The sequence below is a fragment of the Turneriella parva DSM 21527 genome, assembly GCF_000266885.1.
In the GTDB taxonomy this organism is placed as follows: Bacteria; Spirochaetota; Leptospiria; order Turneriellales; family Turneriellaceae; genus Turneriella; species Turneriella parva.
The window spans coordinates 2,113,969-2,170,099 of record NC_018020.1 but is presented as its reverse complement, the minus strand read 5'-3'; the positions used below and the strand labels follow the sequence as shown (position 1 = coordinate 2,170,099).

Genomic DNA, 56,131 nt, shown 5'->3' with positions numbered 1-56,131 from the left:
ACTGCCCGGTCATAGAGCGGCGGGGGAGTTTTTTCTTTTTTGCGGCGGCTTTGCATGGCTACACCTTCATTGGGCAGAATCCGTTTTCAGCTGGCCCATGCGAAGAGGCATAATTCGACGCCTGAAGCGTAAACTTAATTGCCGCCAGCACTGAATTCTGATAAGTTGACCCAAGGTGAGAAGCAAGATAAAGGCCTGCACTTGGCTTATCTCCGCAGCTATCTTTCTGTTCGGGGCGGTCAGTCTGTACCCATGCGCGACCGGCAGCGAAACGGTTTCAACTGCAAAAAAAAGCTGCCATTCCGAAAAGGGCAACCAACCTGCTGAAGGCGACCAAGCCGGCTCAGGTAAAGAGAAAGCCAAACCCTGCTGCACACTGCATTGCTATAACCCGGCACAGTCGCAGGCGCTATTCGCCTTTTCACGCCCCGCCCGGGTGACGCTGCCCATTGAAAACGTAGACGCTATCTTAATTTCATTAACCATTGCCCCGCCGAACCTTCCGCCGCAAGTGGGGGAGGTCTAAAAAGTCGCGAACCGCGCTCAACGGGCGCGGCGCGCAGGCGGAAACTGGCCTGAATAGGTCGTTTCGCGTGTATTTGCCGCAGGCAAATGCAGCGTTTTCGCCTGAGCGGTGACTTTTTAGTCCTCCCCTTACAAAAAATACTTTTTTCTTTTGGAGGATTTATGAAACTACTGATTCAATTACTGGCGGTGGCTGCATTCGCGCTGCCCCTGAACATGGCCTTTGCTGACCATCACGATGGCCACGGTAAAAAAGGCCAACATGCGGGTCATGACCGTGGCGATTGCTGCGATCAGAAGGACTGTTGTACGGACTGTGACCACAAAGATGGCAAGCATTCGTGCTGCGACGGCAAAGACAAGGCGAAAGCCGATGAGTGCTGCAAGAAGTGCGAAGACGAAAAATGCAAGAAGGCCTGCAAATCAGGCAAGTGCAAAAAAGGTCACTGCGACACAAAAAAGCCAGCTGACAAAAAACCCGACGCCTGACGGCAGCGCTGCGGGGGCCTAACGCCCCCGCAGCGTTTTCTATCCTGCTTTACAACGCATCGATACATTACAATATATCGATGCATGCCCAAATACACTGAAGCCGAAATTCGCGCCGCGCTCAGCGAACGCATTCTGATTCTCGACGGTGCCATGGGCACGATGATACAGCGGCAGAATTTAACTGAGGCCGATTATCGTAACAATGAGAAATCCGCCCCCGGCATACCAGATCTGACGAAGCACGAAATACCGCTCAAGGGCAACTCTGACCTGCTCTGCCTCACGCGGCCCGACGTCATCACTGCTATTCACCGCGAATACATCGATGCGGGCGCCGACATCATTGAAACAAATTCTTTCAGCAGCAACAGCATCTCTCAGGGGGATTATAAACTCGAGCACCTCGTGCGCGAACTCAATCTCGCTGCGGTGAAATGCGTCGCCGACGCGCGCGAGGCATTTTATGCTTCGACAAGCTCAGCACAGGCGCCGAGAAAGATTTTTATTGCGGGTGCGCTCGGGCCGACAACGAAAACCGCATCGATTTCGCCCGATGTGAACAACCCCGCATATCGCGCGACGACATTCGATGAGCTGAAGGCCTGCTTCAAAGAACAGACGCTCGCGCTGCTCGAAGCCGGTGTCGACCTGCTGCTACCCGAAACCAATCTCGATACGCTAAACGTGAAAGCTGCGATCGTCGCGTTTGAAGAAGCATTTGCAGAAGTCGGCTACCGTGTACCGGTTTCCATTTCTGTCACGATCACCGACGCCTCGGGCCGCACACTTTCGGGGCAGACGGCTGAGGCTTTCTTCAATTCTGTGCGCCACGCGAACCCGCTTTCGATCGGTATTAACTGCGCTCTCGGTGCAAAAGACATGAAGCCGCACCTGCAATCGCTGGCGCGTGTTTCTGACGTGATGATCTCGTGTTACCCCAACGCGGGCCTACCGAATGCATTCGGCGGTTATGACGAAACACCCGCGATGTTTGCCTCAGACCTCGCGGTCTTCGCCAAAGACGGTCTGCTAAACATCGCCGGCGGTTGCTGCGGCACCTCGCCTGACCACATTCGCGAAATGGTGAAGAGGGTTGCGATAGAGAAGCCACGCTCAGCGCGCTCCCTTCGAGCACCTCAGGGAGCGAGTGCCAAGGCACCGGGCGGTGAGGCGCTCGAACCGACCGGACTGCACCTGGCCGGTCTCGAACCCTTGAACGTAGATGGCAGCACCGGCTTTCTCATGATCGGCGAGCGCACGAACGTCACCGGCTCGCCGAAGTTCAAAAAACTCATTCTCGAAGATAAATTTGACGAAGCGCTCGACGTTGCGCGCCAGCAGGTGTTCGCCGGCGCGAACATCATCGACGTGAACTTTGACGAAGCGCTGCTCGACGGCGAAGCGTCGATGACTCGCTTCTTGAACCTCATCGCCTCTGAACCCGACATCGCGCGCGTGCCGATCATGATCGACTCTTCGAAATGGTCGGTGATTCAGGCCGGCCTTAAGTGTGTGCAGGGCAAGGGCATCGTCAATTCGATCAGCCTCAAAGAAGGTGAGGATAAATTTCTCGAACAAGCCAAGATCGTGAAAGAATATGGCTTCGCAATGGTCGTCATGGCCTTCGACGAACAGGGCCAGGCCGCTACCGAAGATGACAAAGTTCGCATCTGCACGCGCGCTTACAAATTGCTCACAGAAAAAGCGGGCGTGTCGCCGAGCGATATTATTTTCGACCCGAATATTCTGACCGTCGCCACCGGCATAGAAGAGCACAATAACTATGCTGTCGATTTCATTAACGCGACCCGGCGCATTAAGAAAGAGTGCCCGGGCTGTTATGTTTCGGGCGGCGTCAGTAACGTGTCGTTCTCTTTTCGCGGCAACAATGCAGTACGCGAAGCAATCCACTCTGTTTTTCTTTACCATGCGATTCAGGCAGGTCTGGACATGGGTATCGTCAACGCGGGCATGCTCGCGGTTTACGAAGATATTCCGCCAGAGCTGAAAGATCTCGTTGAGGATGTCATTCTCAACCGCAGGTCTGACGCGACCGAAAGATTGCTCGCCGTCGCCGACAAATACAAGAGCGGCGGCAAAGAGCAGGTCAAAGAAGACCTGACATGGCGTGAGAACACCCCTGAAGAGCGCATCAAACATGCGCTCGTCAAGGGCATCGACCAGTTCGTCGATCAGGATGTCGAAGAGCTGCGCCTCAAGTACCAACCCACCCTGCGCGTGATCGAAGGCCCACTCATGGGTGGCATGCGTGTCGTCGGCGAACTCTTCGGCGCGGGCAAAATGTTTCTGCCGCAGGTCGTTAAATCAGCGCGCGTCATGAAAAAGGCGGTTGCTTATCTTTTGCCCTTCATGGAAGCAGAAAAAGCCGCTTCGGGTGCGAGCAGTGCGCAAACGAAAGTACTGATGGCGACCGTCAAAGGTGACGTGCACGATATCGGCAAGAATATCGTCGGCGTAGTGCTTGCGTGCAATAACTACGATGTGCATGATATGGGCGTCATGGTGCCTTGCGACAAGATTCTCGAAAAAGCGCGTGAAATAAACGCCGACGTGATCGGCCTCTCAGGTCTTATCACTCCTTCGCTCGACGAAATGGTCTATGTGGCGAGCGAAATGAAAAAAGGCGGCTTCACGCAACCACTTCTCATTGGCGGCGCCACGACCTCGGCTGCGCATACCGCGGTTAAAATCGTGCCCGCGTATGACCACCCGGTCGTGCATGTTCCCGATGCGTCGCTGGTCACAGGTGTACTCGGCCGGCTGCTCAGCGAAGACATGCGCGACAAGTATGTGAGTGAAATTTCTGCCGAGCAGACGCAGATTCGTGAAGACTATCTGAGCGGTAAAAAAGACCGCCAGTTTCTGTCATTGCCAGACGCACGCGCGCTCGCCCCACAACTGCAGCCCGCGCCGGTCAAGGTGCCCAACAAACTCGGCATCACTCTGCTCGACAATGTTCGCCTCGGCGATCTTGTGCCCTACATCGACTGGTCACCCTTCTTTATGGCGTGGGAGCTCAGAGGCAGATACCCGCGCATACTCAAAGACGAAGTTGTCGGGGCCGAGGCAACGAAACTCTTCAACGATGCTCAGAAAGTGCTCGCGCAAATTCTGCGCGATAAGCCATTCACGCCGCGCGGAGTCGTGGGCATATTCCCCTGCCGCAGGGACGGTGACGACGTGATAGTCTATGCAGATGAGAATCGGGAAAAAGTTCTGCACAAATTACACTTTCTGCGCCAGCAAAAAAAGAAGGATAACGAGCAGGTCTATTTCTGCCTCGCCGACTACATTCAAGAGCGGGACTACATCGGTGGCTTTGCAGTAACCGCCGGTGACGGCGCCGGCGAATATGCGGCGCAGTTCGAAAAGAAGAACGACGACTATTCTGCGATTATGGTGAAGGCGCTCGCCGACAGGTTTGCCGAAGCCTTTGCCGAATATGCGCACGAACTGGTGCGCAAGCACACCTGGGGCAACGTACCCGATGAAAAACTCGATATCGAAGGGCTCATCAAAGAGGAGTACATTGGTATTCGCCCGGCCCCCGGCTACCCGGCATCACCTGACCATACCGAGAAGCGCACGCTGTTCGACTGGCTCGCCGTTGAAAAGAACACAGGTATCAACCTGACAGAGAGCTTCGCGATGACCCCGCCTTCTTCAGTGAGCGGGCTCTATTTCGCGCACCCCGAATCAAAGTATTTCGCTGTCGGCAAGATCGACCGCGACCAACTCGAAGACTACGCAGCGCGCAAGGGCAAGCCAGTCGGTGAAATGGAACGCTGGCTGAGGCCTTACCTCGACTAGCGCCCCGGTGGCGGCCCGAACGGATTCGACCAGCGAGTGTCGGTATATATGGCATTGCCCGTCAGGGTTTTCAAAAAGGCGATGAGCGCTGCCTTCTCATCTGCAGTCATGTTGAGGCGCTGCGGAAATCCCGAGAGCTGCAGGCGAAAGTCAAGCTGCGGGTTAAATGCAGCCGGAATCGCATTGTAATGGTCGACCATTGCATCGAGCGTGGCGTGCGAGCCGTCATGCATCATCGGCCCATTCGCATTTCCGTTGGCATTGACCAGATCGCGCAGGGTCGGTGACCGCGTTGCGTTGAAATCATTGCCGCCGCCTATCGCGCCGATAGCGCCATTGTTACCCACAGACGAAATATCGAATTCGGGAGCGACGTGGCATTGATTGCAGCCTAAACCACCGCCAGTTCTGCCAGAGGGCCCTAACCCGAACGGTTGCTGCATGAAAAGAGATTTGCCGAGATTTTCCTGGGTGGAAAAATTCGGAAAGTCTGAAAAGTCATCGGTGACCTGAGCGCGCCCCTGGTCGAAGCGCGAATCAAACGATTGTATGCTGCGAATAAACTGGCCCAGAGCCAATTGCAGCCGCTGCTCGGTGATCTCGCTCGTACCAAAAGCATCGCGAAATAGATTTGCATAATATGGAGTCGCCCGCATGCGATCGAGCAGCACAGAAATATCGGGATCACCGTTCGCGCCGCTAAAACCCATCTCTGCATGGTCACGAATAGGCATGGTGGTCTGTTCTTCAAGCGACGCGGCGCGCTTATCCCAAAAGAAGCGCGTATCATTGGCAAATCGCACATTGACCAGCCTCATGGAGTGTCTGCTCGTCGGGCCGTTGGCGCCGCGGCTTGCTCTGGGCGCATCGCTGAAGGCCAGATTCTGATGATGGCAGCTACTGCACGATGTCGAATTGTTGGCTGACAATAATCTGTCATAAAAGAGAATTCGCCCGAGAAAAGCCCCGGCGTCTGTGACAGGGTTAGAATTGTCGACCTTCGTGATATATGCAGGCACTGTCTGGTTTGCGTAATTGCCCGGGTTCGTAAGATTGGGGGTCAACCTGCCAATCGGTGGCAGCTGCTGTATCGTATCGATATCCCCATTTTGGCCTGCGCAAGAGAAGCCTGCCGCCACAACCAGAATGATCAGAATTCGGCGCATCATTTCCCTCGTAACTGAGAGCCTGAAAGTCCCGAAAGCGGCCGCTATTTTTTCAACCGGGCGAGGCCGTGCAGTCTGCCATTCGCCCCGCGCTAATAGAGCCTTAATCCCCTCAAGAAACTCACGACCTGGCGCATGTAATGAGTCTTTTCGAAATGCACGAGGTGGTTGCCGGGAAACCAGTAGATCTTCGGGTGCTTCCAGTGGTGCCAAAGGCTGTGCGCATGATCGGGATGCGCCATGCGGTCAGCCGTACCGGCGATGATCAAGAGGCGTTCGTGGTCGATTGCCGGGGGGCGCGCAAGCGGCGAAACCGGTAAAAGCAGCTGGTTGATTTCATCAACATTCAGCGAAAGCACTTTCAGAAATCCTTTTATCACCGCTGCGCTTGGTTGCCACTGCAGAATGACATTAAAGAGGGTAATCACCGGTACCACCGGTATCGCAAACGCAAGGCGCTTGTCGAGCGAAGCCATGAGCGCGGTATGAAACCCGCCGAGTGAAAAGCCCATCATGCCGATCGGCATTTTCGAGCGCGATTCAAGAAAATCGACGTAGCGAGTCAGGTCGTGAACCGACCAGCGCACGTTTTCAGCGATGCGGGCAACGTCAAAAAACATGAAACCGTCGCCGCTGAAACGCGCATTCTTTGCCTTGCGCGGACCATGGTAGGGCATCGTGTACATGAGTACGTTAAAACCCAGCCTGAAGAATTTGGCAACTTCAAAGAGCCTTGCATTAAAATTATAGCCATCGAGCACGTAACCGTGCACCACAATGATCGTGGGTCTATCGCCTGTCTTATGGCGGATATAGCGCGCGCATGAAGCAGCCTGCGGCATCGGAAAAATATCTCCAGCGTGGTACTGCGGGTTTAACGGCTGAAACTCGCTCGGAAACAAAATGTCTTCAAAGATGGCATCGTGAATAGGTAACGGCATCGGGTCTGCAGGCCGCACCACGGGTTCGCCGGGTTCAGGCTTCAGAAAAAAAGACTGCGGCTCAGCGATAAATTTCGGGCTGGCGTAGAAATCCCACTGCTTACGGTATTCTGGCCGCATCACCTGCGGAATCACCGGTACATTACTGATGAGCACGCGCGTCGAAAGAAAGGTGCGCAAAAAATGATCGGCCGTAGCGCCGATGCCCGTCATAATCTTGTCTTTGAAATCGTGTGCAAAACCGCCTTCGGGGTGTGGCTTGACGCGACTGAGAACAGAATTGTGCATGGTTAACCTTGAATGAATTTTTCGATCTCGGCGTTAACGGCGTCTGGTTCGTCGTGCTGCAGCCAGTGCGTGGCCTTCTCAAAATATTTCACGCGTGCGCTGCGGCAGTATTGCAGGCTTTCGGTCGCCATCGCCGCTTCGAGAAAGCGATCGCCCTTGCCCCAGAGAATCAGTGTCGGCACCTCGACGGACTGCTGCGCCGAAAGATCGGGATGTCTGAAGGCAGCCCGGTACCAGTTTACCATTGAGTCGAATGCCTGCGGTTTCTGCCACGCCTCTCGATACGCCAACAGGTCTTCATCAGTGAAAGACCCTTCGTTAGCTGTGCTGCGCATACCTTCGGCAAAGCGCTCGTAACCATCTAACGCCGCTAACCAACCAGGTACAACGGGTAGCTGAAAGAAAAACATATACCAGCTTTTCATCAGCTGGTTAAAATTCGTGAAAAGCGTTTTGACCATGGCGCGTGGGTGCGGCACATTGAGAATCACCAGACGCGAAAAAAGCGCCGGGTGGCGAATCGCCGCCTGCCATGCCGCAGCCGCGCCCCAATCGTGCCCGACGAGAACCGTCTCTGCGAGTTTCAGCTGGCGCACGATCGCCGCAACATCTTCAGAGAGCTGCACGATCGAATATTCGGCGATGCGTTCGGGCTTGTCGCTATCATTGTAACCACGCTGGTCAGGCACGACAACCCGATAGCCCTTGGCGACGAAATAGCCGATTTGTTTACGCCACCCATACCAGAACTCGGGAAATCCATGCAAAAAAACAATGGGCTGGCCATCGGCCGGCCCCGCGCATTTGACGCTGAGCGTATAGCCGTCTGTCGTGCGGATTTTTCGCTCTTCTATTTCAACCCCGGCAATTGCAGGATACATATACCCCGAGGCCACAGCAGAGACACGGCGAAAAGAAGTTTGGGATTGCGAAAGAAATGATCTCGGGCGGCGTTTTTTCGCGCTCAGAATGAGAAAAACGGAGCGTTTTCTGGTATTTATTGGTTAGAGAACCTATGAGATTCAGCAGACAACCGCGTTTTTTAGAACAGAGCAACGTTCAAATCAACAATGTTCTGGAGATTCGCCTCGCGCCCAAACATTGGAACCGCATCAAAATAACGGCGTGGCAGCGGCGCCGTACCTATTCAACAATTTCCCGGTACTGCGTTCTGCGGCTTGCGCGTAAATGCTCGTTGCGGTGGACTGCAAGATTGGAGACGGCGACTGCCGGCGTCAGGCGGGGGCTTGAGATTGCGCAGAATACGCACCGGCACATGATGTGTCTTTATGGCGATGATGAGAAGATTATTCGTCTTGCGGCCATGGAGTTGGGATTGACCCTGACGGCATTTGTGCGGCTTGCGTTAGAGCTCTATCTGGATTCCTTGGCTATGGAAAAACATAGCAATGGCTTCGTTTCAAACCAGAAGCTCACGTGGGAAGGCATTCGCTTTACAGAAGAAATACAAATCTACGCCGAAAATGGCGGCGGCTGGCCCTTTCTGCGCAGCCTACATTGCTTCCGGTTTGAAATTGACAGCTATTGGTGATACGTACCTCATATCAGTTCGGCATCACGTTATACTCAATACTCTTTAGCAGAAACCTGCCATAGGTAAACGCGCCTTCGTTCAGATGCCAAATCGCCTCACCGCGTGAAACGACACGCCTACCCGCAAATTCACGGTATTCACTAACAGGTGTTGACCAACGCTCGCGGCGTAACTTGTTCTCGGCCGTCAGATAGTAACGATCATCAGAGATGAAATCAATCAGTTCGCCATTCTCTCTGAACTTCAGCCGGGCTTTGATGCTGTATTTTCCATTGGTGAAAGTGGCTTCAACGTGCTGCGCATCGACCGTACGCCAGCGAATACGTTTATCGATCAGTGCCGCGGGCGCGAGCAGGCACATGTCGTTGAATAAGGTGACGGTCTCCGCAATAGTCAGCTCTTCGCCTTTCAGATCGACAATAGATATGAGTGAGGCGATTTTCACCTGCATGGTTGCCTGCTGATTTTGGTACGAATGCCAGACCGAAACCGGCAATCCTTTCATGAAGGCCGTGAGGTAGAAATCGCGAGAATAGTCGTTGAAAAAGTTCTCTTGAAGTATTACAGCGGACATCCAAGGGCCTGATTTATCGCTGCGTAGTGCGCCATCCCAGACAACGCGAAAATTGCGGATTTTTTCGCGACCAACAGCACCGGCTACCCTGAGATATTTCTGCACGAGTGTCGGCAGATCTTGAATATCCCTTTCTGTTACTGTGCCCGCAGCGGCGGGCGTCGACTTCTGCATGCGCCGAATACCAGATTCATATTGCGTTCTCAACCCCCGGCTTTCGATCAAGAAATAGACGACGCCTGCGCTTATGGCGAGCAGCGCCAGCAATATGTATCCAGTTTTACCCATGGGTACCTGCATTTTGCAGAATCTTATGGCGTTGCAAGACTTCATGCAATTCTGCGACGCCGCGTACAATCTCGGCGCGCATGCCGAGCGACCTCGCCATATCAACGTTCAGCCTGTTGTCATCGACAAAGAAAATCTGGCTCGCTTCAAATGGCAACACTTCGAGCACCGCCTGAAAAATGTCGGCGTGAGGTTTTACGTACCCCATTTTGAAAGAAGCAAAATGGTAGTCAAAGAATGTGTCGATATGCCATTCATTCTGAAATCGTGGGTAATGCAATGAGTTGGAGTTCGAAAGGTACGCTAACTTGTAGTGTTTTCTGAGTAATCGCAAGAGATCTGCGGCGCCGTCGTAAAGCCCGGTTGGCCAGGCAGAGAAGGATCTCAGAAACTCATCGGCCGGCATCGGTGACGAAAACGCTTTGAGCACGCCCTCTGCAAAATCGGCCTCTGAGATTTTTCCCGATTCATAGAGCTGCACGGCTTCGCAGGTGAGCCAGGTTTCCCAAAGGTCGATGTCTGATTTACCTTTTTCGCCGAGTGCCCTGAGGCCGGTCGTGTCGACCTCGATGATAACGCCGCCGAGGTCAAAGAGCAGAAGTTCGGGTTGTTGCAGAGTTTGCATATGCGTGCCCGGTAGACGCGAATCGGCGAAAGACCGCGTAAAGGTTTTGCGCGCCGGTTGTAAAACTACCCATGACCATGTCGGGCCTGAATCCTCATTGACATTCTGAAGGCGTTGCAGCGGTTCAGCGCCATGAAAAAAATCACTCTGATGCTCTGCGCCGCGGGTGCGCTGCTCGCGTCTGCGTGTTCAAAAGAGCCGCAACCGCCTCTCGAGGCGACAACGATTGACAAAGTCTGTACTGAGGCGTTCGGCCCGTTTTACGACGAGCGCAAGTACGTAAAATACCACCGCGTTTCGTTTACAGGTTTTTTGGCGACACCCAAAAGTGCGATGATCAGCGACACCATGTTCGTCGACGTGCATGAAAAGCCGAATCGTGCCGGGGCGCTGGTGCGGGCCTCGTTTCGTGTGGGCTCTGGCAAGAACCGGGTTGAGAAGCTCAAAAACGGATATAAAGAGAGCGATTTGAAGATCGGGAGCAATTCAGGGGCAGACCTGGGCAATGGCTCGAAGGTTGTCATTGAAGGCGCAGTTTCACCGGGTGGCGTGCCGGGAAAATGGCTCGATGGCTGCTATGTCAGGGTTGAAAGCGTCGAGAAGGCGAACTAGAAGGGGCTGCGCGGCAGGTCGCCATATTCGAAATTTTGGAGCTATTGCAAAACGACGAAATTCGGGAAAAGCGGGCCTCAGCCCGTTCATAGAGCGATTTGCGCTTCGAAAATCGCGGAACTTTTCCTGAAATTCGTCGTTTTGCGACCTGCCGCGCAGCCCCAGAGGCCAAGTTTCATTTGACGCTATGTCTAAATGACCGGTTTTAACCCATGACTGTCAAACTCCGGCTGCAACGCTATGGTACCAAAAAGCGGCCTTTTTATCGCATAGTTGCGACCTCGTCGTCTGTGAAGCGCGACGGTAAGTTTCTTGAAATCGTGGGTCTTTACCACCCGCTCGTCAAAGAAGGCGGCCAGGTTCGCCTCGAGAAAGAAAAAATTCAGACATGGCTCAGCAAAGGTGCTCAGCCGTCAGATACGGTAAAAACCCTGCTCTCAAAAGCCGGCATCTGGAAGCCATTCGCAGAAGCCAAGGCAATCAAAGACGGTGCAAAGCAAAAACGCTTGAACGAAAAAGCGAAAGCAAAGCGCGCGGCGAAATAAGCAGAACCGACCATGACAGAAGCGCGTAACTCAGACCCGGCATCGCTCGTTGAATACATTGCGCGCAGCCTTGTGCGTAACCCCGACGACGTTCAGGTGCTGCCTGTCAAAAGCCCCGCATCGCTGATTCTTGAGTTGCGCGTCAACAAAGACGACATCGGCATGATCATCGGTAAAGGCGGCCGCATCGCCAAAGCCGTTCGCGTGCTGCTGAACGCGATCTCTGTAAAAAAAATCATTCTCGACGACGGGCGCGAAGAGCGTTACCAAAAAGTTCTGCTCGAGATTGTCGACGAGGCATAGCCTCATTCTCCCCGACCTGAACGGCAACCCACTGGTAGTTCTGGGCCGCGTAGGGCGGCCGCATGGCGTTCAGGGCCAATTGCACGTCGATCGTACAGGCGAGAATTTACGCGCATTCACCGGTAAGACCGTGCACCTCTGCCCCGCTGCCGGCAATGCAATGATTATTGCAGCAGAATCAGCATCCAAATCCATAAGACTGAAACGCTGCGACCCCGCAAAAGGTGAGGTTGCACGTGTCACGTTTGAAGGCCTCGCCGACCGCGATCAGGCCGCCACGCTCACCAACCTGCTCATCGCAGTGCCGCGCAGTGAACTCTCAGAGCTCGCCGCCGCCGCCCGAAAGGGTGAACCAGAACACCTTTCTGACCTTTGGTTTTTCGAGATGATCGGCCTTGCGGTTCGCGATGCCGAAAGCACAACACCATTTGCGCGTATCACCGCGGTCGAAGAGCTCGGCCAGAACACACTCGTCACGCTTGAGCCTCTGCCCGGCCAAACCCTGCTTACGCGCCGCTTAGAACTGCCGCTTGAATATCCGCATTGGCAGAATGTGGATGTCTCACGAAACGAAGTCACGCTCTCAGAATGGAAAGCCTTTGCCGAAGCATGAAGTTTCATATCGTCACGCTGTTTCCTGAGTTTTTCGAAAGTCCGCTAAAATCTTCACTGCTCGGTAAAGCTGTCGCGTCGGGCACCGTAACCGTGAACCTGATAAATCCCCGTGACTTCGCCGAAGGCAAACACCGCAAAGTCGACGACACGCCCTATGGGGGTGGCGCCGGCATGGTCATGATGGTCGAACCGATCGCGCTCGCGGTCGAATTGATTCGCGCCACTGAACCTGACACGCATGTGGCCTTGCTCGCTGCCCGGGGCAAACTTTTCGACCAACAGTTGGTGCGTGACTATGTGGCTCGGTACAAGAGCATCACGCTGATCTGCGGCCATTATGAGGGCGTCGACGAGCGCGTGGCTGAGCATGTCGCGAACGAGAGCGTGAGGCTGGGTAACTTTGTTCTATCAGGTGGTGAACCCGCGGCGCTCACGATTATCGACGCCGTCGCAAGGCGCCTGCCCGGTTTTATGGGCAACAGCGAGTCACTGCAGCATGAATCGTTCGATGAAGCGGCTTCAGAAAATAGCGCCGACACGGGTCGGCCGCACTTTGAGCACGCGCAATACACCCGCCCCGAAGACTGGCGTGGCCATAAAGTACCTGAAATCTTGCTGTCGGGCAACCATGCGAAAATTTCGGCCTGGCGAAAAGAAAACGCGGCCAAAACAAGATTTCATTAAGAGCTAACAGGTTCCTTTGAAGGAACCTGTTAGCTCTTAACTAAAAATGGTGGTGATACCAAATCTTTCGCGCGCAATTGTAACCGCAAGGTTCAGATAGAATATCTGCAGCAACGCATACACGGCAAATTTCAGCGGCGGTACAGATAAGAACTTGCCCTGCGGCTCATCGCTAGGCAGCCAGAGTTTCAGGGCATAGTGCAGCATGCCCGCGAGGCCCGAAAACGCCATGAAACCCAAAACCAGATTCTTGATCGCGCCTGGTGCAAGCCTTTCAATGATCAGCATTCGCAGAAACACGACCAGGTCGGGCGAACCGAGCAGAATGTAATAGAACGCCACCACGACGAAATAGATGCTGATCGGCCGCGAATCTTCGTGCGGGTCGAAAAACCGAAATGCAAAAATCGGCGTTATCATGATCGCGACGAGCACCATCAAATAGGGCCCGCGCACTTTGATAATGTTGCGCGTAAGTTCAAACGCGAGCAGCATACCGATCGCCAGCGCGACCACGCCGACCGCTGCGGGCAGAAATGCCCTATGACCGGTCACGCGGTTAAATATGTCGCGCAAATTCTGCATCATTTAGTTCATAATAAGAGCGGCCGACCGCGCTTATTATGAACCTCGGTTTTTAAAAGCGGCAATGCCCGGGTAGAATGCATCGGCGCCCAGCATCTCTTCGATGCGCAGCAGTTGGTTATATTTTGCAATGCGGTCGGTGCGGCTCATCGAGCCGGTCTTGATCTGCCCGGTTTCGGCGGCGACGGCGAGGTCGGCAATCGTCGTGTCTTCTGATTCACCCGAGCGGTGCGATGAAATGCAGGTATAACCGTGCTTGCCGGCGAGCTGCATCGTTTCAAATGTTTCGGTCAGCGTGCCAATTTGGTTAACCTTAATGAGGATTGAATTTGCGATGCCCTTGCTAATGCCCTCGGCGAGTATCTTCTTGTTCGTCACAAACAAATCGTCGCCGACGAGCTGAATCTTGCTGCCGAGTTTATCGGTGAGTTTTTTCCAGCCGGCCCAGTCTTGTTCTGCGAGGCCGTCTTCGAGCGACACAATCGGATATTTGCTGCAGTAGTCGGCGTAGAGGTCGATCAAACCCTCCGCATCGAGCACCTTACCGTCGTCACCGTCGAGCTTGTACGTATTAGCAGGCCGGTCACTGAGCGCAGTCGAAGTGTAGAATTCGCTGGCTGCTGCATCCATCGCGATGTAGGTATCGACACCCGGTTTGTACCCGGCCTTTTCGATCGCTGACATCAATAGATCGAGACCCTCACGGTTCGACTTTACGTTGGGAGCATAACCACCTTCGTCGCCGACAGCCGTATTGTAACTCTTGTCGTGCAGCACCTTTTTCAGCGCATGAAAAATCTCAGCGCCCTGGCGCAGGCACTCACGAAAAGAATCGAATGCGACCGGCACGATCATGTACTCCTGAAAGTCGAGATTGTTATCGGCGTGCGCACCGCCGTTGATCACATTCATCATCGGCACAGGCAGCGTGCGCGAGAACGGCGAACCGAGGTAGCGAAAGAGCGGCAGGTCTAGGTATTTTGCCGCTGCATGTGCGGTCGCCATCGAAACGGCCAGCATCGCATTGGCGCCGAGCTTCGACTTGTTTTCTGTCGCATCGAGTTGAACGAGAATTCTGTCGACTTCGCGCTGGCCAAGCGCGCTCACGCCAACCAGATGCGGATTGACAGTTTCATTGACGTTGGCGACTGCCTTGAGTACACCTTTGCCCGCATATCGGCCTTTGTCGCCGTCGCGCAGCTCGAGGGCTTCACGGCTGCCGGTTGAAGCCCCCGACGGCACAATCGCACGGCCAATATCACCGCTATCCAGGGTCACTTCAACTTCTACAGTGGGGTTGCCGCGCGAATCAATCACTTCACGGGCGCGTACGTCTTCGATAATCGCTGTCATGGGTTTGGCTTCGGTTTTCAGCTGGTATGTAAAGAAGATTGCAACAGCGTTGCAGCTCCGCCACCCGGTCAGGTAGACGCTCCGGAGCCCGGTGCCGGGCAGAGATTCCCAGGGCCCGACTGCCACTCAAATGTGTTGCATTCGGGTATGCGGGTTAATGATACCAATGCCGTCGCTGTTCTGTGCCGCATGGCGTGCACCAAAGTCAGCCCCGGCACGGCAGACTGGTAAACCCCACCCACCTGCTGCACCCACGAAAGAGTTTTGAGCCTCAGCCCACAGCAAACGGCAGCTCAAAACCGTTGGTCGCGTGAGCCACAACGGGATACTCTTCGATTTCTGTTTCTTCAAGACTTTCGGGCATCGGCGACAAGAATTCGATGCGCCCTGATTTTAACAGATATACCGCAGGCACAAGCCTCACAAAACCTCTGCGAATAATCTCAATAATTTGCGTGGCGTCGAGGTTGCCTTCGCGTGCGCGCCTGTAGAAATCAAGACAGCCTTCAACGGCATTAAAACGCGCCGCGAAGATGCCGAGCGCATCGTGCTCATGTGCCGTAAGGCCGTTTTTATGCAGCCACGAAAAATAGGGAGAAAGCCTGTGCCTGATGCTGTTGACGAGATGCCCAACGTGCGGCGAACCCGTCATATTCTTCAACGCAGTCTTAGCGCCGTTCTCGGCCGATGTTATAACGGCATTCAACGCTCCGCAGCGCGAATGCGACTTAACAATCAGGTAAGAAAATTCGCGGTACGATGCAGGCAGTTCGGGGTTCGTAAGCAAAGCGGCACTCGTTGCCTGGCGTGCGTGTTCTTCAATTTCTTCGAGTGCAATGCGCAGTCCACGCAACGTATGGTCGCCAATCTCATTGCCCGCGCTGTGAAAACTTTCGATCGCACCTAACTCAAAATCGCCAAAAGTCACCGTAGGGTGAGAACGACTGTCGGCACAGCCCAAAATAACGACCCTGCACGGCACTGGCGGAGAATGCACCGCACGGTAGCGGCGGTTACCCGCGGCGATGCGGGCAAGCGAAACAATACCCTCATGCAGGTGCGCTACCTGCTGCGGGTCGCTCGCCAGGCCTTCGACAATGTCTTCAATGCGGGGCGACATCTGCCGCAGCTGATCAATAATACTATCAGCAGCGAGCAGGCCAAACCATGACACCTTGCCGATTTTTTCATCAAAGAAGGCTTCGCCAACGATAACCTTACCTTCTTTCACCAGAGTGGCAAACGCCTTGTCGTTCTCAAGCAACAGCAGCGAGCGGGTACGTCCGTGAATCAAGTCGTGCGAGTTGTATTGCGAAAGTGACTTCCATGCTGGCAAATTAACATGAGAAATTCCCAGGTGGTTGCCGATCGACAGCCGATTGGCAGCTTCAATGAGCGCTGCGGGGCGGGTGATTGTAGGCTTGTCGGGCATCACCTTGCGGCAGCTCTGCCCTGCCTGGCATTGGTGCACAATAATCTGCACCAATGGAATCTGGTGATCGGCCAGGTGCGTCAGGCCATACATGAGCGTACCGATCTTTTCGGCGCTTAGCCGCGCACCGCGCTCAACCTGCATGAAAATTTCGTTTAGCCCGCAGTCCAGAATGCGGGGCATCGGCATACTCGAATGGCTGCAACCCAGAATCGCCGCAATGGGTGTCTGCGATTCAGAGTTCGATTCGCCTCTCAACTGCCAGTCTTGGTTCAGTTGCGCGAGATGCACGAGCAATGGGTCAGGAGCAGCATTTTGAGGAAAAAACAGCCGGCGCTCAGCATCTGTCATGGTTTGGCTTTGCTGCAATTGCATCTTGACCCTCCTGAACCATGTGGGATATAGACCATATCAGGAACTATGGCATTGATAAAGGTCAAGATAATCGGCGATTTATTCGCAGCCAGGCGAGCAGGTATCGCTTGCGGCCGATGCGCCGGTTCGATTGAAATCCGGCTACGGCCTGCCTGAAAGAAATGCAGGCGAAGCTATTGATAGAAAAAAAGGTCTACTTCTTGACTTATATCAATGATTTTTTTCTGATCGTGTGATAGGCGATTGGACAGTATCAGGGAGGTCGGCCCGCGGGATCCCTGTAGTTTCTGCCATGGGAGGCAAAATGGATCACGAAGACAAGCAAAAACGCACGCTCGGCCAGAGGGCATTTGACAACATCTGGTTTCTGCTGATCATCGGCATGGCTTTTCCGGGGATATTCTACCTCGGTTGGGGCTTGCTCGAGATTTTCGTATTCAATAACACCCAGTTGAAAGATTATCTGGCGCAGAGTAACCAGCAATATCTTTTGCCGGGCAAATAGGAGCCAACATGCCTTTAGAAACGCCCAAGAAAAACTGGTGGGAGCCATTTAACCGCGAAGAGCGCATCTGGCTATACATCTCGATTGCGTGGGGTATTGTGATGTTCGTCATGATGCCGCTCGGCCACTTCTGGAACCAGAACATTTCTTCAGAAACCTATAAGACGAATCCTGAAGAATACCGCGAAGTCGTCGATAAGTTCATCGCCAAGTACCAGCGCAAAGACGCCAAAGGTGAAATAATCACCCATAATGGCAAACCTGGCGGCATTCCGCTCGTCGATGCCCCCACAAAAGAGAACGGCGACACCTTTCTCGTGGCGCAGGCATGGCAGTTTCGCCCGGCGCTCGTGCTGAAGAAGAACAAGACCTACCGCATTCACATGTCATCGCTCGACTACCAGCACGGTTTTTCGCTGCAACCACAGAATCTTAACATTCAGATTCTGCCCGATTACAGCTTTGTGATCACGATGAGTCCGAACGAAACGGGCAAATTTTTTCTCATCTGTAACGAGTACTGCATGTTTGCAGGCGAGAAGTTCGGCCATGACACCATGGTTGGCCAGGTGATAGTGGAGGATTAACATGAGTATAGCTGATATTACCAACCAATTCAGAACCTGCCCGACGACCGGACTCAAGGTCCATATGCCGGCGCAGCGCCTCATCTGGATCAACGCCGTCTCGGCCGTGGTGTTTCTGCTCGTCGGGGGAGTTCTCGCTCTGCTGATCGCGCTCACCCGTTGGCCTGCAGTACACCTTTTGCCGCAAGATCTCTTTTACCGTTTCGTGACGGCACACGGCATTACCATGCTCGTGTTCTGGATCGTGTTCTTTGAAATGGCAGGCGTCATCTTTGCAGCGCAGACTATTCTTGGTGCGCGCTATCCCGGCGTCAAACTCGGATGGTTCAACTACATTCTGATGATTACCGGTGCGATCATGGTCGAGGTGGTTGTTTTCATGGGTAAGGCCGACGTGATGTTCACGGCGTATCCGCCCCTGAAAGCACACCCGGCGTTCTATCTCGGTATCATTCTCTTTGCCGTCGGGGCGCTGATTAACTGCTTTCAGTTTCTTTATGCACTCGTCATTGCCAAAAGAGAAGGATGGCATAAAGGCAGCCTGCCGCTCTTTACGTTCGGTATTCTCGTCGCGGTCATTATCGCGATCTTTACCCTCGTCTCAGGTGCAGCCGCTTTTATCCCGGCGTTTCTCTGGTCGATCGGCATTATCGATCGTGTCGACCCCGAGTACTTTCGCATTTCGTTTTGGGGCTTTGGCCACTCGGCGCAGCAGCTCAACCTCGCAGCGATGGTTTCAATCTGGTACCTGCTCGCAAATCTGACCACTGGCGCCAAACCCGTGAACCAGAAAATGTGCCGTTGGGCATTCGTGCTCTATCTGCTCGGCATCAACCTCGGTTCGATTCACCACAACCTTGTTGACCCGGGGCTTTCGGCAACCTACCGTATCTTCAACACGAGCTACCTGTTCTACGCTGCGACCATTGGTTCGATGATCCACGCGTTCTCGATTCCGGCGGCGGTTGAAACGGCACAGCGCGCGAAAGGGTATACCCGCGGCCTCTTCCAGTGGCTGACGAATGCTCCGTGGGGCCAGCCCGGTTTCTCAGGCATGGCGCTCTCGATGGTGATCTTCGGCTTCTTCGGCGGCGTGACTGGTATCATTCTCTCTGTTGAACAGCTGAACATGCTTTCACACAACAACATGCGTGTTCCCGGCCACTTTCACATGACAGTTGTGGGTGGTACCACTCTCGCGTTTATGGCTCTCACCTATTATGTCATTCCGCTCGTACTGCAGCGTAAGCTGATCGGCGAAAAGCTGGCGAAATACCAACCATACGTCTTCGGTTTCGGCGTGATGATGTTTGCAACCGGTATGCACTTTGCGGGTGTCATGGGTGCCCCCCGCCGCCACTGGGACGTGACGTTCCAGAACGCGGTGATCCAGGTACCCTTTGACCCGGCGATGTACACAATGCTCGCACTGGTCGGTATCGGTGCAATTCTGGCGTTCACGGGCCTCTTGATGTTCATCTACGTAGCGGTGCTGTCGGTCTTCTTCGGTAAAAAAATACCGTCGCAGATTGAACCTTATTCACCGCAGCACGCAAATGGCTGATGGTAGCTGCACACATGCCGTCACGACAAACGGGGATTTAAGGAGGAAATATGTCTGATAACAATAATACTGGTTCTGCTGGGCAGAACCAAAAAGAAAAGATGCATGCGCCGGGCAGCTTCGTGCTCGCGCTCATCTTTCTCGCCTGGTTCATGGTCGTCTACTTCACACAGTGGCTGGCCCTGAGCAAGAACTGGACTGTTTACTAAGATTGCTTCTGCAAGGCTGCCAGCGGCAGCCTTGCAGAACAACCCCAGAATATGAAATTTCGCCGCCCAATCTTCCAGTCTTTTCTTTCTTTATTCCACCGCGCCGACAGTGCGTTTAACCACGTCTTTACCGAGAAGGGCAACTTTCTCTATTACCTCGGGGCTTTGCCTGTAATCTTACTCTTTGTACTACTGATCACCGGCCTCTTCATGTTCATCTACTACAACATGTCGGTGCACCAGAGTTATGAATCGGTCAAATACATGACCGAAAGCGCGCTGTTGGGGCGGTTTATCCGCAACCTGCACCGCTACGCCGCCGACGCGATGATGTTTTTCGTGCTGTTGCACATGGCACGCATGCTCTTCGAAGAAAAATTCCAGAACCATCGTACCCTCGCCTGGGTGAGCGGCCTTATCATTCTCGGTTTTATGCTCGTGCAGGGTCTGACCGGTTATATACTACCGCTCGACGCCAATGCGCGTTTTGTAATGGAAAAGACTTCTGAGCTGCTCGCAGGCCTCAAGGTATTCGGCGATACCCTGCCGCGTTCGTTTTCATCGCCTGCACTGCTCGGCAAATGGATCATGTGGGTTGTACTCATCGTGCACCTGTTCATTCCCCTGCTCTTTATTCTGCTGCTCTTCGTGCATCTTTTGCGCGTCTCGCGTGCGAAACTGTTTCCACCGCGCAAGCTCACGCTCGCGTTTCTCGGCGTGCTCATACTCTACACGCTCGTGTTTCCGATCAATATGGTGGGCAAAGCCGAGGCAGAAAAAATGCCCGAGCTCTTGCAGCCCGACTGGTTCTATCTGTTTTTCGCAGCAATCTTCGAAACCCGTTATGCCTGGATAGCCTGGAGCACCATGGCCGCGGGTTTTCTGCTGCTCATGGCCATGCCATGGCTGGTAAAAAAGCGCGAAATTGTGACAGCCGGCGTCATTGCCGAAAAGTGTACCGGCTGCGGCCTGTGCGCAATCGACTGCCCTTACCAGGCGATGCATATGGTTGAACGCGCGAGTTTGATTGGCAACGCCAATCAAACGCACCATAAATACCTTGTATCCATCGACACCGACCTCTGTTCTGGGTGCGGCATCTGCGCGGGTTCATGCACCTACGATGCAATCACGCATGTAAAACCTGGCGCCACCCAAGCCGAACCCGACTGGTCTGAGGCAAAAGACAAATGGGTCACCCTGGTCTGCCAGGGCCGGGCACACTCGCTGGGCCTCAGTGCAGAGGGCGGAGCTTTAAGAGCTTACGAAGCTGGCACCGTTTTGGCGATCACCCCCTGCACCGGAAAACTCGGTGTCAGCGAAACAGAAAAAATCCGTGCGGGTGGTGCAAAAGGACTTATCGTCGGCGCCTGCCCCGAGGGTGATTGCTGGTACCGCGAAGGCAACCGCTGGCTGATGGACCGTATCGAGCTGAAGCGCAAGCCGAATTTCCGCCGGGTTGCGGCGGAGTTTCCGATTTTGGGTTTCCGCTTTAACGGACAGCAGAAACATTCGTTTGTTTCTGAGCTCCAACAAATCGTGAGGTCACAGAATACGTTGCCGAACCGTCTGTTTTCATTACTCAAACCATCAAATTGGGCACGCTCGTTTTCGGTCGGCACGTTCGTCTTTGCGCTGGCGGTCTGGGTGTTTTATCTCGGTTCATCGGGAAGGTTCGGCGCCATTGAAGCATCGAAATCGACCGCGTTGCTCAGACTCGACTTCTTTTACCAGAGCGAGAAAGAAACCTGCTCGCCCGAACAGATACCTGCCGATGCACGAGAGCAGGCGATCAAGCGCATGGCAGGACTCGTCAAACTCGAGAACCTGACGCCCGAGGCGCGTGAGCGAATTCTGCAACAGGCCGCCGACAGCGTCGCTTCAAAATACTGCAGCCGTGCACGCCGCGATCTCGACATCATCGTGCGCATCGACGGGCAAGAACAGTCACGGCGCACTTTCAGGCCTGCTGGGTTTCAGCGCGACGGCATTACGTACGTCATGATGAAAGTACACACCGTACCTGGACCGCATGAGGTCCAGGTTGTGGTTCACGAACGCGATACTGGTTCTACCGGCAAAGAAATCAGCTTTGCTGAAAGAATGGAGTTCTCGCCCGCAGAAGTCAAGCTGCTCGATTACGAACCGAACCAAGCGAAACTTTTCAGGCGAACTCTGCAGATGCCTCAAAAGAATGAGACAGGGAAAGATTAATATGCGTTACACGGCACTATTACCTATGCTGTTGCTTCTTTCCGCCTGCAAACCAGCCTCAGAGAAAGCCTACGAACAAAACTTTTCCCTACGTGCGGCCCGAGAGCTTGACAGCACGGGTAATACCGAGCTCGCACGCTACTATCTTGAACGCGCGCGGCAAGACCCAGCAGCACATACCGAAGCCGAAAATTTCAGCCGTCGTATCACCGAGCGCAAATTGCGCACCCAAGACTGCCTCGAGTCGAAGAAGACGGATCTCACGATCAACCAATACCCGCGCATTCGCCACAAGCACCTTTTCCAGATGGGTGTTTGCTTTGAAGAAGCCGGCGACACCGCGCGCGCTCTGAAGTTTTACGAGATGGCCGAAAACGCAGCTTCAATGCAGCCTCAGTTGTTTCTCCGAAGGGCTTTGCTGCATAGCCGCACCGGAAACAACCCAGCAGCGGCAGCCGATTTTGAGCGCGCCGTTTCGCTGAACAGGGAATATCCGCCAGCGCTCTTCAATCTGGTGCTCTACCGCATCACAGCCGAGCAGGCAGAAGCAGCGAAGGCTCATCTGCCAGAGCTAAAGAGCCTTAAACCAAACTATGCCGATATTGCAGCCGATGCGCTGCAGCATCAGGCAGAAATCGTCACCTTCATGAGGGGCCGCAATGCAAGACGCTAAGGCAACACGCCTCTGGATATTGCGCGGCATCGCTGCTTCGCTGATGGTGGCCTCGGCCTACATCGCCTGGTATTCGATGTCTGCCGATCGCCCCCGCGACTTCTGGCAGGACAAACTGAAACCCCAGCGCGCAAACCTGCTGCAGTTCGAAGGCACCTTTATCGATCAAGAAGGCAAACAGGTTCGCCTGAGTGATTTCGCAAACCGCAACACCATTTCCACCTTCGTATTCAAAGATTGCGGCATGTCATGCCCGCTGATTATGAATGACCTGCGGCTATTTCACAATGACACTCCTGAGTTTGCCAAAGATGGCCTGTTTCTTATTTTCACCTTTGAAGACCACCGCGCCAACCCCGAGCAGCTGAAAGACTTTCTTACCAGATACCACGTTACGGGCAATCAATGGCGGGTGCTGACGAGCGATGCCGAAACCATTCGGCGCCTTGCCGACACCTATGCCTTGCAGTACAACAAGACGATAGACGGCAAGCTGGTGTATGCGCATAGCAATGTCTTTATCGTGACCGACCGCAAAGGACGCGTCACGCGCGAATTTCGGGGTCTCGACAACAACAAGGCGCGCTTCTTCGACGAGGTAAAAAAGAGCCTATGATCAGACGAAACAAGGGCACGTTTATGGCCATTTTGATCGGTCTCTGGGCGCTGAGTGCCGCCAACGGCATAAAGGATTTCTTCTTTGAGATGCGCGCCAAGACCCGAGGTGAAATCATCAGCTATTCTTCTCTGCAGGAATTCTGCGGCTGGACAGGCGAAAAAAAGCCGGGAGAAACGGAGTTTGAATACGGCATGCGCCGTGCGCGCAACATGTTTTCGGCGCTGATGGCGATGAGTTTTCTCTCCGTACTATTTTTTGGCTCGGTGGTCACACTGATCTTTGGCGCTTTCTGGATTGGGGGCGGGTTCAAAGACGAAGAAGATGACACAGGGAGCAACAAAACAGCATGAAAATCTCGACACGCTTATGGATCGCCGTCACGGCTGTGCTCACCCTGGCCTCGCTCTTCATCAAGTTCTACTTTCTGCCAGCCGCCGAGCGATTCACGCGCCTCAGCGTAGAAGAACAGATTCACCGTGACATGGTCGCTTTCGAAAAGATTATCGGGGTTGTGGTAACTGCCGCCAACGGCGATCAAGATTATGTGCGCCGGGCGCTTTACGCTATCAGCGCCGACAAAACGATTCCGATTGAACTCAGGCGCAGCGATTTTTTGAACAGCCAGTTTGGCGTGCGCAAAGACCGTGTGCCACAGAATGATTTTGAGAGAAGGGTCTTACAGAGCGCGCAGGCAGCCTTTCGGCAAACCGACCAGTTCATTGAATACGCTTACCCGCTGAAAGCACAGCCAATCTGCCAGACATGCCACGTGGGCGCCGACAACAAGGCGATTGCGCTCGGTCAACCTGTCGGCCTGGCAATCAGGCGTCTGCCCCTGAGCGCGCTGAGTGAGTCACGCATCAGCTACTTTACCCTCGATCTTTTTTGGGAAAATTTTGGCCTGCTTGTGGTCTGCATGCTGGGCCTGCTCGTACCCGTTTGGTGGTGGGTGCTGCGGCCATTGAGCCGTTTTTCCGCTGAAAGCGAAGGGATTATCCACCGGCGCGATATGGCAGATGACAGCGACAAGACCGTGCTCTTGCCCGAAAGCGAAAAAATGCCTGAAGAATGGCGCTCCATAAGAAGGATCATCGACGATGCGCGTGACAGGTAGCGCTGCGCTTCGCCCTGTAACCGCCTGGCTCTATATCTGCGCTGCAGTCGTTTTTGCGATTGTGGTCATCGGTGGCATCACCCGGCTGACGCGATCTGGTCTCTCAATCGTCGAATGGAAGCCGGTAAGCGGAGTTGTGCCGCCCATCGGTGAAACCGAGTGGCAGGCTGAATTTGAAAAATACAAGGCAACACCCGAGTACCGGCTCGTGAACCACACCATGACGCTGCCCGAGTTCAAGAATATTTTCTGGTGGGAGTTCATCCATCGCATCTTCGCCCGGCTGGTCGGTGTTATTTTTCTTCTGCCGTTTCTCTGGTTTCTCGTGCGCAAACGCATCGATCGTCCACTGGCGCTCAGGCTAGGTGTCATCTTCGCTCTCGGTGGTTTTCAGGGGGTTCTCGGTTGGTACATGGTAAAAAGTGGGCTCGTGAACGACCCGCACGTCAGCCACCTGCGCCTCACAAGCCACCTCATGACCGCAGTGCTGATCTATGCGCTGATGCTGATGACTGCCTGGAGCCTCGAAACGCGCCCCCGCGTTCAGGGCTCACGGGCATTCGCCTGGGCCAATGTGATTCTGGTCTTCGTCATGATGGCAAGCGGGGCACTCGTGGCCGGGCTGAAGGCGGGAAAGATGTATAACACGTTTCCACTCATGAACGGGCAGTATTTTCCGCAGGGTGCGCTGGGATTTTCCCCGGTGCTGTCGAATTTTTCTGACAACCCAATCATGGTGCAGTTCTTACACCGTAACTTCGCTTACGGACTGGGAGTTTTCTTTTTCTGGCAGCTTTGGCGCGAACGCAAGAATGTGTCGCTAAATCACCCGCTGGCGTGGATCGTCATGGCATATTTGCTGCAGTTTCTGCTCGGGGTTTTCACCCTGCTGAAGGCAGTCCCCGTTTCGCTGGGCGCCCTGCACCAGGCGAATGCACTCATTCTTTTTACGGCAACACTCTTTCTGCTCGCGCGGAGACCGCATGCAGCCTGAGCTACCGCTAGTCTACTCGTGTTCAGGCTGCTCGTCGGCCGCACAGATGGCGAACTCCATTGCGCTCCGCCTCGACCGCGAAGGCCGCGCCGAGATGTCGTGCATCGCCGGTGTCGGGGGGGGTGTGCAGCCACTCGTACGCACCGCGAAAAGTGGCAGGCCGATTATCGCGCTCGATGGTTGCGCCCTCAAGTGCGTTGCACACTGCCTCGCCCGCCATGGCGTTGTCGCCGAGCGCCACTTTGTACTCTCAGGCTTTGGGGTCGAAAAAAAGAAGCAGCATTTGTTCTCGGCAGAAGAGATAGAAGGGGTTTACACGAGACTCTTGTCAGAAATTGACGAAAAACCTGCTGCAGTTTAGCCGAATCGTTTCGGCATGAATCCCCCCATTATTGTTCGCGCAGGCGGTATGTCTTGCCGTTCGTTTCGAGTAACCCTTTGGCGACGAGTTGGTTGCACACCCTGCTCACCGATTCGGGCGTCAGGTCGAGCAGCGCCGCAATTTGGTTCTTCGGCACGTCGAGTTCAATCGGCCCCTTATCGGCACCCAGCGACTTGAGGTATGCATAGATACGGCCCTCGGCGTTCTTAAGGGTCAAATTTTCGATCTTCTCTTTCAAGCGCGGAATCAGCATCACGCTCTTGCTCACGAAAAAAGTATTGATGACTTCGTCGGTCACGATGAGTTTCTTCAGACGATCATATTCAAAGGCGATCAGGCACCCGTCAGACAGCGCTGAGCAATACGCCGGATATCCGGCACCCCCAAGAAGCATCGGGCCCCCTGCGATCAACTCGCCGACGCGAAAAATATGCATAATCGACTCTTTGCCTTCGTCACCGAGCATGAATATTTTGAATTGTCCTTCGGCGACGAGGTAAGGGCCAGTATAGCGGTCGCCCTCGCGAAAGACCGCCTCATTGCGGCTGAAACGGCGGTAGTGGGCCAGTTCGCGCAGCTTTTCTGCGCTGGGCCCAGACAGGCCTGTGAAATCGATCGAATTCATAGTGAACACCACCATGATTGCGTTAACCAGCCCGCCGAACACAAATATTTGAGCATAGTCTTGATTCAAGTCAAAGACATTAAGGATAAATTGGTCTATAATTAATGCGAAGTTCAGGAGGATTTATGAAAACCACAAAACACACATTACACCGGGGAGCCGCATTAATAGCTCTGGCTCTACTGGCTCCCATGTTTCTTGCCTGCGGCACAAAGACCGAAAAGGCTGTATTGACGCATGCACCCGAAGTGCCACCGCGCATCGACCGCAGCGGTAATGCCAAGGTCATTGTCGAACTCGAGACCAAAGAGCTGAAGGGCAGGCTCGCCGATGGTGTCGAATACACCTTCTGGACATTCGGCGGCACGGTTCCCGGCCCGATGATTCGGGTGCGCGAAGGCGACGATGTTGAATTCACGCTGTCTAACCACCCCACGAGCAAAATGCCACACAATATCGACCTGCACGCTGTCACAGGCCCGGGTGGCGGCGCCGCGGCGTCGCTGACATCACCTGGCCATAGCTCAAAGTTCTCGTTCAAGGCTATCAATCCGGGGCTCTATGTCTACCACTGCGCGACAGCCCCGGTCGGTATGCACATCGCCAATGGAATGTACGGCCTCATTCTCGTCGAACCCAAAGGTGGATTGCCCAAAGTCGACAAAGAATTCTATGTGATGCAGTCAGAATTCTACACCAAGGGTAAGAACGGCCAGACAGGCCTGCAGCCTTTCGACATGAATAAGGCTCTCGATGAGAGACCTGAATATGTTGTATTTAACGGATCGGTCGGCTCTATGACCGGCGACAAGGCACTGAAAACCAAAGTCGGTGAAACTGTGCGCCTCTACGTCGGCAATGGCGGACCGAATCTGGTATCGTCGTTTCACGTGATCGGTGAAATATTCGATCAGGTCTATACCGAAGGTGGCACAGAAAAGAACCAGAAGAACGTTCAGACCACACTCGTACCTGCTGGCGGCTCTGCGATCGTCGACTTCAAGATGGATGTACCCGGCAACTATGTCATCGTCGATCACTCGATCTTTCGCACATTCAACAAGGGAGCGCTGGGCATTTTGAAGGCAGAAGGCCCTGAAAACGCGGCGATCTACTCGGGCAAGCAGGCCGACACTGTTTACCTCGGCGAAGGCGGCGCGACGCAGACAATGCCAGCTGAAAAGGCAACCCAGGCGGTTGCGAAATCGAAAGAGGAGCGAATCGCCGAAGGCAAGCGCATCTATGGCACAACCTGTCAGGCTTGCCACATGAACGAAGGCCAGGGCGTGCCCAAGGCTTTTCCCCCGTTGGCTAAGTCTGATTACCTGAACGCAGACAAAGTCCGTGCGATCAGAGTCTTACTCGAAGGCAAGAGCGGCCCGATCGTTGTCAACAAAGAGAAGTATGACAGCGTGATGCCTGCATTGGGCCTCAGTGACGAAGACGTCGCCAATGTTCTGACCTTTGTGCTGAATGCATGGGGCAACTCGGGCGGAGTAGTCACGCCGCAAGAAGTCGCTGCTCAGCGGAGCGTGCACTGAGACGCAGACTCACAATTCTAGGCCTGGCTGTTTGCTGCGCCGCTCTTTTTGCCCGGGATACGCCAATGGTGCGTATCCCGACAGGCACCTTTCGGCCCTTTGACCTTCGCAAAGAAGAAAAGGCCGTCAGGGTCAAATCGTTTCAGCTCGATCGTTTTCCTGTGAGTGTCGCCGATTTTGCCGCTTTTGTCGCTGCCAACCCGGCGTGGTCAAAGGCGAATACGGCACCGATCAAAGCTGATCAGGGTTATCTCAAGACCGTCAATCTCGCTGTACCCTCGGCGCATACCGTCATGACCCAGGTGTCGTGGTATGCCGCCAGGGCCTATTGCGCCGCGCAGGGCAAACGCCTGCCGACGCTCTACGAATGGGAATTCGCCGCGACCTACAACAAATGGGACCAGCAGAGCGAAGTGAACGCAAAAATTCTCGCATGGTTTGGCAAACCCAACGACCAGTTGAACGGGGGGCTCATAGGTTCGGGGCTCGTCAGCCCCCAGGGTGTAAACGATCTGCACGGTCTCATCTGGGAATGGGTCGACGATTTCAACTCTTCCACCGTGACGGGTGATTCGCGCTCCGATACCGATACCGAATCCAATCTATTTTGCGGAGCCACAGCCCTGTCGGGCAATGACTTGCGCAATTATGCAACCTACATGCGCTATGGAATGCGCAGCTCTCTAAAAGGAAATTACACCGGCAATAACCTCGGCTTCCGGTGTGCCAAGGATAAATAATGAAAACGATTATTTCGCTCATCGCAGCAGTCGCTTGCGCAACTGCTGCGATTGGCTGCAAAAAAGAAGAAGATCCGCATGCCCACCACAAGATGGAGGCAGGCAAACTCTCCGGAGCTTCGCTGTACCAGTTTCATGATATGTTCACTGACCAGAACGGCAAGCAGATGATGCTGCACCAGTTGCAGGGAAAATACGTCGTCGTGGCAATGTTCTACGCAACCTGCACCGCAATCTGCCCCCGCATTGCGGCAGAAATGCTGAGACTCGAAAAGAGCCTTTCTGCCAGGCAGCGGGCCAATACCCGATTTCTGATGATTTCATTCGATCATGAAAGGGATAATCCGGCTAACCTTCGAAAATTCATCGAAAAGATGCGGCTCACCGATTCCTTTGTTTTGCTGACCGGCAAGCCAGAACCCATTCGTGAAGTCGCGGCCGCGCTCGGGGTAAACTACAAGAAACAGCCTGCGGCGGAGCCAGGCACCAGCAACTATGAATACGCACATTCTTCGGTATTTTCGCTGTTGTCACCGCAGGGCGAGATCGTTCTGCAGCACGCGGGGCTCAGCGTTAGCGTAGAAAATTTTCGGGAAAAAATCCGCGATTATTGATCGCGATCAAGGGCGACCCCGGTAAATCTGCGTACACTGCCAGTATGTTCGATCTACCGGTATTCGCTACCGCGTTTCGCGTGTTCTTTCTCGCGACCGGGCTACATGCGCTTTTCGTTATTTCTGTCTGGCTGACAAAACTCTCAGGCTCTGACATTCTGCCAACGGCAATCGCCGCAACGCATTGGCATAGCTACGAAATGGTCTTCGGCTTCAGCCGAGCAGCTATTCTGGGCTTTTTATTCACAGCGGGGCAAAACTGGTGTGGGCAGCAAATGCTCACAAAAGGCCCGCTCGCCCTGGTCTTTGCCGGCTGGCTGGCTGGTAGGCTCGCCTGGTTCTTGCCTGCGCCTCTGCTCATCGCCGCCGTGGCCATGGACGTTCTGGCATCGGCTTACGCGTTAACGCGAATGCGCCCGCTGCTGCAGCCAGCGCAGAAGCACAATCACAAGGTTGTTTATCTGTATGCTTTGTTTGTCGCTGCGCAGGCAGCGACGGCTGTAGCGTTGATCTGGTCTCAAGGTAATCTACCGGCGCAACACCTGATACACGTTTCGCTACTGCTCATTATGGCCTTCATTGTAGTTATCGCCGGGCGAATTCTTCCTTTTTTTACTTCGATCGCAATCCCCGAGGCGAAGCCCAAAATTTCGCAGCGTCTCGAAAATGCCATTTTTTCTGCCACGCTCGCCACGGTGGCGGTCTACGCTCTGCTGCCACTGCACGACGTGCTGCGGTACATTGCCGCGGCCGGGCTGCTACTTCTTGCCGGTCTGAATTCAGTACGCTGGGTTGGGTGGAACCCGGTCGCGTCAGTGCGACGGCCGATTCTCGCCATTTTGTTCTCGGGCTATCTGTGGCTTTTGCTGGGTCTTGTGATGCTGGCGGCAGCGCTCGCGGGTGGCGCTGCGCTTTCGCCTGCCTGGCATGTACTGGGTATAGGTGCAGCAGCCATTTTCATATTTGGCATGATGACCCGGGTCGCGCTGGGCCATACGGGTCGAAAGATTCATGCCGGCATACCGGTCAATATTGCCTACGTTCTGATTCATGGCGCACTCTTCATTCGGGTGGGTTTAGTATTTGCGGGCATGCCGCTTACCGCCTATACCTGGTCTGGCCTCTTTTGGTTGGCCGCCTTTTTCATCTTTTCATTAATGTATGCAAATGTGCTGTGGCAACCCCGCGTCGACGGCAAACCCGGCTAAGAGTCAAAATGGAAACACTCGAATGGAACGCAGACTATGCAACGGGAATTCCAGAAATTGACGCACAGCACAGTTACCTTTTTGAATTGACCAACCGCTTCATTCGCGGCATTCTCGGCCAGAGCGAAATGATCCCGTTACCGCAGCTTCTGAGCGAGCTCTCAGCTTACGCCCGCAGGCACTTTTCGTACGAAGAGCTTTTGATGCAGCGGGCAGGCTACGCTCACTTAGAAGAACACCGCCAATCACACGATAGGTTGAGCGACCGAATTTTGCAGTATAGCAGTGAAGTTGAGGCGGGTCGGTTAGACCCGCGTGACTTGGCAGAGTTCTTACGCAATTGGCTGAAATTGCATATACTCAGAGATGACATGCGCTACATTCCGGCGCTTACCTCCAAAGGGGGAAACCATGGAAATGCCTGAATGGCGCTCTGAATACTCGGTCGGGGTTCCTGAAATTGACGCGCAGCACCAACATCTCTTCGCTCTCGCGGCAACACTTGCAGAATCTGTACGCAGTAGTTCAGGCCAGGCCAACCTTAAAGCCGTGCTCGACGAGTTGGTTTGTTATGCCAACGAACATTTCGCGTTCGAAGAAGTCATCATGGAAAAGATCAACTACGAACACCTGATGTACCATCAGAAGATGCATGAGTTCATGCGAACCCGCATCAACCTGTTGAGCGCCCAACTCGATAAGGGCCTCTTAACAGAAAACGAACTCGCCGAGTTCATGGAAACCTGGCTGACCGAACACATTATCATGGAAGACATGCGCTACATCGCCGCGGTCGCAAAACAAGAAACCGGGAAGGGCAAACCGTGAACTATCCATTCGTGCTTGCCGTGCATCTGCTCTGCGCGACAATCTGGACAGGCGGCCACATCGTGCTGTTCAGCGCCGTGCTTCTGCCGGCGCTGAAATCGCGTGACCATACGCGCATTACCGATTTCGAAAAGTATTTTGAACGAGTGGGAGTACCAGCTTTGCTGCTACTTATACTCACCGGTATTTGGCTCGCGTACCAACAGGTTCCCGATATTTCTCTCTGGTTTTCCCTGAATTCGGCAGGCTCTCGCACGATAGCGACCAAGTTGGTTCTTCTCGCTCTGACTTTGGGTCTCGCACTGCACGCCCGACTGCGCATTATCCCTGGGCTGACCGCAGCCTCACTCGGCAATCTGGCGATTCATATCACCCTCGTTACTGTAATTTCGATACTATTTGCCCTAACGGGCCTGTTGCACCGTTTTGGCGGCATTTGGCGCTGATTTTCCGGGCACGCATTTTCTACTTTTCAAAGCGAAGCATCACAGCCTTCATGCTAGATAATGGGTTTAAGAGCTACTGAAGCCCGCAATGATTTTTGGGCGGCACTGCCAACGGCAGTCGCGGCAGAACTTCGCATGGCCTGCGGCAAGGTGCAGTTTACCAAAGGCGAGGCCGTATTTCGCGAACAAGAGCCCTACCGTGGTGTCTTTCTTCTTGAATCTGGCTGTTATCAGTGGCACATGACAGGTGAAGACGGAACCGAAGGCGTGATCAAAATATACGGTCCCGGCGAACTTGCGGGTGTGCCTCCCCTCTTCGATACGTCAAATGACGTGCGCTACATCGCCACGCTGACTGCGCTGCAACCGGGGCGGGCTCTGTTCTGGCCTGCGCAGCGCTTTTTGCGCGTGTTGCAGAAAGACCCCGAATGGATGTTCATCTTCTCAGGTTATGTCATGCGTACGCTAAAAGAGGTGGCAATTTCAAAGGCGACAAATTCTTCGCTGCCGGTTAAATCGCGGCTTGAAAACTATCTGCACCAGATCGGTGCCAGAGCTGATTGGGTCGCGTTACCGATGCGAAAGCACCAGATCGCCCGGGCTTTGAACACCTCGGCTGAATCGATCAGCCGGGCGCTCGCGTGTATGCTGAAAGAAGGTCGGCTCAGAGAATCGGACGGCCGCTACCTTCTGGTTAAGGTCAACACGACGAAAGCCAATTGAATTGACGACCGGCGAATGCGCTTTACGCAAAGTTTTCATCACACGATCGGTTTATCGCGTGGCGATCAAATCGACAATCTTCAAAGCCGACCTGCAGGTAACCGATACAGACCGCGACTATTATGAGCAGCATAAGCTGACGCTCGCGCGGCACCCGTCAGAGACCGACGAGCGCATGATGGTGCGGCTGCTGGTCTTTGGTATGCACGCCGACCCCGCGCTGGAGCTTGCAGGGGGCGTGAGCACCGAAGACACCCCGGCGCTCTGGCGCAAGAATTTATCGGGCGAAATTCTCGATTGGATAGACATTGGCCACCCCGATGAGAAGCGAATTCGCAAAGCCTGCGCACGGGCACGAAACGTCTTCATCTACTCATACGGGCTCGGTCGTTCGAAGCCCTGGTGGCAGTCGATACAGAACGACCTCGGGCGGTTTGACAACCTGAGCGTGCTGTTTCTGCCCGACGGGCAAATCAAGAATCTGGCACAACTGGCAGAGCGCACCATGCAGCTCTATTGCACAATACAAGACAGCGAAATTACCTTTGCAGACGGGCAAACCGAGCTCACGGTCACGCCCGAAATCTGGCTTAAACCAGATTAGCAGGCGGCGGCGGGTGCTGCAGTTCTTCGGGCTCGGTGGGTGAAGTCAGTTCGGCAAAGCTAAAAGGAATCAGAGCGGCAAAAGGCTCGCGCCTGATTTTGCAATCCTCAAGATCGCAGGCATGGCAATAGACGCGCCGGCACGGATCGATGTGAAAATGAATTTCGCCCTGGTGGTCATGGTTTTGCATCACGTCGGCTTCGAACTGCGCCGTCTGTTCATGCGCCGTCGAAACGCTCCAGAATTCTGGTACCACGACGTGCGCATCGATATGGTGGTATTTACCTGCGCGAATGACGCGGGTGTGGTGAATTCGAATGATGCCAGGCTGGCGGTTCTCGGTGAATGCCTTCGCGATACGATCGACGAGGGCCGTATCTTCGGCATCCATAAGGGCATGCACTGAATCGCGCACGAGCCTGAAACCCGTGAATGCCAGAACTGCGGCGACAGCCAGGGCCGCGACCGCATCGAATTCCCTGATGCCCGTGAACTTCACGGCACCGAGCCCCACAATCACCGCCGCGCTCGTGTAAGAATCAGAAAGCACATGTTTGCCGCTCGCGACGAGGGCCGCCGATTGGCTCTTCTTGCCGATATTCACAAGGTAGAGGCCGAGCAGCGCGTTGGCGACGCCCGCAGCAACGATGAGGGCGAGCCCGGTGTCAAGGCGAGAGATGCTCTGCCCCGAAACTAGGGCATTCACGCTTTCGATGCCGATCATGACGGCGGCAAATGAAATGAGCGCACCTTCGACCGTTGAGCTGAAATATTCTGCCTTGCCGTGCCCGTAGGGGTGATTTCGATCGGCAGGTTTTGAGCTGATGTAGATGACAAAAAGGGCGAGGCTCGCCGCAACCACGTTGACGATGCTTTCGAGCGCATCAGAGAAAATTGCCTGCGAATGGGTAAGGTAATACGCGATGAATTTGACAATGAGCAACAGAGTGCTGACAGAAAGCGACACCAGGGCCCCAAATTTGATTCGTGCTGTCTGCATTTCGCTGAACTCGGCCGCAGTATTGAAGGCCTGCCTGTCAACTAGAGGTGAAAGCTTCTACGCTGCGGCAATTGTAATTCTGCCGAGGTTTCGGCCACCTGCAATTGATTTACGCGGTGAATCCGTTTCTGCACGCCATTGGGGTATATGCCACAAAACCAAGCCATGACACGTAGCCTGCTGCCCGACCTGACAGCATCGTTCGTGGTCTTTCTGGTGGCGCTGCCGCTCTGCCTGGGCATTGCGCTCGCCTCTGGTGCACCACTTTTCGCGGGCATTGTTTCCGGAGTCGTCGGTGGAGTTATCATCGGTGCGCTCAGCGGGTCGGCCCTCGGGGTCAGTGGCCCTGCTGCGGGGCTGACGGTTATCGTATTCGGCGGCATAGCGGCCCTCGGTTGGCAACCATTCTTGCTCGCCACGCTGATCGCCGGGTGTATACAGATACTGGCTGGCATCTTGCGCCTCGGCACCCTCTCGTATTTTTTTCCCTCGTCGGTTATCAAGGGTATGCTCTCGGCGATTGGCGTGATCATCATCATCAAGCAGCTGCCGCATGCATTGGGTATTGCCGGTGTGCAAAACCTGTTTCAAGGCGGATTCGCCGAAGCGCTCAAACGCATACACCCTGGCACGCTGCTGATTGCCCTCAGCGGCGCGGCCTTGTATATTCTTATACCAAAACTGCGCGCAAGCAAAACACGGTTCGGCGCCCTTTTACAGCCATCACTGATCGTTGTACTTGCCGGCATCGCACTCGCAGCCTTCTTTCGGGAAATCTCTGCGCTCACGCTCGACCAAGCGTCGCAGTACGTCAAAGTGCCCGTGACCGACAACCCCAAAGAACTGCTGGTGCACCTCACGCTGCCCGACTTTTCACAAATCGGCAATGCCAAAGTCTGGGTCATTGCCCTGACCATCGCGGCCGTTGCAAGCCTCGAGACATTGCTGAGTCTCGAAGCCACAGATAAACTCGACCCTAAAAGGCGGATATCCCCCCCAAACCGTGAACTTTTTGCCCAGGGAGTCGGTAACGTGGTCTGCGGCCTCGCGGGCGGCTTACCCTGCACGCAGGTTATAGTCAGAAGCACCGCCAATATGAACGCAGGAGCCCAATCAAAACGCAGCGCCGTCTTTCATGGCTTGCTACTTTTGATTGCTGTGGCGATGATTCCCGTGGCACTGAATATGATTCCGCTATCGGCCCTGGCGGTTGTCTTGATTTTTGTGGGCATCAAGCTCAACGACCTGAAGCTCTACCGGTCGATAATGGCGCGTGGCCCTGAGGAGTATGTGCCTTTTCTGGCCACGCTCGCGGCGGTAGTCGCCACCGATCTGCTGACCGGGGTCGGCATCGGCCTTGCAGTGACCTTGGTCATCATTCTGTTTCGGACCTTCAAGGTTGCCCATACAATGAGCGAGAGCGAATACCGGGGTAAGAAGCGCTTCACTATTAGGCTCTCAGAAGAGATGAGTTTTCTCAACCGTGGCGGACTCGTGAAAACTTTTGCAAATATTCCAGACGGTGCCCAAGTCGAAATTGACGGTACGCTATGCCGCTATATGGCAGAAGATATAAAAGATGCAATTCTCGACTTTACTATAGAAGCACAGCACAGAGGCATCGCCGTCAAGCTCGATGGCATAAACCTACCCGATAGCGCAATGCCGCATTGAGCAGCACCCCGCAGGCTGTTTAGGCAAAGCCAACGGGAAAATAGCTTTTCGCGCCAATTACCGGGAAAACGCTGAACAGAATGCAAGAGATCGCGATACCACCTCTGCCTGCCATCGTTGCTCAGGTGATACAGTTCGACGCGAATAATCCGAAAAACGGCGCGGCTGATCTCGAGAAAATCGTCGTGCCCGACAGAGCGATCAGCGCCGAACTCTTGCGCATTTCGAACTCCGCGTTTTACGGGCGCTCTGGCAAGGTCAAGGTTTTGCGCGACGCGCTCGCGGTGCTCGGCATAAAGGCGACGAAGAATCTGGTTATCTACCTCAGCACCAAGACGATGGCCGCCAACTACAAGAGCGATACTTTCAGGCGCTACCTGACGCAATACCCGATTTTCGCCGCGCTCGTTGCGCAGAACGTTGCATTTGAAACCCGTCTGAAGTCGCAGGCCGACGAATGCTTTCTCGCGGCGCTATTGCACAGCATCGGCATGAACATCATCGCCATGGAGAGGCAGGGGCATTACAGCGACATGATTGCCGCGTGTGAAAAAAACAACTGGAGCCTCATTCAGCTAGAGAAGCAGTCTTATGGCATAACACATACCGAAGTCGGCAAAAAAGCAGCGCTGCACTGGAAATTGCCAGACATCTACCAGTCGCTGATGGAAATTTCACACGACAGTGCCCCCGCGACCATCACCGACGACCTGGCTAAGCTGACCTTTATCGCTGCCGTCTCGGCGTCGCAGCTCTTGGCAATGGCTGTGAAAGACACCGCCGTCGCCGCGGCACGGCAGTTCTATCAAGGGCTCGGGGGCGCCGGCGACGTCATTGCCAGACATGCGTCAGCCGAAGCAATGGCTAAACTGAAAACGCACCCGTTCGCGCAGCTGGCGATGGCGTAACGCGGGTGATGCAGCGATAGGCAGCCGTGCAGAAGATTCTCATCGTTGAAGACGAGGTCGTGCAGCGAACTGCACTCGAAGCATATGTTAAAGCCTGGGGATACCAGGTCGACACGGTAGATACCGCAACCGGCGCCATCGCCTACCTCACGCGAAATGAACCCGACATGGTGATTATCGACCTGCACCTGCCAGACAACCCCGGCATGGAAGTTCTGAAACACATCAGAGATACCGACGGGCCGATACCGATGCCGGTTTTCATGACTTCGGCAGAAGATTCGCCCGAGATTCGCATCGTCTGCATGTCGACCGGCGCCGACGACTTCTTGCCGAAGCCGCTGAATTTCGCCGAGCTCTCGATGAAAATACAGCAGGGCTTCGAGCGCGTCGATTACCGCCGGCAGATTCGTGAACTCAACCTGAAGCTTGAGCGCGAGAAAAAAAGTCTGCAGCGCTATTTTTCTGACGACCTTGTCGAAAAAATTCTGAACGAAGAGGTTTCTACCGAACTCGGTGGAGCGATCATAGAAGCGTCGATCATGTTTTTCGATATTCGCGGTTCGACGACAATGGCTGAAAAGATCGGCCCGCAGGCATACGCCGAACGCATCTCGCGCCTGTTCGCCGACCTCATGGACATCATCTTTGACAACGGCGGGTCGATTAACGAACTACTCGGTGACGGTATTCTCGCCACGTTTGGCTGCCCTTTCCCGAAAGAGGCCGATGCGGCTAACTCGGTGCGCGCAGCTCTCGCCATCGAAAGCCACATGACACAGCTCAACCGCAAGCGCGAAGAAGCGGGCAAGGTACCTTATGGTTTCGGCATCGGTATTGCCCGAGGTAAAATATTCGCCGGCAACATCGGCTCAGAACGCATGATCAAATTTGCCGTCATGGGTGATTCGGTGAATACCGCAGCGCGCATTCAAGACCTGACAAAAGATTCGGCGTTCAACATTATCGTCGACGAAAACACCGTGACGGCGGGATATCCTACCTGCGAAAAACATGAACTGACCACGACGCAGCTTCGTGGCAAGAACGAAGCTGTCAGACTCTACGGACTCAGACAATGAGTGAAGCACAGAAAATACAACCGGTGCGACTTATACACGGTAAGTACGTGTTTCGAGAAGGCGACCCATCAGACGGCTTTATGTATTTCATTTTTTCTGGCGATATTGAAATTTCGAAATCTGGCCTCGGTACCCTGCGCACACTTTCTCAGGGCCACTTCTTCGGCGAAATGGCCCTCATTCGCGCCAACCCCCGCTCGGCGAGCGCGCGCGTATTGTCATCTGAAGCCAAGCTCGGGCGCATCGACATCAAAACTTTTGCGTGGCTCGCCAAAACCAACCCGGGCTTTCTCGCCAACCTGATCGGCGTCGTGGCGAAACGCGCAGCACGCGCGATGAAAAAGGTACACGACCATGTTTGATCTCATTCAACACGGCAAGGCGATGCCTCAGCGCCACCTGCGCGCCGGCGACTATGTCTACCGTGCGGGTAAAGCATTCGACGGCAATATGTACATCGTGCTTGAGGGCGAAGTTGTGCGTCTCGATCACCATGAGGCATTTATCGTAGGTTCAGAACTTGGCGCTGGCCAATTCTTTGGCGACGTCGAACTCATGGCAGAATCTGAAGTTCGCCTGCAGACCTTTAAGGTGAAGTCGCTGTCGGCCACACTCGCCATCATGGATAAGAAAGCGGTCAAGCTCGCCGGCGGCCTGCATCCGCAGTTTTTCCTGAACCTCTTGCGCAGCGCCATCGACAATCTGAGCAGCGCTGAGCAATATCTGATTCACACCATCGATAAGGCAGATAAATAGCGTTCGTTATGGGCTTGAGTTTGGCGAACGATCAGCTCGGACTTTTTCGCCCGCCCACCGCAGAGCCTATTTGCTTATAATGCGATCATATTCTGCATGCGTGCCGATCCAATCCCAAATTATTGAATCGCCGTCACGCTGCCCCAGCGCACGATACTGCAAATTCACACGGACTGACCAGATTTCATTATCCTTATCAACGCACTTGAAATTCAATTTACCATGAAACGGGTCTTGTTTCCAGAGATCAAATTTCTGACGGGCCAGAGCCTGAATCTCTTCGGGCAAAGCGTTAAAAGAACGCCAGAAATTGCCTGTGGCGAATGATTCCAAACTAAAATGGCTGAATTTCGCCGATTTCTTTGGCTTTCTTAATCCGCTCGGCGATAAAGCTCAATGGAGCCGGATTATTATTGAATTTCTCTTGCCAAATCTGGTCTTCGGCTACCAGTTCGATAGCCTCACGGGCTTTCTCGTATGCAAGCTTGCGACCGACTTCTGGTAATCCCTCGAGCATTGCGACAAGCGTGGTACTTTCGGCCGACATATTTTGGACACCCATGGACAAATGATACAGAAAGGTTCCCATAATTTCAACCATAATTCAAGTGAGCAGGCCTCCCCCTGGCTGCGGGTTTGAATCCATAACAGAAATGAGATGCTCCGCAAAAAGAAACAGTCGTTCACCATCATTTTGGCACATTGGCCCGCCTGCCCGCTATAGTTAATAGGAGCCATAGTCCCATAATGTTCAAACAACTTTCTCTAATTTCGCTCGCTGCATTCATGTTCAGCGCCTGCCAGGGTGGCTTCGAGCGATTCGCTCCGCCGGCGAACAGTATCTCGGGCCGCGGCGCAAAGGTGAACCCGCGAATTCTCAGCACGACGCCGGCCAACGGCGCATCCGTCTCGCCCGTCACCGGCGCCAACGGCACGCAGATTCGTGTCGTGTTCGACATGACAATGGCGACGAGCCTTACTCCCGTCATCAACACTTATGTGCGCGACCTGCAGAGCAACCAGATCATCTGGCTCACAGTACCCAATTCGGGGTCGACCTTTACCTGGTCGTCGACGACGTTTTTGAACGACACGCTCACGATTCAGCTCGGCTGGGTGCGGTGGCCTGAGAACAACTTCATAGGCTTTGACTTCAACAACGACACTCTGCAGAACTTAGACGACATGCCATTGGCGAATGAGACGCGCTTCTCTTTTTATGCTCAGTGGGATTCAGGCCGTTACAAAGTCGTTCACACTGGGCAATACGCATGTTACTACTACTCACCGGGGCAGGATAAGTGGATTGAGCGCGAGGCCTGTGTCGAAGACGGCGGTGAACCGAAAGTCGGCACGCAAGATTACCCCGCAGGGCAAAACGGCTTTGTCGACCCGATGAGCAGCTTTCACGGGCCCACGATTTATGGCGCGGCTTCTGGCGGCATGGTCAACGGCCGCCGGTTCGTTACGGGTGCGCATCCACAAAATCTCATCTCGACGAATTGTGCTGTCGTCGGTGGCACCGCGGCCTGCGAACCCTACTCGATCGACAGTGTCACGAGCCTGGTTTGGAAAACCTGCAGCGAAGGCCAGACGTTCTGGAACGTCGGCGACAAGTGTTACAACGCGCCCACCGACTTCACGTGGAACAGCGCGGTTAATGCGTGCTCGACCCTCAACCTCATGAACGCTGGCCAGGGTTATGGCGGCCGCCGCGACTGGCGCCTGCCGACCGTGCAAGAACTCGAATCGCTGGTCGACTATGGCGCACGCAATACGTTTACGGGGCTTACATTTTCCGAACCGCATGCATCGGCGCCCGAAGCACCCGCGATTCACGGCTATGCGCAGACTTCTGCACCATTTCTGTGGGAAGGCCCTTTTCCCAATACGGCTGTCAGCAAAGGCTACTGGACAGCAACAGGCATCTCAGCGCTCGTGAGCGGCCAGACCTACTATTCTGATGCTTACGTCGTCGAATTCAAGAAGGGTTCAATGGGAGCAGGCGGCAGCACCGGAGCATTGCTCGAATCGAAACGTATATCCACCAACCGCAAGAAAGTGCGCTGCGTTGCCGGCCCCGACGTGTTGCCCGCGGCGCAAAGCCTTACACCTGCTGTTGTCGCAGCAGGCGCGACACTCACCGCGACGGCTGCAGCCTTCACCGGCTACGAAGCGACCGCTGGCTTCAATATCACGAGCGCGACACCTGCATACGATCTGCAAACCGATGGCTATTCGATCACGGTACAATATTCACGAACACCCAACGCGACAGCCGCTGGTAATTCAGCCAACTACTGTATCGCTGCAGCGACTGCCACGACCTGCGCTGTCTCATCACCAACGATTACGACCGCCTTGCCAGCGGGTACCAACGCCTACCGCCTGACACTGGGAAGCGCGATGGGTGCGAACACAGCGTATAAACTCTTCGTGAACAACGTCAACACCGCCAGCGACCAATGGCAGACAGCGACACCGTATACAGATGGTATGTACTTCTATGATTTGGGTAACGTGTACGAAGTACTGGTGAACCACACCTCGAGCAGCATCGCAACTGACATCGGTGACGGCGACATTGAACTGAAGCCGACCTTTGCCGGCGGACAAAACTACACAGCCAACCAGGTGCTGTATGCGCCGGCAATCGGCAAGATTGTCAAGGTGCTCGTCGATTACACTTCAACGGCTTCAGCGCAAGACGACATCAATAACCTGCGCCTGATCGAAGTGCAACCGGTGATCACTGCGGCGCCCGTGCCTCTCAATCTGTCGCGCGCGCTGTTCAGCGGCCCGCTGCGCACTGCCGCACCGACCGCCGCACCTGCCTTTAATGTCGTGAGCGCAACCTCGCCGAACCTGACAACGGTGCAGGTAACATTCAACCGCGTGCCCGACTCAACGCAGGCGACGTCACTCGGCAATTACTGCATTATCAGCCCTACGGCTGATCCGTTCGACTGCAGTTCACCGCTCGCAGCAGTTACCGCGGTGACGCATTCTGGCTATACCGCGACTTTGACAACCTCTCTGACGGCGGGCACTGCGTATGTGGTGATCGTCAATAGCGCAGTCACGATGCTCGGCACACATGTCGTGAACGATTCAGTCAACAAACTGCGCTGGCAGCGCTGCCGGCGTGGCACGCTCGACACGCCTACCTGCGCAGACGACGGCATTCTCACCAACGAGAATGACTACTGGAACAACCAGCTGAACTATTGCGACAGCCTCAACGCGCAGGCATACGACGGCTACCAGATCACGGGAATTTACGACCGCTACCGCTGGCGGGCGCCGACGATTAACGAACTCAAGAGCATCGCCAACCGCTCGCTTTTTGGCACAGTAGGAGTTTCCATCGACACGACTATTTTCCCGACACCGAATGTGCTCGCCGAAGATTTTGCCGCATCGACCAACTATTCTCTTACCGGGCCCAACACCGGCGCAAACACACCGAACTACAATACGGCATGGGGCTTTAACTACATTGCAGGCTTTCCGAGCCTGTCACAGAAAGATTATTCAGAACTCGGCGCGCTGTTGAAACCGCCCAAGAAACACATCCGCTGCGTGAGGTCGCTGCCATGACGCACGCTTGCCCTGAGCGTAGTCGAAGGGGAGGCGTCGGGCAACGCACCCAAGGCGATTGCAGAGCAATCGCCTTGGTCTTCGCGCCGGCCATGAGACATGCCCTTTTTGCAGCGCTCGCATTGCTCGCAGCCTGCACGCAGTCGGGTCAGGTCTTCGAACCCACGAATAACCGTGCGGTGACCGCGACGACAACACCGGCAACCTACACCTTCACACTCAACATCAATATCACAACCCTCGGCGCAAATCACCAGAACAAACCATTCAGTGCCCTTTTGTTTCGCGACGGAACGCTCGTCGCGGCGCAGTACAATAACGGTGCAACCTCCGGCACTGACATGACGAGCGGTGCTGGCGCTGCGACGTTAGTGATGAACGGCGTCGACACAAACGGGTGCCCAACTGCCACACCCGCAGCACTGGAGACAGGCTCATACGACTTGTACTTTGCCGTTCAATATGGCGCTGAGACAGTGACCATTACCAACCCCAACGGCGCCTGCGGTGCCAGCGGGTGGATACAATCAAGTACTGCAGGGGGCAACCTCTACGGTGTCAAATCGACTGGCATTTCTATCAATAGCAATACGACATTCAACATCACCAACACCAATCTTGCGCAATTTCGCCAACATACATTTAGCTTTCCTGCGACTCCTGCGCAATTTGCGTGCTATGTCGCCGATCTGGATTCGACGGCTTACGCGGCCACGATGCAGCCGCTCTCCGTATATACGGGAGTGGCGAGCGGCACCACAACCGGTGCCGGCGGCGTGACACACTTGCTGCCGGTCGGCACTTACAAATACTTCTGCTCGGGCGGTGCCGACACAAACCATTTTCAGAGTGGTGACAGCCAGGCTACGGGCACCTTCACGGTCACGCATACCGGCGTGACCACGCTCAACTCTGCAGCTTTTACGGTCATACCTTAATTTTTTCCCTTTTCACCCTGATAAACGTCTAATCTTGTAGACGGCATATGGATGCCTATGGCATCCATATGCCGTCTACGGAGAACCCATGCCCAAAATAGTGTTACTGGTTTTAGTTTCGGGGTTAATCCCCCTTATTTATGCACAAGAAAAGCCGAAAGAGCTTCTGGCTGCTGCGCTGAGCGTAAGCGGTGAGGCGTTCTTTGAACGTGACGGCAAGACCTCGCCTGCGAAAGTGAAGACATTATTCTTCAAGAGCGACCGCGTTTTCACCAAGAAGGGCAAGATCGACATACAGATCGGGCCGAGTGCAGTGCTGCACCTGGCGCCTTACACTTCGGTGAAACTCGCCGACCTGACCGAGGCCGATAAAAAAACGCATATCGCGGTTGAACTCGATGCCGGGCGGGGCTACACAAAATTTTCAAAACCGATGGCACCTGGTTCTAAATACGCGATTAAGAGCCCAACGATGGTTGCGGCGGTTCGCGGCACAGAGTTTGTGTTGAGTGCCGGCGATGAATCGGCTGAGCCGCATGAAGACTCTGACATTCCCGCCGGGGTGTTTGTGAACACGGGCAAGGTGGCAGTTTCACCGGCGAGCCGTGAAGACGAGGTTATCGAACTGGCACCCGGGGAGCAGATTACCGGTGTCGACAACGCGCTGGTCAAAGGTGTGATGGAAGACTTTCTCAAAAAGAAAATGAAACTCTTCAAGCAATTGAATTGTATGAAAGAGGCGCAATACAAAATTATGGAGCGTGAAAAGAACCGGCAAATCGAGCTGCTCGAAAAAGTTCGCAACTCTTCAAAAATGGAAGAGCTGCGCGAAAAAAACAAAAAGCTTTTTAATAACTGAGAATGAAAAATAAATACACATACTTTTCGTTGATTTTTCTTGCATTTGCGTTGAGTGCGCTCTATGCAGCCGGCGCTCGTGCAACCGCCGAACGACCGTGGCAGCACTATGTGCGGGCCGAAATGCCCCCGGCGAAGATACCGCAGGTTGAGAAGTTCAACCTGAAGAACGGCGTCCAGGTCTATTTCTTGAAGGCCGACCACGTGCCTCTGGTGCACATGCAGGTCTACGTTGAAGGCGGGGCGTTCGAAGTGCCCGACGACAAGCTGGGTGTTCACAGCCTCTGGGGCGAAACCCTCGTATTTTCAGGTTCAGAAGAGCTTAACCGCGAAAAGCTCTCGCAATACATGGAGAGCCGCGCCTCGACGTTTTCATTCGGCGCCGGGGCAGAACGTTCGGCCTTTACGCTCAATTCGATGTCGCATTATTTTGTGCGCGATCTGCAGACAACTTTTGCGGTGTTGCAAAAACCTGCGTTTGCTGCCGACGATTTTGGTCTGTTGAAAAAGCGCGTGCTGCAAGAATTCGCCCGGCGCGATGAAAACCCGGCAAAATGGGCGGCACTCGGCTCCACTAAAATGTATTGGGGTGGCACGCTGCGCGGGCGCTACGCAACGATTCGCACGGTAAGCTCAGTGAACCGCGACGATATCGCGCTCTGGCACCAGCGCATGTGGCGTGGCGAACGGCTATCGATCGCAGTCACAGGTTCAATCGACGCCGCAGAACTGAAGCAGGCGCTCGACAACACTTACGGCAGCATGGCGGTTGATGTAAAATCGAAACCGAACCCTGACGCGCTGCACGTCTACCCGACGGCGAAACCCAATGCGCTGAACATCTTACCAAAAGATATTCCGCAGACAACTGTCATATACAAGGCGCCGGGCCTGAAGCACACCGACGCGAACTATTACACGCTGCGCCTCTTCGATTTCTTGCTCGGCGGCGACTCGTTTAACTCATACCTGACACAGAAAATTCGCACTGAGAAAGGCTGGGCCTACTCAGCATATTCGAGCTTTGAAACCGACGATTTCACCGGCAGCATCATGCTCTTCACACAAACAGCGAATATGAATCTGCCCGACGTTATCGCTGCAATCGACGAAATTCTTGCAAAGCCAGAAGCCTTTATCAGCAAAGACAAGATCGCCGAAGCCAAACGTTCTCTCAAGAACAAGTTTGTTTTCTTGTTTGAAAACCCGGTTCAATACATGAAGCTCTATTTGCAGCTAAAGTGGGACGGTCTGCCAGAAAATTATCTGAATGATTATGCTGTGAATCTCGACAAAGTGACCGAGGCGGATGTATTGCGTCTTGCAAAACAGTATTACAAACCGGAAAATTTCAGCATTCTGCTCTGCGGCCCGGCAGGCCTCTACAAGAAGAAATCAACACTTCGGCCCGAGGCCGCACAATTGCTCGAACTGGAAAAATGATCGCAGGCAAAAAAAAGAGAAACAACTCTTTTTGCCCCCGAATTAATTCGGGGGCAAAAAGAATATTGACTGGCATAGTTCTTTCAACTGTATTCTCTCTCTTTGCCGATGACCTGCAACTCGACACCAAGGTGCCGCTTGGGCTCGCCCACGACGGCCAGATTCTCTGGATAGGCGATGCCCAGACTCGCGAGCTCACAGGCTACGATGTCGCGCAGAAAAAGAAACTCGCAACGCGCACACTCGCGTATGACATGCGCGATCTCGCATACTGGGCACCGAATATCGTTACCGTCGCGCCGAACTACATATTCGTCATCAACCCGATCAACGGCGACCTCGTCGATAAAATTCCGTTGAAGGGCATCGCCGACCCGGTGGCGATCGCGCTCGATATGCACCAGGCCTATATCTACAATCGAGCCGATAAGAAGATTCACCGTGTGCACATGGTCGACCGTTTGCAATTCGGGTCATTCACTCCTGAAATTACCGCCGACGTGCGCAGCCTGACCTTTTACAAAGGTTTCTTGTGGGCGATTGCAAAGGACGGCAAAGCCTATAAGATATCGCCTTCAGACGGTTCGCAGATCAGCTTCTTACCCCTGCCCGAATCAAGTTATGGAATCACGTTTGTCGATGGTGGCTTGTACGTCGCGCGGCCCGGTCAGGTTCGCTCGGTAGACTTTATTGAAACAGAAAACTACGTCGCGGCTGCGAAGCGCAGTTTCACCATCGCTGGTGAACTCGAGCTCACTCTACCCTGGAGCGAAGAGGTGCGCAAGCGAGAGAGCAGGCTGCAGCTGAAATACGCTCTTTTACCGATCACTGCACACCAGCGCATCGCGGGGCTTCGTGCCGACCCTTTTACGCGCTTCGGCCGCTGGGAAGACGGTTCGCACACGTCAGAAATTTCGTTACCGCAGGCGAGCGCAGAGCGCAGCCGCACGCACCAGCTGCAGTTTCAGGTCACCCTCTACAATCTAACGCACATTTTTAATGCCCAATTGATAAAACTCTACTTTAAGAACCCTGAACTGCCAGACAGTATACGCGTTTACCTCGATGCCCTGCCGCTCGCCGCCGCTGACCAGGCTTCGGTCGAAGGCTTTCGCAAAGACTGGCTGGCAAAAAATGACGGCAAGCATCCGATTTATGTGATTGCCGCAGTCATGAAAGACCCCCAAATGAAGACTGACACGCGCTGCGCCATTTTTCGCTCTCTGGGTATACCTTCCCGACGTATGAAATTTGTCGATCTTGATAGCCGCAAAACCTCTGAATTTGTTCAGGTTTATCTGCAACCAACCGGTTGGGTGACCATTACCTCACGATACGATGCTACAAAACCGAAAGAATTTCCGGTGGCGAACAACGAGCTTGAACTCTATTCTCCCGATGACCTTCAGATTTTACCGCGAATCGTGGCCGGCAAGGCCGGCACCGTTGCGGCGGTACCTGAGCTCATGAAATTTCAGAAATTACAGATAATAACCAGCAGCGCCGAGTAACCGCGCATGATGCCCTGTGAAAAATTGAGCCTGCCAGAGTAGCGAATTCTTCTTGAGCAAACGTCTACGATACAAACTTGAACCTGATGTCGGCATGGCTTAACCTGCCCAATTTTCTCACAATCATGCGCATTGTGATGATTCCGTTTTTCTTGTATTATTTACTATCGAAACACCCACTTGACCGTTTTATCGCCCTCGCGATCTTCTTTGTGGCGTCGGTGACCGACTTTTTCGATGGGTACCTTGCCCGCAAATGGCAGCAAGAATCACCGCTCGGTCGTTTTCTTGATCCCTTGGCCGACAAGGCTCTCGTCATCGCGACTCTGGTTATTTTTATTCTGCTCGACCAGGCAGTTTCATTGTGGATGGTCATCGTTATTATTCTGCGCGATATGCTCGTGACACTGATGCGCTATCTCGCAATTCGTAAGGGGGCTGAGATTCGAACGACGCGTCTCGGCAAAGCCAAAACTACGTTTCAAATGTTTTCGATCGGGGCTATCCTCATTATTCTCGTCATTCGTTCGTTTCACTTCGACATACCGGCAACCTACGCCGAAGGCCGCACTCAAGGCAAAAAGAATATTGAAATTGCTTCAACGATGATGATCAAGGCATTTCAGTCTTTCGAATCGAGCGAGATACCCAAAGATGAACGCAACAAATACTTTGCCGAATCGGTGCCGTACTTCTTGTTGCTGATCACGACGTTACTCACCATCATCTCAGGGCTGCGGTACCTCTACGCCAACTGGCGGGTGCTGCTGCCCCCTTACACAGCCGTTTTGAGAAAGCGGCCCAAACCTGTTCGCACCGCATGAAACCCATTCGCTTTATCACGGCCACGGCCTTGTTCGACGGCCACGACGCCTCGATCAATATTATTCGCCGCTTCTTGCAGCGCGAGGGTGCAGAGGTCATACACCTGGGCCATAACCGCCCGGTACACGAAGTTGTGATTGCCGCCTTGCAAGAAGACGCCGACGGTATCGCGATCAGCTCGTACCAGGGCGGTCACAACGAATACTTCAAATACACGATCGACCTACTCAAAAAAGCCGGCGCCTCGCACATCAAAGTTTTCGGCGGCGGCGGCGGAGTGATCGTCGACAGCGAAATCAAAGACCTGATGGCATACGGCGTCGAGCGTATCTACTCGCCCGACGACGGCCGCACTCTCGGTCTCGACGGCATGGCGCGCGATATGATCGAGCGCGCATCAAAAACGACGCGCCCGCCTGTAACCCCGGGTTTAAACCCGGGGCTACAGGATCTCTACGCGAATTATGGATATTTGCTGTCCCGGCGCATTTCACAGATTGAATCATTATCATTTGCCCCGGAATTAATTCCGGGGCAAATGAAGGTACCCGTGCTCGGTTTCACCGGTTCGGGCGGCGCGGGCAAGTCTTCGCTCATCGATGAATTTTTGCGCCGGTTCAAATTACTTTATCCCGATCTGAAGCTTGCGCTGCTCTCGGTTGACCCAACGCAGCGCAAAACCGGCGGCGCGCTGTTGGGCGACCGCCTGCGGCTGAACTCGGTCAACGACGGGAAAATCTTCATGCGTTCGCTTGCGACGCGCACAGACAACGCGGCGATTTCACCGACACTCAAAGAAATTCTCAGCTTCCTGCGTGCGGAGAAGTTTGACCTGATCATTATTGAATCGGCGGGCATCGGACAGTCTGACACCTCAATCACCGACCTGTGCGATTTTTCGGTCTATGTGATGACGCCTGAATACGGTGCGGCGACGCAGCTCGAGAAAATCGCGATGCTCGACTATGCAAACATGGTGATCATCAACAAGTCTGACCGGGTACGCGCCGAAGATGCGCTGATACAGGTACGTAAGCAATACCGTCGCAACCACGCACTGCTCACCCAAAGAGACGAAGAACTGCCGATTCACCCGACGATCGCCAACCGTTTCGGTGACATACTCGTGGACGATGCCTTTGCAACGCTGGTGAAACACCTGCAGGCAAAACAGATGTTGCCCGCGTCACTCGCACCGGCAGTAAAGCTCGAATCTGCCTCGATTAAAGATGATTTTATACCTGCGCGGCGGACACGCTATCTTTCTGAAATCGCCGATTCGGTGCGCTCATACCACAGCGCCGCAGCCGGTCAGGCCAACCTGGCCCGTAAGCTGCAATCACTCTACACTGCACTGGTGACCATCGGTTACGAGCCGGAAAAATCACTGGGCGAAGCCCTGGAAATTCCGGCGTCACAACCCGCAGAGCCGCTCGTGACACAGTACAATGCGCTCTTGAAGGAGATCGATCCACAACTACTGGCTGACCTGCGTTCGATCGGCAAAACCCGCGCGAACTATGCGCAGGAAACCTACAGCTACAAGGTGCGCGACAAAGAAGTCAAAGTGCGCGCGGGGACAAAATCGCTGAGCGACACGCTGATCGCCAAGGTGGTGCCTGCACCATATGAAGACTGGGGCGAGCTCACGAAATTTTTGCTCAGTGAAAATATTCCGGGCGAGTTTCCCTATACCGCGGGTGTGTTTCCATTCAAGCGCGAGGGCGAAGACCCCACACGCATGTTTGCGGGCGAAGGTTCGCCCGAGCGCACGAACCGCCGCTTTCACCTGATTGCGAAGGGGCAACCGGCAGCCCGTTTGTCCACGGCTTTCGATTCGATCACCCTCTACGGTGAAAACCCGGCGGAGCGCCCCGATATTTTCGGCAAGATTGGCAATGCAGGTGTTTCGATCTGCACAGTCGACGACATGAAGAAGCTCTACTCGGGTTTTGACCTCTCGGCGCCGACGACAAGTGTTTCGATGACGATCAATGGCCCGTCGCCGACGATCCTGGCATTTTTCATGAACGCGGCAATCGACCAGCAGGTAGAGGCATACCTGGCACGCGAGGGTAAGCTCGCCACAGCACAGGAAAAAATCCGCCAACTCTACACCGAAAAGAATCTCAAAGCGCCCGACTACCGTGACGGCAAACCCGACGGGCATAATGGCCTGGGCCTGGCTCTGCTGGGCGTAACGGGCGAAAAGGTTGTTGAGCCCGAAGTTTACGCAAACATTCGCAAAGCGACGCTATCGCAGGTGCGCGGCACGGTGCAGGCAGATATTCTCAAAGAAGACCAGGCGCAGAACACCTGCATCTTTTCTACGGAGTTTTCGCTCAAAGTCATGGGCGACATACAGCAGTTCTTCATCGACAACCAGGTGACGAATTTCTATTCGGTGAGCGTCTCGGGTTATCACATTGCCGAAGCCGGCGCCAACCCGATTACGCAGGTCGCTTTCACGCTCGCGAACGGTTTCACACTGGCCGAATATTATCTCAGCCGCGGCATGAAGATCGACGATTTTGCGCGCAACTTCAGCTTCTTCTTTTCGAACGGCATGGATCCCGAGTACGCGGTAATCGGTCGCGTTGCGAGGCGCATCTGGGCGGTTTCGATGCGCAATCTTTACAAGGCCGATGCACGTTCGCAAAAACTCAAGTACCACATACAGACTTCGGGACGCAGCCTGCACGCGCAGGAAATTTCGTTCAACGACATTCGCACCACGCTGCAGGCGCTCTATGCAATCATGGACAACTGTAATAGCCTGCACACCAATGCTTATGACGAAGCGGTGACAACGCCGACACCCGAATCGGTGCGTCGCGCGATCGCGATTCAGCTGATAATCAACCGCGAGCTAGGTCTGACGAAAAATGAAAATCCGCTGCAGGGGAGTTATTTCTTAACGCGGCTGACTGATCTCGTCGAAGAGGCAATACTCCAGGAATTCGACCGCATCTCTGACCGTGGCGGCGTTTTGGGCGCGATGGAAACGATGTACCAGCGCAACAAAATACAGGAAGAAAGTCTCTACTACGAAAAGCTCAAAACCTCGGGCGAGCTTCCCATCATTGGCGTGAATACCTTTTTGAGCGAAGAAACCGAATATTACCACGGCGAGCTGATGCGCTCAACCGACGACGAGAAGCAGCGGCAGATCGAATCGCTCGCGCAGTTCCATGCCTTTCATGCTTCGGAGAGTAAGGCAGCGCTCGACAAGCTGCGCAAGGTCGCGCTGCGTTCGGGCAATGTGTTTGAAGAACTGGTAGAGACAGTCAAGAGCTGCTCACTCGGCCAGATTACCGGCGCCCTGTACGAAGTTGGTGGCAGCTACAGGCGGAATATGTAGTTTGTCCCATGGACGAACGCGTAACCGTCGAATACGTCTACGAATACTGGGACTGCGCCGCCTGCGGACGCCGGGGCGTCCGGGGCGATGCCCGCTACTGCCCGTCATGCGGCAAGGCCCGCGACAAGAACGTCCGCTTCTACCGCCAGGGTGATAAAGAAGAAACCATCACCGAAAAGGCAGAACAGGATCGCCTTTCGGCCGGGCCAGACTGGATCTGTGCCTTCTGCTCGACGACCAACAACTTCCATGACCAGTTCTGCGGATCGTGCGGGTCAGGTTCCGATACGAAAAAATCTCAACCTGATCGGGTGGGCGAGCATCCGGTACGAATCAAGCCGCTGCCTGCAGCCGACTGAACCTGCCTGCGCTGTGGCGCTCAGAACAAACAGACCGACGAATACTGCGAAGGCTGCGGCGCTGATTATGGTTTGCCGCCACTGGAAAGGCCGGCCCGCCTTAAACAAACACCGCCCACAGAGAAGCGCATCGACTTTGCGGTCTATGCAATACGGGGATTGCTGATACTGCTGGCGACCGGAGTCCTGTGGTGCGGCTACCGGACAGTCTCTTGCGTTTCGAATCACTATGGGACGCACACGGTTGTCTACAAGGTCACGGAGCGCAAATGGAAAAGCACCATTGTACTGGAGAGCAAGAACCTCGAAACGCTGACTGCCTGGGCAAACGAATTGCCGTCTGATGCGAAAGTCCTGCGCCGTGAAAAGAAAATCCGCAGTTACCGCGACATTCAGACCGGCACACGCACCGAAAGCTACGAAGAAGAAGAGACAGCCGAAACCACGCGCACTCAGGAGAAAACTTCGGTTGAACGCGTGAAGACCGGCGAACGCGAAGAGTGCGCCACTAATTATGAATCGATAGGCTCCGGCGCGGCACGGAAGGTCACGCGCTGCAAGAAAGTGCCGGTCTACTCTGACAGGACAGTGACCACCAGCACCGCGGAACCGACGACGGAGAAGCGAAAAGTTACAAAAAAACGCGCAATACCCGTGTTTGAAAAACAACCAGTGTACGATACCGAGGTCACCTACCGCGCGTGGCGCTGGTCAGAAGTGCGCCGATGGGAAACCGAAGGCACCGATCTGCCTGTGAAACCACCGCAACCTGTACTCAAGCCGGCTGAACGGGCGGCTAACTACAGACTATCAGCGCCGCGCACGGCATTTGAGGTAATGTTTGAGCGCAGCGACAAGGGCGATGCCCCCGCTTCGACTGTGCAGCTTCTGGAAGAAGCAGAATTTGCGAAGATACAACCGGAGCAGAAGGTGGAATTTCTTTTCATTCCGTACAAGAATACCCTGGAGCGAAAGGCTAAGTGATTCTGTGATCATTCAGCTACGGGCTTAAGCCCGTAGCAAGAATTACACACTCAGCACCAGCTCAGCATTTGATTCTGTAATAAATCTCTGCCGGTTAGGCTGGTAGTCAGATGAAAGCGGAAACTCCACCCGAGCGAGCGTCTTTTCGCGGTAGTCAGAGCGGATAGTGAAAAGATGCGGATCGATGTCCTGCGCTTTGAGCATCATCGTAACGAGTACGATGCCCATGCCGGCGCCTTCAGAACTATCGCCACCTTCCATGTAGAACTGCGCAATATCATCGTATCGCATCGCAGTGTGGAATTTTTCGCGGATACGCTTGTCTTCTTTGGGGCTGATCGGCCGGTTGTTCAGAACTTCAATGATCAGCCGGTCACGGTTAAAGTCGAAGAAAATATCGACGTAGAGGCGGCGCTCTTTCGACTTCTTGCCATATTCGAGCACCCATTGTTCGTTGAGTTGCTCTTTGAAAAGATCCATGCCGCGATCGTATTCCGCTTCGTTTTCGCCGTCGATCTTCTCGTCTTCAAACAATATTCGCTTAAAGTTTGCTTTGGCGCCGTTGAGTGAAAGTTCTTTGACCGAGGTGTAGACCGGGCCGATCATGTCATGGCGGCCATATTTGTTCAACACCTGTTCGACAATGTAACTTAAGCCCGCCTCGGTGGCCGATATCACCGCATAGGCGCGAATTCGCACCAGGTGCTCATTCGCGATCGCCGCATCGATCGCGGCCTTGAGTTTGGGGTCAATGGGGGGCGTTTCTCTCATGTATTTTCACCCGTAGAACAGGTCGCAGTGTTATTTTTTTTGACCTCATGTCAATACTTTGCAAAAACGCTGTATGGCAGACGCCAAAAAACCGGCTCAGGGGCCAGATACGCAATTCTCTGAAAACGAGGTTCTGGCGCGCATTGAAAGCATTCTGCGTTTCACCACCGACGAGTTGGCAAATTCTGAAGTACGGGCGCAGGCGTTTGAAAAGCTGACCGAATTCGAAGCACAGCTGCTCTATCAGCAGCGCAACATCAGCACTGCGCTCGAGAACGTGCAGAAATATCGTGACGAAATCGAAAAAGAGTGGCATAAAGAGAAACAGGTACGCGAAAACACCCTCGACCTGATGGCGCAGCGCATGAAAGATCTGCACCAGACCCTGCGCGCTCAGGAATATCTGCTCGACTATGCTGCCGGCGAACAAAAATTTCTGCGTGAACTGCTCGTGCAACTGCACAATAAAAAATCACTTACCGAACAAGACGTAGAAAAAATTCTCGGCGAACACGAACAGCTGCTGGCTGAACTCAGCCGCAAAGCAAAAAAATAACAGGCGATGAGCGAACCGCGCCCCTACCAGAGATTGAGGGCGCTGGGCGTGCGCCTGAATAAGCGCCTCGCCACCGCGCGCGATTTCAACGAGGTCAAGCGCGCGACTCTGATTGGTTACGGCGCGACACTCTTTGTTTCAGTGCTGATGCTTTCATTGCCGCTGATGCAAAAGCTACCGCGCTTTGCACTCGGCGATGTCGCAACGGGCGACCTCAAGGCGCAAATGGACCTGAGGATCGCCGACGACAATGAAACCGAGCGGCTAAAGAAGGCGGCCTTCGAGCGCGAACGCCCGGCTTTCGACCGCGACTTCGAAGCTTTCGAAAAATCGCTGAAGCAGCTGCAGACCGAATTCACGTGGATTGCGCGCACCGCTACCGAAGCCGCGCAGATGTCGGTTGCCGAAAGACGCGAACTGATTCTTGGCCGCATGCCGTTTCTCGCCGACAGTCTTTACCGCAGCGAAGATATCGATGGTTTGTTTCGTGAAAAACAGATTCAGCAGATCGAGAGCCGGGCGCTGACGCTGGCAGAAAAAGCCTTTCAGGAAAATGGCTTTCTCACGCAAACACTCGAAACTAAAATTCTCGCTGAAGTGATTGAAAAAGGCGCACAGATCAGAACGATCAATGCGCCGCGCGACGCGCCCGATGTTGTGTGGAGCGCCGAACAACTGCAGACAAAAGAAACTGCTGTGCGGCTGATTCTGCGTAACAACCAGCTCAAAGACGCGGCACTCTCGCCCGGCACCATGCGCGTTATTCTGACACGCATTCGACAGCTACAGCGCGAGATACCGTCGCTCGTCTACAATCCTCAATACACCTTGCTCAGGCGTAATCAGGCGGCTGAAAAGATTACGCCAGTCTACAAATCGGTGAAGCGCGGCTCGACGCTGCTGCGCGCGGGCGACCTCATCACCGAAGAAAACCTGCGGCTGCTCGAACAGGTGCGCGAAAACCATCGCCGCAGAAACGGCTCACAGATAATCGGTATCTTTCTGATCATGGGCGTGCTCGCAGTCTCGCTGTCATATTTTACATTTCGTTTTGCGTACGAGCAGGTGCGTGACTATGGCTCGCATTTCATTCTGCACGGGCTCTTCTGGGTCATCTTTGCCATAGGGCTGGTAATCATGAAGCTGAACCCGCTCAGAGTCTACGATATCAGCTTTATTCTGTTTGTTCCGTTTGGTTTTTTTGGCATTCTGACCGGCCAGTTCTTTGGGGCCCGCATCGCCCTCTCGGCGGGCATTTATCTCTCGATTTTCTTCTATATTCTTACAGGCTTCGACAACCAGAGCCTGATGCTGGCTCTCACCTCGGCGATCGCGGGCCTATACGCCTCAACACGCATGCAGAAGCGCACGCAGATGTTCAAAGGTGGGGTCATCATCGCCATCACGAATCTGATTATTATCACGGGCTTCGAGCTGCTGGCCCCGGCGGCGCGAAACTATGAACTGAAGTTCGCGGCAATCGTCACGAACAGTATTCTGAGCATCTTATTGACTCTGGGGTTGTTGCCCCTGATCGAGATGGTATTCAATCTGCCGACGCCCTTTCGCCTCATGGAACTCAACGACTTCAACCACCCTCTGCTGACGCGTATGGCCGCGATTGCCCCGTCGACGCATTCGCACAGCGTCATGCTCGCCAACTTAAGCGAAGCTGCCGTGAGAGCCCTCGGGGGCGACACGCTGCTCACGCGCGTGGGTTGTCTGTTTCATGATATTGGTAAAATGGCTCACCCTGATTTTTATGCGGAGAACCGGCACCTCTACCCGACATCTGAAGCCTTCAAAAAACTGGGGCCCGTCAAGTCTGCACACATGATTACCCGGCATGTGACCGACGGCATCGCCATGGCGCGCGAAAACCGCCTACCTGAAAAAATCATTAGTTTTATTCCAGAGCACCACGGCACGACGACGATTCAGTATTTTTACCACAAGGCACTCGAGCAGGCAAAGCCGGGAACACCGCCTGTCTCGCGCAAGAGTTTTCAATATCCGGGGCCGAGGCCGCAGACGCGCGAGACTGCGGTTGTAATGATTGCCGACAGCGTCGAAGCGGCATCGCGTACCGCGGCCTCGGCGACTAAAGAAGAATTTGCAGAAATAATCGACCGCATTATTCAAAACAAGATCAGCGAAGAACAGTTTCACGAAGCACCGCTCACTCTCGGCGAGCTTGCTCTGGTGCGCAAGGCATTTCTCGACGTGCTCGTCAGCACTTACCATGAAAGGCCACACTACCCCACGATGCAAGAAACTCGCGCACTCGAAAACCAGGCAGCAAAAAAGAGCTCTAGCTTAAGGGAAGTTTCTGTACAGACCGACGCAGAAAAGAGGTCAGTCTCGAAAAAGGCGGCACAAAAGCCAAGACGGTCTAAATCCGCTTTGCCGCGCCTGATTGACTGATATGATCAACCGCATAAAAAGACATTACCATGTGCTGAAGACTGGCATCGTGCAGAGCGACCGCGCGACTTATCGCCGGCACCTGATTCTTCTGCTGCTGAC

At 54.2% G+C, this 56,131-nt stretch carries 60 protein-coding genes (2 of these 60 running past the window's edge); 46 read left to right on the top strand and 14 right to left on the bottom strand.

The features are described 5' to 3' along the window. Positions 1–56: the 5' end (the start) of a regulatory protein RecX gene (locus TURPA_RS10490; protein ID WP_014803280.1), read on the bottom strand. 421 nt of this gene lie to the left of the window's left edge; 56 of the gene's 477 nt are visible here — the first part of the coding sequence; it begins with the start codon at positions 54–56; the stop codon falls past the left edge of the window. Positions 57–175: 119 nt separating this feature from the next. Between TURPA_RS10490 and TURPA_RS10485 the strand changes: the two genes are divergently transcribed. The 3 genes from TURPA_RS10485 to metH all read left to right on the top strand — a co-directional run bounded on the left by TURPA_RS10485 (position 176) and on the right by metH (position 4,848). Then, positions 176–526 (top strand): hypothetical protein, encoded by a 351-nt coding sequence (locus TURPA_RS10485; RefSeq protein ID WP_041948453.1) that lies wholly within the window; start codon positions 176–178, stop codon positions 524–526. An 86-nt stretch (positions 527–612) separates the two neighbouring features. Beyond that, positions 613–1,014, top strand: coding sequence for a hypothetical protein (locus TURPA_RS10480; RefSeq protein ID WP_157210467.1), 402 nt, complete (start codon positions 613–615; stop codon positions 1,012–1,014). A gap of 84 nt (positions 1,015–1,098) precedes the next feature. Continuing rightward, positions 1,099–4,848: a methionine synthase gene (gene metH / locus TURPA_RS10475; RefSeq protein ID WP_014803278.1), complete on the top strand. Its 3,750-nt coding sequence runs from the start codon at positions 1,099–1,101 to the stop codon at positions 4,846–4,848. Here metH and TURPA_RS10470 read toward each other — a convergent pair. From TURPA_RS10470 to TURPA_RS10460, 3 genes are all read right to left on the bottom strand, one after another. Continuing rightward, positions 4,845–6,017, bottom strand: coding sequence for a cytochrome-c peroxidase (locus tag TURPA_RS10470; protein WP_157210466.1), 1,173 nt, complete (start codon positions 6,015–6,017; stop codon positions 4,845–4,847). The two genes, metH and TURPA_RS10470, sit on opposite strands and share 4 nt — an antisense overlap. 89 nt (positions 6,018–6,106) lie before the next feature. Beyond that, complete coding sequence (locus TURPA_RS21775) at positions 6,107–7,243, bottom strand: alpha/beta hydrolase family protein (RefSeq protein ID WP_014803276.1); 1,137 nt, start codon at positions 7,241–7,243, stop codon at positions 6,107–6,109. A gap of 2 nt (positions 7,244–7,245) precedes the next feature. Further along, the gene (locus TURPA_RS10460; protein WP_014803275.1) at positions 7,246–8,124 is read right to left on the bottom strand and encodes an alpha/beta fold hydrolase; all 879 of its coding nucleotides are present in this window, start codon (positions 8,122–8,124) and stop codon (positions 7,246–7,248) included. A gap of 395 nt (positions 8,125–8,519) precedes the next feature. Here TURPA_RS10460 and TURPA_RS23785 point away from each other — a divergent pair, with 395 nt between their 5' ends. Continuing rightward, positions 8,520–8,795: a hypothetical protein gene (locus tag TURPA_RS23785; protein ID WP_169314413.1), complete on the top strand. Its 276-nt coding sequence runs from the start codon at positions 8,520–8,522 to the stop codon at positions 8,793–8,795. A 13-nt stretch (positions 8,796–8,808) separates the two neighbouring features. On the opposite strand, the gene TURPA_RS10450 is transcribed toward TURPA_RS23785, so the two are convergent. Together TURPA_RS10450 and TURPA_RS10445 are read right to left on the bottom strand one after the other, a co-directional pair. Then, positions 8,809–9,660: a DUF6544 family protein gene (locus TURPA_RS10450; protein ID WP_014803273.1), complete on the bottom strand. Its 852-nt coding sequence runs from the start codon at positions 9,658–9,660 to the stop codon at positions 8,809–8,811. Beyond that, complete coding sequence (locus tag TURPA_RS10445) at positions 9,653–10,285, bottom strand: HAD-IA family hydrolase (RefSeq protein ID WP_014803272.1); 633 nt, start codon at positions 10,283–10,285, stop codon at positions 9,653–9,655. Before TURPA_RS10445 ends, TURPA_RS10450 begins: the two co-directional genes overlap by 8 nt. Before the next feature lie 132 nt (positions 10,286–10,417). Here TURPA_RS10445 and TURPA_RS10440 point away from each other — a divergent pair, with 132 nt between their 5' ends. The 5 genes from TURPA_RS10440 to trmD all read left to right on the top strand — a co-directional run bounded on the left by TURPA_RS10440 (position 10,418) and on the right by trmD (position 13,044). After that, the gene (locus TURPA_RS10440) at positions 10,418–10,897 is read left to right on the top strand and encodes a hypothetical protein (RefSeq protein ID WP_014803271.1); all 480 of its coding nucleotides are present in this window, start codon (positions 10,418–10,420) and stop codon (positions 10,895–10,897) included. Between the two features lie 212 nt (positions 10,898–11,109). Next, entirely contained in the window at positions 11,110–11,442 is a 333-nt protein-coding gene (rpsP, locus tag TURPA_RS10435) for a 30S ribosomal protein S16 (protein WP_014803270.1), read from the top strand. A gap of 12 nt (positions 11,443–11,454) precedes the next feature. Further along, positions 11,455–11,745: a KH domain-containing protein gene (locus TURPA_RS10430; RefSeq protein WP_014803269.1), complete on the top strand. Its 291-nt coding sequence runs from the start codon at positions 11,455–11,457 to the stop codon at positions 11,743–11,745. Next, positions 11,729–12,358, top strand: coding sequence for a ribosome maturation factor RimM (locus TURPA_RS10425; RefSeq protein ID WP_014803268.1), 630 nt, complete (start codon positions 11,729–11,731; stop codon positions 12,356–12,358). The genes TURPA_RS10430 and TURPA_RS10425 overlap by 17 nt, the downstream gene beginning before the upstream one ends. Then, complete coding sequence (gene trmD / locus TURPA_RS10420) at positions 12,355–13,044, top strand: tRNA (guanosine(37)-N1)-methyltransferase TrmD (RefSeq protein WP_014803267.1); 690 nt, start codon at positions 12,355–12,357, stop codon at positions 13,042–13,044. Before TURPA_RS10425 ends, trmD begins: the two co-directional genes overlap by 4 nt. A 36-nt stretch (positions 13,045–13,080) precedes the next feature. Here the strand turns inward: trmD and TURPA_RS10415 are convergent, their stop codons facing one another. From TURPA_RS10415 to TURPA_RS10405, 3 genes are all read right to left on the bottom strand, one after another. Further along, positions 13,081–13,632 (bottom strand): hypothetical protein, encoded by a 552-nt coding sequence (locus TURPA_RS10415; RefSeq protein WP_014803266.1) that lies wholly within the window; start codon positions 13,630–13,632, stop codon positions 13,081–13,083. A gap of 33 nt (positions 13,633–13,665) precedes the next feature. Beyond that, on the bottom strand, positions 13,666–14,982 hold the full coding sequence (gene eno, locus TURPA_RS10410) for a phosphopyruvate hydratase (protein WP_041948452.1): 1,317 nt from the start codon (positions 14,980–14,982) through the stop codon (positions 13,666–13,668). A gap of 271 nt (positions 14,983–15,253) precedes the next feature. Then, positions 15,254–16,765 (bottom strand): carbonic anhydrase, encoded by a 1,512-nt coding sequence (locus TURPA_RS10405; protein WP_041948451.1) that lies wholly within the window; start codon positions 16,763–16,765, stop codon positions 15,254–15,256. 328 nt (positions 16,766–17,093) lie between these two features. On the opposite strand from TURPA_RS10405, the gene TURPA_RS10400 reads away from it, so the two are divergent. From TURPA_RS10400 to TURPA_RS10355, 11 genes are read left to right on the top strand one after another with little or no spacing between them, the layout of a single operon-like run. Further along, on the top strand, positions 17,094–17,294 hold the full coding sequence (locus TURPA_RS10400; RefSeq protein WP_014803263.1) for a hypothetical protein: 201 nt from the start codon (positions 17,094–17,096) through the stop codon (positions 17,292–17,294). An 8-nt stretch (positions 17,295–17,302) separates the two neighbouring features. Beyond that, the gene (locus tag TURPA_RS10395; RefSeq protein ID WP_014803262.1) at positions 17,303–17,881 is read left to right on the top strand and encodes a cupredoxin domain-containing protein; all 579 of its coding nucleotides are present in this window, start codon (positions 17,303–17,305) and stop codon (positions 17,879–17,881) included. A 1-nt stretch (position 17,882) separates the two neighbouring features. After that, complete coding sequence (locus TURPA_RS10390; protein ID WP_014803261.1) at positions 17,883–19,445, top strand: cbb3-type cytochrome c oxidase subunit I; 1,563 nt, start codon at positions 17,883–17,885, stop codon at positions 19,443–19,445. A 50-nt stretch (positions 19,446–19,495) separates the two neighbouring features. Next, on the top strand, positions 19,496–19,654 hold the full coding sequence (locus tag TURPA_RS23420; protein WP_014803260.1) for a hypothetical protein: 159 nt from the start codon (positions 19,496–19,498) through the stop codon (positions 19,652–19,654). Between the two features lie 51 nt (positions 19,655–19,705). Then, positions 19,706–21,868, top strand: a complete 2,163-nt coding sequence (locus TURPA_RS10385) for a cytochrome b N-terminal domain-containing protein (RefSeq protein WP_014803259.1) — start codon at positions 19,706–19,708, stop codon at positions 21,866–21,868. Next, the gene (locus TURPA_RS10380) at positions 21,849–22,541 is read left to right on the top strand and encodes a tetratricopeptide repeat protein (protein ID WP_041948450.1); all 693 of its coding nucleotides are present in this window, start codon (positions 21,849–21,851) and stop codon (positions 22,539–22,541) included. Before TURPA_RS10385 ends, TURPA_RS10380 begins: the two co-directional genes overlap by 20 nt. Continuing rightward, the gene (locus TURPA_RS10375) at positions 22,528–23,157 is read left to right on the top strand and encodes an SCO family protein (RefSeq protein WP_014803257.1); all 630 of its coding nucleotides are present in this window, start codon (positions 22,528–22,530) and stop codon (positions 23,155–23,157) included. The genes TURPA_RS10380 and TURPA_RS10375 overlap by 14 nt, the downstream gene beginning before the upstream one ends. Continuing rightward, positions 23,154–23,510 (top strand): hypothetical protein, encoded by a 357-nt coding sequence (locus TURPA_RS10370; RefSeq protein WP_014803256.1) that lies wholly within the window; start codon positions 23,154–23,156, stop codon positions 23,508–23,510. Before TURPA_RS10375 ends, TURPA_RS10370 begins: the two co-directional genes overlap by 4 nt. Beyond that, positions 23,507–24,274: a hypothetical protein gene (locus TURPA_RS10365; RefSeq protein ID WP_014803255.1), complete on the top strand. Its 768-nt coding sequence runs from the start codon at positions 23,507–23,509 to the stop codon at positions 24,272–24,274. Before TURPA_RS10370 ends, TURPA_RS10365 begins: the two co-directional genes overlap by 4 nt. Then, positions 24,264–25,268, top strand: coding sequence for a COX15/CtaA family protein (locus TURPA_RS10360; RefSeq protein WP_217157650.1), 1,005 nt, complete (start codon positions 24,264–24,266; stop codon positions 25,266–25,268). Before TURPA_RS10365 ends, TURPA_RS10360 begins: the two co-directional genes overlap by 11 nt. Continuing rightward, the gene (locus TURPA_RS10355) at positions 25,258–25,629 is read left to right on the top strand and encodes a putative zinc-binding protein (RefSeq protein WP_014803253.1); all 372 of its coding nucleotides are present in this window, start codon (positions 25,258–25,260) and stop codon (positions 25,627–25,629) included. Before TURPA_RS10360 ends, TURPA_RS10355 begins: the two co-directional genes overlap by 11 nt. Positions 25,630–25,657: 28 nt before the next feature. On the opposite strand, the gene TURPA_RS10350 is transcribed toward TURPA_RS10355, so the two are convergent. Beyond that, a complete protein-coding gene (locus tag TURPA_RS10350) occupies positions 25,658–26,275 on the bottom strand; it encodes a Crp/Fnr family transcriptional regulator (RefSeq protein WP_169314412.1) in 618 nt (205 codons plus the stop codon). 125 nt (positions 26,276–26,400) lie between these two features. On the opposite strand from TURPA_RS10350, the gene nirK reads away from it, so the two are divergent. From nirK to TURPA_RS10305, 9 genes are all read left to right on the top strand, one after another. After that, a complete protein-coding gene (nirK, locus tag TURPA_RS10345) occupies positions 26,401–27,816 on the top strand; it encodes a copper-containing nitrite reductase (RefSeq protein WP_014803251.1) in 1,416 nt (471 codons plus the stop codon). Between the two features lie 65 nt (positions 27,817–27,881). Then, positions 27,882–28,556, top strand: a complete 675-nt coding sequence (locus TURPA_RS10340) for a formylglycine-generating enzyme family protein (RefSeq protein WP_053332169.1) — start codon at positions 27,882–27,884, stop codon at positions 28,554–28,556. Beyond that, complete coding sequence (locus tag TURPA_RS10335) at positions 28,556–29,170, top strand: SCO family protein (protein WP_014803249.1); 615 nt, start codon at positions 28,556–28,558, stop codon at positions 29,168–29,170. Before TURPA_RS10340 ends, TURPA_RS10335 begins: the two co-directional genes overlap by 1 nt. Further along, a complete protein-coding gene (locus tag TURPA_RS10330; protein WP_053332168.1) occupies positions 29,167–30,378 on the top strand; it encodes an NnrS family protein in 1,212 nt (403 codons plus the stop codon). The genes TURPA_RS10335 and TURPA_RS10330 overlap by 4 nt, the downstream gene beginning before the upstream one ends. A gap of 8 nt (positions 30,379–30,386) precedes the next feature. Then, complete coding sequence (locus TURPA_RS10325) at positions 30,387–30,803, top strand: bacteriohemerythrin (protein ID WP_014803247.1); 417 nt, start codon at positions 30,387–30,389, stop codon at positions 30,801–30,803. Continuing rightward, positions 30,796–31,206: a bacteriohemerythrin gene (locus TURPA_RS10320; RefSeq protein WP_169314411.1), complete on the top strand. Its 411-nt coding sequence runs from the start codon at positions 30,796–30,798 to the stop codon at positions 31,204–31,206. The genes TURPA_RS10325 and TURPA_RS10320 overlap by 8 nt, the downstream gene beginning before the upstream one ends. Further along, positions 31,203–31,652, top strand: coding sequence for a CopD family protein (locus TURPA_RS10315; RefSeq protein WP_014803245.1), 450 nt, complete (start codon positions 31,203–31,205; stop codon positions 31,650–31,652). Before TURPA_RS10320 ends, TURPA_RS10315 begins: the two co-directional genes overlap by 4 nt. Positions 31,653–31,712: 60 nt before the next feature. Beyond that, entirely contained in the window at positions 31,713–32,375 is a 663-nt protein-coding gene (locus tag TURPA_RS10310; protein WP_014803244.1) for a Crp/Fnr family transcriptional regulator, read from the top strand. A gap of 58 nt (positions 32,376–32,433) precedes the next feature. Further along, complete coding sequence (locus TURPA_RS10305; RefSeq protein WP_014803243.1) at positions 32,434–32,979, top strand: YaeQ family protein; 546 nt, start codon at positions 32,434–32,436, stop codon at positions 32,977–32,979. On the opposite strand, the gene TURPA_RS10300 is transcribed toward TURPA_RS10305, so the two are convergent. Then, positions 32,966–33,979, bottom strand: coding sequence for a cation diffusion facilitator family transporter (locus TURPA_RS10300; protein ID WP_014803242.1), 1,014 nt, complete (start codon positions 33,977–33,979; stop codon positions 32,966–32,968). The genes TURPA_RS10305 and TURPA_RS10300 overlap by 14 nt on opposite strands. A gap of 147 nt (positions 33,980–34,126) precedes the next feature. On the opposite strand from TURPA_RS10300, the gene TURPA_RS10295 reads away from it, so the two are divergent. The 5 genes from TURPA_RS10295 to TURPA_RS10275 all read left to right on the top strand — a co-directional run bounded on the left by TURPA_RS10295 (position 34,127) and on the right by TURPA_RS10275 (position 38,399). Continuing rightward, complete coding sequence (locus TURPA_RS10295) at positions 34,127–35,653, top strand: SulP family inorganic anion transporter (protein WP_083847773.1); 1,527 nt, start codon at positions 34,127–34,129, stop codon at positions 35,651–35,653. 80 nt (positions 35,654–35,733) lie between these two features. Then, the gene (locus TURPA_RS10290; protein WP_014803240.1) at positions 35,734–36,561 is read left to right on the top strand and encodes an HDOD domain-containing protein; all 828 of its coding nucleotides are present in this window, start codon (positions 35,734–35,736) and stop codon (positions 36,559–36,561) included. A 26-nt stretch (positions 36,562–36,587) separates the two neighbouring features. Continuing rightward, complete coding sequence (locus TURPA_RS10285; RefSeq protein WP_014803239.1) at positions 36,588–37,643, top strand: adenylate/guanylate cyclase domain-containing protein; 1,056 nt, start codon at positions 36,588–36,590, stop codon at positions 37,641–37,643. Further along, entirely contained in the window at positions 37,640–38,005 is a 366-nt protein-coding gene (locus TURPA_RS10280) for a Crp/Fnr family transcriptional regulator (RefSeq protein ID WP_014803238.1), read from the top strand. The genes TURPA_RS10285 and TURPA_RS10280 overlap by 4 nt, the downstream gene beginning before the upstream one ends. Next, entirely contained in the window at positions 37,998–38,399 is a 402-nt protein-coding gene (locus TURPA_RS10275; RefSeq protein WP_014803237.1) for a cyclic nucleotide-binding domain-containing protein, read from the top strand. Before TURPA_RS10280 ends, TURPA_RS10275 begins: the two co-directional genes overlap by 8 nt. A 66-nt stretch (positions 38,400–38,465) precedes the next feature. Here the strand turns inward: TURPA_RS10275 and TURPA_RS10270 are convergent, their stop codons facing one another. Beyond that, a complete protein-coding gene (locus tag TURPA_RS10270) occupies positions 38,466–38,732 on the bottom strand; it encodes a ParE family toxin-like protein (protein ID WP_014803236.1) in 267 nt (88 codons plus the stop codon). 1 nt (position 38,733) lies between these two features. Beyond that, positions 38,734–39,000: a hypothetical protein gene (locus TURPA_RS10265; RefSeq protein WP_014803235.1), complete on the bottom strand. Its 267-nt coding sequence runs from the start codon at positions 38,998–39,000 to the stop codon at positions 38,734–38,736. 146 nt (positions 39,001–39,146) lie between these two features. On the opposite strand from TURPA_RS10265, the gene TURPA_RS10260 reads away from it, so the two are divergent. From TURPA_RS10260 to TURPA_RS10220, 9 genes are all read left to right on the top strand, one after another. Next, the gene (locus TURPA_RS10260; RefSeq protein WP_014803234.1) at positions 39,147–41,999 is read left to right on the top strand and encodes an Lcl C-terminal domain-containing protein; all 2,853 of its coding nucleotides are present in this window, start codon (positions 39,147–39,149) and stop codon (positions 41,997–41,999) included. Between the two features lie 92 nt (positions 42,000–42,091). Further along, on the top strand, positions 42,092–42,937 hold the full coding sequence (locus tag TURPA_RS10255; RefSeq protein ID WP_041948448.1) for a hypothetical protein: 846 nt from the start codon (positions 42,092–42,094) through the stop codon (positions 42,935–42,937). Between the two features lie 88 nt (positions 42,938–43,025). Further along, positions 43,026–43,796: a FecR family protein gene (locus TURPA_RS10250; protein WP_014803232.1), complete on the top strand. Its 771-nt coding sequence runs from the start codon at positions 43,026–43,028 to the stop codon at positions 43,794–43,796. Between the two features lie 2 nt (positions 43,797–43,798). Continuing rightward, positions 43,799–45,238: a M16 family metallopeptidase gene (locus tag TURPA_RS10245; protein ID WP_014803231.1), complete on the top strand. Its 1,440-nt coding sequence runs from the start codon at positions 43,799–43,801 to the stop codon at positions 45,236–45,238. Between the two features lie 65 nt (positions 45,239–45,303). After that, on the top strand, positions 45,304–46,749 hold the full coding sequence (locus TURPA_RS10240) for a YncE family protein (protein ID WP_157210464.1): 1,446 nt from the start codon (positions 45,304–45,306) through the stop codon (positions 46,747–46,749). A gap of 86 nt (positions 46,750–46,835) precedes the next feature. Next, positions 46,836–47,573: a CDP-diacylglycerol--glycerol-3-phosphate 3-phosphatidyltransferase gene (gene pgsA, locus TURPA_RS10235; protein ID WP_014803229.1), complete on the top strand. Its 738-nt coding sequence runs from the start codon at positions 46,836–46,838 to the stop codon at positions 47,571–47,573. Beyond that, entirely contained in the window at positions 47,570–50,935 is a 3,366-nt protein-coding gene (locus TURPA_RS10230) for a methylmalonyl-CoA mutase family protein (RefSeq protein ID WP_014803228.1), read from the top strand. The genes pgsA and TURPA_RS10230 overlap by 4 nt, the downstream gene beginning before the upstream one ends. 8 nt (positions 50,936–50,943) lie before the next feature. Next, entirely contained in the window at positions 50,944–51,294 is a 351-nt protein-coding gene (locus TURPA_RS10225) for a hypothetical protein (RefSeq protein WP_014803227.1), read from the top strand. Positions 51,295–51,366: 72 nt separating this feature from the next. Next, positions 51,367–52,278, top strand: coding sequence for a hypothetical protein (locus TURPA_RS10220; RefSeq protein WP_014803226.1), 912 nt, complete (start codon positions 51,367–51,369; stop codon positions 52,276–52,278). A 42-nt stretch (positions 52,279–52,320) separates the two neighbouring features. Here the strand turns inward: TURPA_RS10220 and TURPA_RS10215 are convergent, their stop codons facing one another. Further along, on the bottom strand, positions 52,321–53,049 hold the full coding sequence (locus TURPA_RS10215; protein WP_014803225.1) for a sensor histidine kinase: 729 nt from the start codon (positions 53,047–53,049) through the stop codon (positions 52,321–52,323). Between the two features lie 73 nt (positions 53,050–53,122). Between TURPA_RS10215 and TURPA_RS10210 the strand changes: the two genes are divergently transcribed. The 3 genes in view from TURPA_RS10210 to TURPA_RS10200 are tightly spaced (at most 6 nt apart) and all read left to right on the top strand, a layout consistent with a single transcriptional unit that may run on beyond the window. Beyond that, a complete protein-coding gene (locus TURPA_RS10210; RefSeq protein WP_014803224.1) occupies positions 53,123–53,605 on the top strand; it encodes a hypothetical protein in 483 nt (160 codons plus the stop codon). A gap of 6 nt (positions 53,606–53,611) precedes the next feature. Beyond that, positions 53,612–56,029, top strand: coding sequence for an HD family phosphohydrolase (locus TURPA_RS10205; protein WP_014803223.1), 2,418 nt, complete (start codon positions 53,612–53,614; stop codon positions 56,027–56,029). A 1-nt stretch (position 56,030) separates the two neighbouring features. After that, positions 56,031–56,131 carry the 5' end (the start) of a zinc metalloprotease gene (locus TURPA_RS10200; protein ID WP_014803222.1) on the top strand. The gene runs 916 nt beyond the window's last position, so the window shows 101 of its 1,017 coding nt (coding positions 1–101); its start codon is at positions 56,031–56,033; its stop codon lies beyond the right edge, outside the window.

Excerpts from the sequence above, each read along its gene's own strand:
- TURPA_RS10480 (WP_157210467.1), top strand. The coding sequence starts at position 613 with ATGCAGCGTTTTCGCCTGAGCGGTGACTTTTTAGTCCTCCCCTTACAA.
- metH (WP_014803278.1), top strand. The coding sequence starts at position 1,099 with ATGCCCAAATACACTGAAGCCGAAATTCGCGCCGCGCTCAGCGAACGC.
- TURPA_RS10470 (WP_157210466.1), bottom strand. The coding sequence starts at position 6,017 with ATGATGCGCCGAATTCTGATCATTCTGGTTGTGGCGGCAGGCTTCTCT.
- TURPA_RS21775 (WP_014803276.1), bottom strand. The coding sequence starts at position 7,243 with ATGCACAATTCTGTTCTCAGTCGCGTCAAGCCACACCCCGAAGGCGGT.
- TURPA_RS10460 (WP_014803275.1), bottom strand. The coding sequence starts at position 8,124 with ATGTATCCTGCAATTGCCGGGGTTGAAATAGAAGAGCGAAAAATCCGC.
- TURPA_RS23785 (WP_169314413.1), top strand. The coding sequence starts at position 8,520 with ATGATGTGTCTTTATGGCGATGATGAGAAGATTATTCGTCTTGCGGCC.
- TURPA_RS10450 (WP_014803273.1), bottom strand. The coding sequence starts at position 9,660 with ATGGGTAAAACTGGATACATATTGCTGGCGCTGCTCGCCATAAGCGCA.
- TURPA_RS10445 (WP_014803272.1), bottom strand. The coding sequence starts at position 10,285 with ATGCAAACTCTGCAACAACCCGAACTTCTGCTCTTTGACCTCGGCGGC.
- TURPA_RS10440 (WP_014803271.1), top strand. The coding sequence starts at position 10,418 with ATGAAAAAAATCACTCTGATGCTCTGCGCCGCGGGTGCGCTGCTCGCG.
- rpsP (WP_014803270.1), top strand. The coding sequence starts at position 11,110 with ATGACTGTCAAACTCCGGCTGCAACGCTATGGTACCAAAAAGCGGCCT.
- TURPA_RS10430 (WP_014803269.1), top strand. The coding sequence starts at position 11,455 with ATGACAGAAGCGCGTAACTCAGACCCGGCATCGCTCGTTGAATACATT.
- trmD (WP_014803267.1), top strand. The coding sequence starts at position 12,355 with ATGAAGTTTCATATCGTCACGCTGTTTCCTGAGTTTTTCGAAAGTCCG.
- TURPA_RS10415 (WP_014803266.1), bottom strand. The coding sequence starts at position 13,632 with ATGATGCAGAATTTGCGCGACATATTTAACCGCGTGACCGGTCATAGG.
- eno (WP_041948452.1), bottom strand. The coding sequence starts at position 14,982 with ATGACAGCGATTATCGAAGACGTACGCGCCCGTGAAGTGATTGATTCG.
- TURPA_RS10405 (WP_041948451.1), bottom strand. The coding sequence starts at position 16,765 with ATGACAGATGCTGAGCGCCGGCTGTTTTTTCCTCAAAATGCTGCTCCT.
- TURPA_RS10400 (WP_014803263.1), top strand. The coding sequence starts at position 17,094 with ATGGATCACGAAGACAAGCAAAAACGCACGCTCGGCCAGAGGGCATTT.
- TURPA_RS10395 (WP_014803262.1), top strand. The coding sequence starts at position 17,303 with ATGCCTTTAGAAACGCCCAAGAAAAACTGGTGGGAGCCATTTAACCGC.
- TURPA_RS10390 (WP_014803261.1), top strand. The coding sequence starts at position 17,883 with ATGAGTATAGCTGATATTACCAACCAATTCAGAACCTGCCCGACGACC.
- TURPA_RS23420 (WP_014803260.1), top strand. The coding sequence starts at position 19,496 with ATGTCTGATAACAATAATACTGGTTCTGCTGGGCAGAACCAAAAAGAA.
- TURPA_RS10385 (WP_014803259.1), top strand. The coding sequence starts at position 19,706 with ATGAAATTTCGCCGCCCAATCTTCCAGTCTTTTCTTTCTTTATTCCAC.
- TURPA_RS10380 (WP_041948450.1), top strand. The coding sequence starts at position 21,849 with ATGAGACAGGGAAAGATTAATATGCGTTACACGGCACTATTACCTATG.
- TURPA_RS10375 (WP_014803257.1), top strand. The coding sequence starts at position 22,528 with ATGCAAGACGCTAAGGCAACACGCCTCTGGATATTGCGCGGCATCGCT.
- TURPA_RS10370 (WP_014803256.1), top strand. The coding sequence starts at position 23,154 with ATGATCAGACGAAACAAGGGCACGTTTATGGCCATTTTGATCGGTCTC.
- TURPA_RS10365 (WP_014803255.1), top strand. The coding sequence starts at position 23,507 with ATGAAAATCTCGACACGCTTATGGATCGCCGTCACGGCTGTGCTCACC.
- TURPA_RS10355 (WP_014803253.1), top strand. The coding sequence starts at position 25,258 with ATGCAGCCTGAGCTACCGCTAGTCTACTCGTGTTCAGGCTGCTCGTCG.
- TURPA_RS10350 (WP_169314412.1), bottom strand. The coding sequence starts at position 26,275 with ATGAATTCGATCGATTTCACAGGCCTGTCTGGGCCCAGCGCAGAAAAG.
- nirK (WP_014803251.1), top strand. The coding sequence starts at position 26,401 with ATGAAAACCACAAAACACACATTACACCGGGGAGCCGCATTAATAGCT.
- TURPA_RS10340 (WP_053332169.1), top strand. The coding sequence starts at position 27,882 with ATGGTGCGTATCCCGACAGGCACCTTTCGGCCCTTTGACCTTCGCAAA.
- TURPA_RS10335 (WP_014803249.1), top strand. The coding sequence starts at position 28,556 with ATGAAAACGATTATTTCGCTCATCGCAGCAGTCGCTTGCGCAACTGCT.
- TURPA_RS10325 (WP_014803247.1), top strand. The coding sequence starts at position 30,387 with ATGGAAACACTCGAATGGAACGCAGACTATGCAACGGGAATTCCAGAA.
- TURPA_RS10320 (WP_169314411.1), top strand. The coding sequence starts at position 30,796 with ATGCCTGAATGGCGCTCTGAATACTCGGTCGGGGTTCCTGAAATTGAC.
- TURPA_RS10310 (WP_014803244.1), top strand. The coding sequence starts at position 31,713 with ATGGGTTTAAGAGCTACTGAAGCCCGCAATGATTTTTGGGCGGCACTG.
- TURPA_RS10300 (WP_014803242.1), bottom strand. The coding sequence starts at position 33,979 with ATGCAGACAGCACGAATCAAATTTGGGGCCCTGGTGTCGCTTTCTGTC.
- TURPA_RS10295 (WP_083847773.1), top strand. The coding sequence starts at position 34,127 with ATGCCACAAAACCAAGCCATGACACGTAGCCTGCTGCCCGACCTGACA.
- TURPA_RS10290 (WP_014803240.1), top strand. The coding sequence starts at position 35,734 with ATGCAAGAGATCGCGATACCACCTCTGCCTGCCATCGTTGCTCAGGTG.
- TURPA_RS10280 (WP_014803238.1), top strand. The coding sequence starts at position 37,640 with ATGAGTGAAGCACAGAAAATACAACCGGTGCGACTTATACACGGTAAG.
- TURPA_RS10275 (WP_014803237.1), top strand. The coding sequence starts at position 37,998 with ATGTTTGATCTCATTCAACACGGCAAGGCGATGCCTCAGCGCCACCTG.
- TURPA_RS10265 (WP_014803235.1), bottom strand. The coding sequence starts at position 39,000 with ATGGTTGAAATTATGGGAACCTTTCTGTATCATTTGTCCATGGGTGTC.
- TURPA_RS10260 (WP_014803234.1), top strand. The coding sequence starts at position 39,147 with ATGTTCAAACAACTTTCTCTAATTTCGCTCGCTGCATTCATGTTCAGC.
- TURPA_RS10255 (WP_041948448.1), top strand. The coding sequence starts at position 42,092 with ATGAGACATGCCCTTTTTGCAGCGCTCGCATTGCTCGCAGCCTGCACG.
- TURPA_RS10250 (WP_014803232.1), top strand. The coding sequence starts at position 43,026 with ATGCCCAAAATAGTGTTACTGGTTTTAGTTTCGGGGTTAATCCCCCTT.
- TURPA_RS10245 (WP_014803231.1), top strand. The coding sequence starts at position 43,799 with ATGAAAAATAAATACACATACTTTTCGTTGATTTTTCTTGCATTTGCG.
- pgsA (WP_014803229.1), top strand. The coding sequence starts at position 46,836 with ATGTCGGCATGGCTTAACCTGCCCAATTTTCTCACAATCATGCGCATT.
- TURPA_RS10230 (WP_014803228.1), top strand. The coding sequence starts at position 47,570 with ATGAAACCCATTCGCTTTATCACGGCCACGGCCTTGTTCGACGGCCAC.
- TURPA_RS10225 (WP_014803227.1), top strand. The coding sequence starts at position 50,944 with ATGGACGAACGCGTAACCGTCGAATACGTCTACGAATACTGGGACTGC.
- TURPA_RS10215 (WP_014803225.1), bottom strand. The coding sequence starts at position 53,049 with ATGAGAGAAACGCCCCCCATTGACCCCAAACTCAAGGCCGCGATCGAT.
- TURPA_RS10210 (WP_014803224.1), top strand. The coding sequence starts at position 53,123 with ATGGCAGACGCCAAAAAACCGGCTCAGGGGCCAGATACGCAATTCTCT.
- TURPA_RS10205 (WP_014803223.1), top strand. The coding sequence starts at position 53,612 with ATGAGCGAACCGCGCCCCTACCAGAGATTGAGGGCGCTGGGCGTGCGC.